The sequence below is a fragment of the Actinomycetospora sp. NBRC 106378 genome (assembly GCF_030269685.1).
Taxonomy (GTDB): domain Bacteria; phylum Actinomycetota; class Actinomycetes; order Mycobacteriales; family Pseudonocardiaceae; genus Actinomycetospora.
In genome coordinates this window covers 1-57101 of the sequence record NZ_BSTT01000004.1, presented here as the reverse complement: position 1 = coordinate 57101, position 57101 = coordinate 1, and the positions used below count along the sequence as shown (strand labels likewise).

The window sequence follows — 57101 nt, the reverse complement described above, 5'->3', positions numbered from 1 at the left end:
TCGACTGCTGGAATCCGTGGAACGGCTCGCTGACGAAGAACTGAGTCGGACCGCCCAGGACCACCAGTTCGTCCGAGGGCCGCGAGGTCAGATCGTGGACCGTCGCGACCAGCTGGGGGGTCCAGGAGTCGATGCGGCTGCGGTCAAGGCCGCCGAGAGCGGCCGGACCGGTCGGATACGGATCGCTGTAGGCCTCGGTGACGACGTCGGAGTCGGGTGAGATGGCCCCCTGAGCGCAGGCGGCGAGGACCACGACGGCGAGGATGCCCGCGAGTGCCTTCAGATTCGGGAGGCGTGATCGCAGGACACGGAGGACCTCGGTGGCGGTGAGCGCTCCGGCGCACGCGAGCACGAGTTCGGCCACCGGGGCGAGCCGGAAGGCGAGGCTGGTCTGACCGACGAGCAGGAGCGGGACGGTCAGGGCGTACCACGCGAGCACCAGCAGGCAGAGCGCTCCGAGCGGCCGGGCGAGACGCGCGTGGCTGGTCCAGCCGAGCACGATCCCGAGCAGCCCGACCAGGCAGAGCGCCCCGAGAGAAGACGGCTGCAGCATGGGCAGGGACCAGAACGCACCGTCGGAGGGGAGATAGCGCTGGGCGTAGTTACGGGTCGGCGCCCCGCTCAGGACGGCGAGCAGGTAGGGCGTCCAGACGACGAGGGCCAGAACGAGCCCGATGCCGATGACGACCGCTGCCCTCCCGAGGCGAGGCGGTAGGTGACCCAGAGCCCGACCCCGGGTGGGCACGCATGCCGCGAGCACGACGAAGACGCCGAAGAAACCCGCGTGCAGCGAATAGGTCATCGCGGCGACCCCGAGGAACACCCCGCTGCCGACCAACGCGACGACCCGCCGCTGGTGCTCCTCGGCGCGCACCGCGCGCCAGAGGATGACCGCCACCGCTGGCATGGGCGCGACGAGCAGCCACGCGTACGGCTCGGTCGAGGACACCCCGAGTCCGACCACGACGGTAACTGTCGCGACAAGGACCGCGCGGGCGGTTGACACCACCAGACGCCAGCTCGTGAGGGCCGCCCACCCGGCGACGGCGAGCGTCAGGATCGCCCAGGGCTTGTAGAACGCCCACGCCGGGATACCCGCGAGCTCCGCCAGCCGGCCCCCCACCCAGAACCAGGCGGCCGGGTAGAACGACGGCAGGTCGACGTAGTTCATGTCGCCCAGCCCCGGCGTGGCGGCGAAGCGGGCGAGGATCTGCGTGCGGAAGCTCTGGTCGATCGAGATGCCGCCCAGGTAGTACCTGCTGCCCTGCAGGATCAGACCGAGCCACAGCGTCGGGATCGCCGCGAGTAGGGCGGACGAGGTCAGCATCCCTGCGATGCTCTCGGCGTGTCGCTCGGAGGCTGCGATCAGCACGAGGGCCGCGACGACCGCTACGCCGAGGGTCGCGGCGACGGCCACCGCGGCATACGTGGGGAACGGAATTCGGAGACGACTGATCGCGGCGAGCAGGAGGACGCAGACGCCGGCCGATGCGACGAGACACGCCACCTGCAGTCCGAGTCGCAGCGGTCGGTCGCCTGCCACTCCGTCCACGGGCTCCGTGACCGACCGTCTTCCTGTAGCCGGTCCCTCCACAGCGTGTGACCCTACTCAGCCGTCCGGGGTCGGTTCGGGGTCATGCCATAACGACCTCCACCCCGCGGAGCCGGACGAGTGACCGATCACCGCGGCTCCCGGGCGGGCCGGCCATCCCCTGTTGACTCCCTGCTTCGGACGGGCACGTCCACTCACGCCGGCTCCAGGGAACAGCGAGCACGTGGCGCGGATCGGACCTGCGCCTCGAGCGCGGCCTGGTCACGACGCACGGTACGCATCGCCTCGAGGGTCCCGGAGGTCACGACGTCCCGACGCACCCACACCTGACCGTCCGGACGCTGCGCCACGAGCTCGTAATCCCGCCGCAACCGCGGATCGTTCGCGACACCGGTCTGTTGACCCCAGGCGCCGTGAACGGACACGAAGGTAGGCCGTACTCGTTCGAACACGAACGCCCGCAGCCCGGCCATGTTGCCCGAGGCCATGAAACGGGCGATGGTCGGCTCGGCCAGCCCAGCAAGGTCCACGACTCTCAATCGACCCACCAGTGCCGCTCCTCCTACATCGGGCACCAGCAACGTGCCTGATGTGGGAATTCCGCCTACTGCGGCGTAGGCATTCATCTCCGCGCCGTTGATCTGTGCGACCAGACATGCCGGCACGGTGGGCGAGTCACGGAAGGTCATAGCGGACGACACCCAGGATGGCACCCCGAGGACAGCCACCGCCACGATCAAGGCGATACAGACGGTGCGAGAGGTCGTGGCCGCCGCTACCGCACCGAGAAGCGCCGCTACCGGCCACAAAGGCGCTGCGAAGCGGAACTGCCCCATCCAGTCCGGCTCAAGTACGGCGTAGGCCGACAGGGCGAGCACCGCCACGACAGCGAGGGCCGCCAGTTCACTTCGATATCGAGGGCTCCGCACCCACGAGAAGATCGTGACGGCCGCGACCGGCACCAGGATCAGGCCGTACAGGCCGAACTCCGATAGCGGGCCCCACGTGGGCGCACCTTGAGCCTTGGCGATGGCAGTGTTCGGCAAGAGCGTCCCGAACCGAACCCATCGCCACGTGAGATAGGCGCCAACGGGGAGGGCCCACGCAACGAGTGAGACAGCGACCGAGCGGACGCTGTCTCGTCGGAGAGCAACGACGACCGCGAGAGGATACGCGGCTGCATAAACGATTCCGTCGGGGCGCGTGAGGCTGGCGATCGACGCAAGCACCCCGGCGGCGGTGGCAACCTGGAGTGAGCCAGTTCGTGCTCTGACACAGAGCGCGGCCAGAGAGGCAACGATCAGGGCATAGAGAGGCGCTTCGAGCCCGGACACCGACCACGCGACCCAGGACGGCACGAGAGCAGCCGTCACCCCTGCTACGCACGCGGCGACGGCCGCCCGACGTGCAGACAACACAAAGCGAGCGGCCGACCACAACGCTGCGAACGTGCCCGCCGCACACAGGAGTGCCAGCACCTTCGTGAGAACGACGAATGGCGCACCCACGCGTGCCGCCAAGATGAATATGAGCAGCCAGGAGGTATTTGACCAGCCCTCGGCTGCCGGCACCCCTGGCTGAAGAACGGGCCCTGCACCCTCCGCGATCGAGCGGGCATAGGCCCACGTGATCGCAGCATCATCGACAACCCACCAGCCGTACAACGACGCGTGTAGCGCGAAAATGACGAGGGGCCCGCCGACCGCGAGCGCCGCGGCCCACCTCGTGAAAGGCCGCCCGTTCGGCGAGGGGCTCAGATGCTCCCAGGACTCGGACTCGGACTCCGCCGACGTCAGTTCAGCAGCCACGGTACTCCACTGTCCTCGGATCGCGATCACGTCGGACACGACGCTGCACGCCGGTGATCGGTGACGTGAGCGGTTCGAGGTGCACGACCTAGGCTGGTGGATTCACGGCGTAGACACTCACCGAGCCACTTCGAAAGACTCTCGTCAGGCCGGGCGTCGTGTCCAGGTGGCGTAGACCTGGTGCGGTCGTGAAGCTCGACTCCTTTAGCCAGTTGCCCGGCGAGTAGCTGGACCCGATGGTGGGCGCGTTGTCATCGACGTAGACCCATTTGATGCCGAGTTGGCGCACCAACCGGCCGATGTCCGGTCTCTGATATAGCAGATCGAAGTCGGCGAGCAGCTCATAAGTATAGGGTTGGTTGTCGAGGCCCAGGGTGCCGATGTTGACGACCGGGATTCCGCGGTACACATAGAGATACGTGGATCCGTCGTTTGCCGAGTTCATGACCCGCTGGCCGGGCTGCACCACCGAGGCGAGGAAATCGATGGCGCGATCGTCGTCCGGTCCGACGCGATCGAAATCCGGCCGGGCGTACCTAGTCGAGACCGCTTCGGTACTGGTCGCCGCGTAATGACGAGCCGGGACGGCGATGTACACGATCGAGACCAGTATCACGATCGCGGTCGCGGCGGCGAGCGTCGGGACCGCCGTCCGACGACGGAGCCACGACGCCACGGAGTTGGCGATCACGACGACACCCAGAGCGATGATCACCGGAGCGAGGACCGAGAGGTGTGACGTCACGCGGTTCCAGGCGTTGTAGAAGAACCCTGCCACCACCCCCACGGCCGGCGAGGTCGGGTCGACCAGACGGCCGAAGGAGAACGCGCTCCAGATCAGGAACGCTCCGAGAGGTCCCCCGCCCCGTCGGGCGACGAGCAGGGTCGCCACTCCTACGGCGAGGAGGACCAGGGGACCCACCTGCCACATCGACTCGGTGGGGTCGATGAAGCCGCTGTAGGGGAAGCCGAACACCAGACCGAGGGCGCGCGGTCCGCCGATGTTCGGAGTGTCGACCGGGAAGCCCGCCGTCCGCGCGGACACCGCGAGCGCCCCGAGCAGTGTGGGGACACTCAGGACGACGGCCACCACCGCCGCGATCGCGACCGCGCTGACTCGCCGCAGGAACCCCGACCGCTCCCGAAGGACGAACGCCTCACCCAACCACCAGCCCAGGATCGTGACCCCGAGGGACGCGATCGCGCTGGGATGGACCGTCACCAGACCCGCGGCCGCGGCCCCGACGGCGAGCACCGCCGGCCAGTCCACCCGGCGGAGAGCGAGGAGCCCGGCGAGCACCCCGGGCAGGAGGCAGAAGGCGACGACGTTCGCGAGCACGCCACCGTCGTGCACCAGTTGGTAGACGGGTCGGTAGAGGCCTGCGGCGACCGTGATCGCGACGGCGGCAGCGAGGATCGCGCTCGACCGGCCCAGTCCGGCGCGGCGAGCCGCCGCCGCAGCGAGCGCAGCAATGCCAGCGGCACCAGCGAGAGCCACCATCACGACCGTCATGGCATTGACACCGGCCACGACGTCGCCGCCGAGGACCTGCGCGGTGACCGCGGCGAGCACGTGGAAGCCCGCCGGATAGAAACCCGAAGGCCCGCCGTTGAGCAGATCGACGGGCGCGAGTTCCCAGGTCGCTCCATGACCGCTGCGAGCGACGAAGGCGGTGATGAGGACGTGCATCACCATGTCGTGCTCCTGCGGCACGGTGTTCAGGCTGCCGCCGAGGCCGCTCCACCAGGTCCGGGTGGTGCGGAGCACGGTCGTCGCGGCGAGAAGTGCCGACACCGCGGCGACGAGCAGATGCCCGGACCGTCGGCGAACGGGGACGCGTAGACGCATCCCTCGCAGAGTCTGACGTCGTACCTCGAGGACGGCCGCGATCGCGAGCAGGCCGAGAGTGACGCCACCGAGCGAGACCCAGCCGAAGGGCAGCCCGACCAGAGACGCGATGTTCCCGGTCCACGAAGCGACCGCCACGCTGGCCGGCACGGCGAGCCCGAGGAAGAGCAGCGGGCGGCGCACGCCCAGTGCCAGCAGAAGGGCGCAGCCCGGCAGCGCGGCGACGAGAGCCGCTACCGCCAGCCCTCCGAGGAATCCCCCCACGCGACTCTCAGTTCTCGCCGATACGGCTGAGGCTCAGCGTGAAGCTGACGGAGATGAGCTGGAAGGCACTGATGATGAGGACGGTACCGAGGATCGGGACACGCATCGTCTGGACGACATCCAGAGCGCCGAACCCGTTGGCGCCCCAGTCGGTGAGGGCCACGACGAAGCACGCCACCCCGAGGAGCAGCATCAGCGCTCCGGCGACGAGGCCGCGCTCCAACGAGAACCGGGTCAGGAGGCGCTCCAACCGGTCCGAGTGCCGGAGCAGGCCGAGGTGTGCCGCGTAGGAGCGCGTCACGACCGCGATGCCCATGCCCTGCATCCCCGCGATGAACATGGTTGCGAAGGCCAGCATGCTGTGGAGGTCGAACCCGACTCCGCCCACGCGTTGCGGACCGAAGGCGAGCCAGACGAGGCCGACGAGCCCGACCACCTGGAGAACTAGAGCCGGGTAGAAGAACAGCCACCGCGGGCTGAGGGCCAGGAGGAACCGGAGATGCCGCCATCCGTCGCGCCAGGTGTTGAGGTGCGGCGCCCGACTGCGCCCGTCGGGACGGAGCGTCGTCGGGACCTCGGAGATTTTCAGGCGGCTCAGCGAGGCTCGCACGACCATCTCGCTCGCGAACTCCATGCCCGTGGTCCGGAGCTCGAGATCCATGATCGAGTCCCGTCGGAAGCCGCGCATGCCGCAGTGGAAATCCCCGACCGGGATGCGGAACATCGTTCTCCCGAGCCGCGAGAGCACGGGATTGCCGAGGTAACGGTGCAGGAACGGCATCGCTCCGGTGGCGATGCCGCCGCGGAAGCGGTTCCCCATCACCAGGTCGTCGCCGGCGCGGAGACGCTCCAGGAAACCACCGAGGTCGTCCAGTGCGTAGCTGTCGTCGGCGTCCGCCATGACCACGTACTCGCCGCGCGCCGCTTCGATGCCCGCCGCGAGAGCAGCGCCGTAGCCCCGCCGCGGGACGTCGACGACCCGGGCTCCCAGGTTCCGGGCGATCTCCTGCGAACCGTCGGAGGACCCGTTGTCGGCGACGACGACCTCGCCGCGGACGCCGAGTGCCGCCATCGACCTCTGGGCCTTCGTGACGCAGACGGCCAAGGTCTCGGCCTCGTTCAGACAGGGGAGGACGACCGTCAGTTCGGTGCCGCGATCGAGCGTCGGGTGCGTGCCGGTGCGCGGCTCTGCGCTAGCGGTCATGCCTGGACCTCCCTGGGCGTGTCGCGGCGCGACACGGCTGACGTGACCGCGTGTGCGGCGAACGAACGGGCCGCGCCCCATCGACGAGCGCGTGCGAGTGCAACCGCACGTACGATCGCGTGCAGCCGTGACGTGAGGTGGAGCCGAGCTGCGCGAGCCGCGCTCGGCCAACCGTGCGACCGCATCATCGACTCGGCCTCGGCGAAGTAGGCCACCTCCTCCGCGAAGCGCGAGCCGTCGCCGGCCCCTTCGGAGGACACGCTGGCCGCGTGTCGCCGGTACTCGAGCCCGGGAGAGGCGAACAGGAGGCACGAGCGGTCCTCGACCAGCAGACGGAGATAGAGATCGAGGTCGAGCACGATGTCGTAGCCCGGGCGGAACCCCAGCGGGACGACCGCGTCCCGGCGGAAGACGACGCTCGGGAAGTACATCCAGTTCCCTCGGAGGAGCGAGGCCGCCAACTCCTCGCCGCCGTGGACACTGTCCACCGCAGTCCGGATGGACACGGCACGCTTGATGCGGTCGACCAGGGGTTTCACGGCTCGACCGTCGGCGTCGATGATGCTGGCGCCGGTGTGGATGAAGGCCACGTCGGGATGACGCGTCGCGGCTCGCCGTACCCGCTCGACGGAGTCGGGGAGCAGCCGGTCGTCGGCGCCCAGGAGCTGGACGAACTCGGCCGAGGACTCGTCGAGGCAGCGCTGGAAGTTCCGGTTGATCCCCAGCCGCACCGGGTTGGTCAGGAGGCGCACCCGGTCGTCCTGCAACGAGGCCAACCAGTTCCCCAGCTCGGCGGTCCCGCAGGGGTCCGCACGATCGTCGATCACCGTCAGACGCCAATGACCGTCGCTCTGCGCGATCACGCTCCGCACGGTCTCTCGCAGGAGCGCCCCGTCCCCGTATGCGGGAACCATGACGTCCACCAGCATCGGGACAGGTTAGCCAGGCGCTCGGCCCGCATCGGGAGGGGGCACATCCCGACACGCGGTCACAATCGGTGGAACCGGCCGAAGGGTGTCGAGCGAGTCCCTGCTCGTACGCTTCGGGCCGTGTCCCGCCTCGCCGCGCTTCGTGCCCGGCTGCCGGACGTGCTCCCGGTCGGCGTCGGACTGGTCGCCGTCGGGCTCTCCTCCTACGCCTTGCTCGGCGTCGCGGCCCACCACCTCGACCCGGCTCAGTACGCCGGCGTGGGCTCCCTCTTCCTCCTGACGAACATCCTCGGCGTGGGCGTCTTCCATGCTGTGGAGCAGGAGGTGAACCGCGAGGTCAGTGCCCGCTCGGCGTCAGGTCTCGGATCTCGCCCGGTTCTCCGCGCCGCGGCAGGAGTGTGCGCCGCACTCGTCCTCGTCGTCCTCGTCGGTCTCGCAGCGGCGGGCCCGCGGCTGGTCACCGACGTGTTCGCAGGATCATCCGAGCTCCTCGTCGCGGCCATGGTGGGCGTCGTCGGCTCAGCGGTGCTGTACACGATCCGCGGCACGTTCGCGGGGCGACGGCGGTACGGCTGGTATGCGTCGACGATGCTCGTCGAAGGGGGCTCGCGGCTCCTCCTCGCGGGGATGCTCGTCCTCCTCGGCGCCGTGGGGACGGGCGTCTACGGATACGGGCTCGTGGCCGCGTTCGGAGTGGCGGCGTTGCTGACGTTGCCCGGCCTGCGCGGCAGCGCCGGCGGTCCACCCGCTCCGGTGTTGCCGATGGCGGGGAGAATCGTGTCGCTGGTTGGGACACTCGGCATGACCTACCTCGTGGCGAACCTGGCGCCCGTCGTCCTCACCGGCAGGCTGCCGGCGACCGCTGCCGACACCGCGGCCGCCTTCGTGTCGGCGTTCGTCCTCACCCGCGCCCCGATCTTCCTCTTCGCGCCGGTCCAGGCGTTCCTGCTGCCCGCGGTGACGGGCGCTCTGGAGCGGGGTGATGCGGACCGGGTCCGCTTCCAGGTCCGGCTCCTCGTCGCTGCGGTGCTCGCCGTCGGGATCACCGGAGGCCTCGTGCTAACGATCTTCGGCCCGTGGATCACCCGGACGTTCCTCAGCAGCCGCGTCGACCTCGATCACCGGACCTTCGGGCTGCTCGCGCTCAGCGTGCTCATGATGATGGTGGCGCAGGTGCTGCAGCCGGTTCTGCTGGGTCTCCGTCGTCACCGCTCTGCGGCGGCCGCGTGGGCGGTCGGCACCGTAGTGTTCCTCGCGCTGCTCCTGAGCCCGCTCCCTCCGCTCGTGGGGGCGCTGTCCGCACAGCTCGTCGGTCCGGTCTGTGTCCTCGTCCTCATGACGGCCAGCTTCCGGCGGGGCCTCCGGGACGTCCGGGCCCCCGTGCTCCCCGGACCGGTCGAGACCGTCAGGCCGTCGTCGTGACGTAGAGCCGAGACTCCCACCGGGGGCCGGCGCTGGTGTCCTCGTCGGCCGCTACGACCTTCGCGCCGAGCGACGAGACCAGCCGCTCAACCTCGGGCTCGGGCGTCCCGTGCATCTCCATCCCGCGCCGCAGCGCCCGGGCGACCGGGACGGGCAGGGCCGACAGCACCCGGCCGGCCAGGGAGGCCGAGGGCCGGGTCGGCATCTGGAACACCACGACCCCGCCCGGCTTCGCGACGCGCCAGAACTCGCGGACGTAGCCGTGCGCGAGTGCCGGCGGCATGTGCTGGAGCACGCGGCAGGAGTAGACGAGGTCGACGGAGTCCGTCTCGACCGCCGACAGGTCGGTGCCGGTCACCTGGACGAACTGGCACGCCTCGTCGGGGACGATCTCCTGGGCCTTCGCCAGCATCGTGGGCGAGATGTCGCAACCGAGGACCTGGTCGAAGCCGACCTGGGCGAGGCCGTGCGAGAGCCGCCCGGCTCCGCACCCGAAGTCGAGCGCACGTCCTCGTGCCGGTTGCAGACCCAACTCGTTCACGCGCTCGATCACGGTATCGATCTCGGCGACTCCGGTGGCGAGGAACTCCTCGGGGTTCCACCGGTTGCCCGACTTGCCCTTGTCGGTGAGCACCGCCCACATCGGGTCCTCGCCACCCAGCTTGGTCCAGGTGCGGGAGACGTCGTCGATGTCGCGGTCGGTGGTCACGCGGAGATTCTCCAGTGCTCGGGGGATCAGCCGGCGGCCTTGGTGAAGACCGCCTCGTAGGCGTCGAGCACGGACTCGACGCTGAAGGCCTCGCCGGCCGCGGCGCGGCCGAGATCGGGGTCCGGAGGGTCGTCGCGCAACCCGCTCAGAGCCGTCGTCAGGGCCGGGACGTCGCCCGGGGCGACGATCCGGCCGAACCCGGTGCGCTCGACCGGCAGCCGTACCCCGGGCAGGTCGCTGGCGACGGCAGGGACGCCGGCCAGCATGCCGACGACCTGCACGATGCCGAAGGCCTCGAAGGCGTTGACCGACGGCAGGGCGAAGACGTCGATCGACGAGTAGAACTCGCCCAGACGATCGTCGGGCACGAAGCCGAGGAGCTTGATCCGTGGATCGCCCCCGGCGTGGGCCCGGATCCTGTCGACGACGCTCCCACCGGCGACACGGCTGTGGTCCCCGCCGATGAGCAGCCGAGCATCGGGGTCGTCGAGCGCCAGGAAGGCGTCGACGAGGTGCTCGACACCCTTCTCCTCCACGAGACGGCCGAGGAAGCCCACGTGGAAGCCGTCACCCCACCGGAAGGTCGGCGCGGCGGGCCGTACCGGGATGCAGGGCGGGGGGATGGCCACCATGTGCGGGGCGATCTCCGGCCACAGACGGCTCTCCCGGGCGTAGTCCTCGCTCGTCACGACGGTGGCGACGGAGCGCCGCAGTCCGCCCCGGCTCGAACGGTCGACGGCTTCCCGCTGGGCAATGTTGACCATTCCGGGCGGCAGGCTGACGTCGCAGTGGTAGGTGGAGACGACGGGGATGGGCGCCAGCCGGGTCAGCAGGCTCGCCTCGATGAGCGGCAGGTGCAGGTTCGCCACCCGTGAGCGCCGCATCTCACGGAGCGCCAGGCGCGTGAGGTTGACGCCGATCGTGCCCTTGCCGACCTTCGCCAGGACCGGCGCCCGCACCACCCGGACGCCGTTGACGTACTCGTGGGTCGGGAGCGTGGGCTCGTGCTTGCTCGCGACCACACACACCCGCCAGCCGCGTGCAGCCAGCCCTTCGGCGACGTCCCTCGCCACGTTCGTCAGACCTGAGACGTAGGGCGAGTAGTACGTCAGCACGATCACGACGTCGTTCACGACGGGTGTACCGGTGCGGGCGATGACCGCGCCTCCCTGCATTGATGGGCGGACGACCACCGTGGTCGGCCGAAGTCGTCCGTGCCACGACCACGGTATCGGTCATGAGAGATCGTCAGTGTCACGCCCCGCAGCCATCCGCCGGACAGATGAACATGATCCGGACAACGGATCAGCGGGCGGAGGTGTCGCGCGCACCGGGCGCGATCCTGTCTCTCACCGCAGCGGCAGCACCCAGCTCCCGTCCACGAGCCGCCCCGGGTTCCCGGCGACGGCGCGCGCCCACGCCAGGGCGCGGTCGGGGTCGGGCACCTGGTCGAGCACGACGACGATCGCGCTCACCTGCTTCGCCGCGAGGTCGGCCCGGGCGGCCGCGACGTCGCCCCGGCCGCCGTCGAGGACGCCCTGCTGGAAGGCGCCGATCTCGCCGTCGTGCAGCACGGGGACGCGGTCGCTCCCTCCGATGAAGTAGCCGCCGGTCTGCCGGTAGGAGAAGCCCGCCACCGCCTGCCAGCGCACCGGGATCCCGCCGTCGCGCACCCAGTCCTGGGAGGGCCGCGGGACGAGCTCGACGATCGCGCCGGGCGCGATGCCGGGGGTGCCCGCGCGGAAGAAGGGCGGCACGGACGCGTCGGTCGTGCCCTGGTGGTCGCCGCCCGGCACCCAGGTGACGGCGGCGGCGAGCACCAGCCCGGCCGCGGCGAACCGCGCGAACCGGCGCCACCCGCCGTCGGGAAGGCGGCGCGTGAGGTGCTGCAGGGCCAGCGCCCAGATCGTGACGACGCCGAGCGCCACGAACGGCGCGAGCCGCCCCGCCTCGGCCTGCCCGACCAACGGCACGTCGACCAGCAGCTGCCACGGCAGCCACACGCCGGTGTCCCGGTCGAGGACCGCGAGCGTGGTCCCGAGCGACAGCACGGCGAGCACGACCGTCACGGCGAAGGTCACCAGCACCGCCCGCGACCGCACGAGCACGACCGCGGCGAGGACGACCAGCAGCACGGCCGCGCCCAGGTAGGAGCCCTGTTCGCCGGGATAGGAACGGAACTGCGCCGCGAGCGCGTCGGTGCCCGGGCGGATCGCGGTGAGCGGCGAGGGGATGAGGTAATTGGCGGCGTCCGCGCCCATCTCCGTCGATTCGCGGATCGAGGCGCGAGGGCGGGAGGGCCCGGTGAGGAGGACCCAGAGCGGATAGGCGCACAGCACGGCGACGACCCCGGCCATGGCGGTGAGCGCCCGGGCGACGGCCGGTACCCGGCGGAGCGCCGCGCGGGGCGCCGACAGCACGAGCACCACCGCGACCACGACCAGCGCGAGGGCACCCAGCGCCACCGTCTGCGTGTACAGCCCCATCTGCAGCGAGAACGCGAGACCGAGCAGCGCCCCGGCGAGCCACGGGCGGCGCGGCGTCGCCAGCACCCGCACCGACGCCCAGAGCACGACCGGCGGGAACACCGACCACACCAGGTTCACGTGGCCGACCCACGCGTGCGCGATCACGAACGGCGAGAACCCGTAGGCGAGTCCGGCGAGTGCGCGGATCCAGCGCGGCCCGACGACCACCGCCAGACACCGATGGGCGAGATAGGCGGACACCGCCGGCCCGAGGATCATCGCCACGTTGTCCGCGACCACCGGCCCGAAGGCCGCCGTGACCGGTCCGAGGAGCGCCCCGAGGACCGGGACGCCGGTGTTCCACATGCCGTTCACGCCGACCGGCGCGTTCTGCCAGGTCGAGGTCAGCGGGTCGAGTCCGTGCGTCAGGGCATGCCAGGTCCAGCCCAGCCACCACGTGAACAGCGACGAGTCGGACGAGACCCACCCGGTCGCGCGGCCTGCCATGTCGGCGAGGACACGGTGGTGGAGGAGCACGCTCGCCAGGAGATAGACCGCGACGACGGAGGACTCCGCGAGGATCGCCGTCCGGCGAGTGCGACCCGGGGCAGGCGTGTCGGCGTCGCGCGGCGGCGAGGGAACGGTCGTGGCGGTCAGACGGGCCTCCTGGCGGTGGGCGGCTCCCGGAACGGTATCGAGGGCGACACGGGTACGGCTTCACGGTGGGCGCGGCGTGCCGGTTGTTAGCGTTTCCGCGACCGGTCGGCGGCGGACGGAGCAGGTGCAGTGGGCGAGGACACCGATCGGGGTGTCGAGGAGCCGCGGTCGGGGAGCACGACCACCACCCCGCTGCGCCTGCTGCGACGCAGGCTCTCGACGGTGCGGCTCGTCCCCCGCGGCGACCGGACCGGGCACGACGGGCTCGACGCGCAGACCGAGCGCCTCCCGCCGGAGCCCGACGCCTTCACCCCCGACGACGAGCGTCCGGACCGCTGGGGGCCGGCGGAGTGGGGGCTCGACGGTCTCCTCGTCGCGCGCGTCGTGGCGGTGGCCTCGGCCGTGGTGGCAGTGGTGTGCGCGCTGCTGCTGCCGTTCGCGCCCGTCGTCCAGAACTCCCCGGAGATCCGGTGGCCCCTGGACGTGGACCGGCCCGAGTCGACGATGCTCATGCTGACCGCGTACCAGCCCGAGTCGTTCACGGTGCGCTTCAGCTGCCGGACGGCCCGCGAGGCCGGCGCCACGCCGGACGGCTACGTCCTGACGACCATGGCGCCGAACGCCGGCGGGTTCGACGACAAGGCCCTCGCGATCCGGGTCCGGGCGAACACGGTGACCGTGCGCAGCGGGGGCCAGGACATCGTGGCGGAGCCGTTGCCGCCGGGCGACTGCTCGTACCGGGTGCAGGGGGACGCCGCGGCGGTGCAGGTCGACCGCGACGGGCGCGACCTCGGCCGGCTCGTCCCCCGCTTCGGCGAGGCCGACCCCGACGAGGCCAAGAACATCCCGCCGAACTCCCTGCCCGACCCGAAGCCGATCAGCGCGCTGCCCGACGTGGACGTGCTGAGCACCTCGCTCACCGCGCTGCCCGGGGCCGCGCCGGCCGATCTGTCGGTCAGCATCACGGCCGACGACCGGTACGCGAGCACACCGACCCCCCTCAAGCACGGGCTGATCACCGCGGCCGTGCTCGCCGTCGTGCTCGGCGGCCTGGCCACGACCGCCTCGATCCTGCTCGCGCGCCGCAGGCGCCGGGAGCAGGTGCCGGCGGACCTCCGGCCCGCACCGTGGTGGGCGCGGATCGACCGGGTCCTGCTCGCCCGGCTCTCCACCTGGCGTCCGCGGCTGGTCGACGCGGTGGTGGTCGTCGCGCTCTGGTCGTGGCTCTACCTCGCGCCCCTGACCGACGACGACGGCTACTACTCGGCGATGGCGGCGAACGTGCCGCACAACGGGTACGTCGCGAACTACTACCAGCTCTACAACCAGGGCTTCACCCCCTTCTCCTGGCCGTACTACCTGCTCTCCTGGTGGCAGCAGCACGCCGGCTTCTCCCCGGTCGCCCTGCGCGTCCCGTCCGTGGTGCTGGGCCTGCTCACCTGGATCGCGATCCGGGTGTTCGTCGCCCGCTGCCGGGGACTGACCCACCCGTGGAAGGACCACCGCTGGCTCGCGACGGCCTCGCGGGTGGCGCTGTGCGTCGCCTTCCTGACCTGGTGGCTCGCCTACGACGTCGGCACGCGACCCGAGCCGTACACCGCGGTGTTCGCCGCCGGGGCCCTGGCCCTCGTCGCCGAGGGCGTCGAACGGCGGCGGCTCGACCTCCTGGCGGGCGCGGTGGGCCTGGGCTCGATCGGGCTCATGACCGCACCGACCGGCTTCATCTGCCTCGCCCCGCTGCTCGCCGCGACCCCCACGGTCTGGCGGCTGATCCGGGAGCGCTCGGCGCACTGGTGGGAGATCCCGCCGCGGTTCCTGGTGGTCATCGCCCCCGGCGCGCTCGGCGCGGTGTTCGGCTTCGCCGACGGCACCTTCGGCGACTTCGCGCGCTCCCAGGCGATCTTCGCGCCGATCCAGCGCGCGCAGACCTGGTACCTCGAGTTCCAGCGGTACGCCTCGCTGCTCGACGAGACCTCGCGCTTCGGCACCTACACCAAGCGCATCACGGTGCTGCTCTGCCTGCTCGCGCTCATCTGGTTCCTCATGACGGCGGTCGTGGCCCGGGTGCGGGAGCTCCCGGTACCCGGCCGGCTCATGCTCGCGGGCTGGTCGACCATCCTCGCGTTCGTCCTCCTGCTGCCCACCCCGTCGAAGCCCTCGCACCACTTCGGCGCGATCGTGGGCGTCGGCGCCCCCTTCCTCGCCCTGCTGCTCGTCGCCGCGCCCGGGCTGGTGCGCGACTCGGTACGCGCCGGGCGCGGACGCGTCCCGGTGCCCGCGATCCTCGCCGCCGCCGTCGCCGCCATCGCGGTCATCGCGCTCTCCGGGCACGGCCGCAACCGGTGGGGCTTCATGTGGGGGCTCGGCCAGCCCTCCTGGCTCGACTACCCCTCGGTGAAGGGCTTCTACTTCGACCAGCCGCAGTACTGGGCGGTGCTGCTGGTGGTCCTGACGCTGCTCGTCGCCCTCGTGACCTCGTTCCGCGGGAAGGGATGGCGGCCCTGGTCCCTGCTCGTCGCGATCCCGCTGCTCTGCGTGGTGGCCATGGCCGTGACCACCACGCGCACGATCGCCGACTTCGCGCTCGCGGCGGACCGGACGGCGACCACCTATTCCCCGGCCGGCGACTCCTGGCGGGACCCGTCGGCCACCCGGTGCGGGGCCGAGCAGGCCATCGACGTGCTCACCCCGCAGCGCTTCCCGCTCGCACCCCTCGTCCCCACCGGTCCGCCGCGCCCGGCCGACGAGGACGACACCTCCGCGTTCCCCCGCGACGCCTTCCTGCCGACCAGCCCGCCGCCCCGCGACCTCGCCCCCGGCCTGCCGGTCTGGGGGAGCTTCCGGGCGCCCTCCGAGGGCCGATCGCCGGACGCGCGGACGGGGACCTTCACCACCGGCTGGTACCGGCTGCCGCCCGGGCCCACCAGCGCCGTGGCCATCACCTCCGAGGTCTCGGGCCGCATCGGGCAGGGCAACACGCTCGCCGCCGAGTTCGGCCGCCCCGGGCCCGGCGGTGTGGAGTCGCTCGGCGTGCGGACCGTGCAGGAGACCAGCGACGACACCGCGTGGCGCGCGGTCGACGTCACCAAGTCGCAGACCCCGCCCGCGGACGCGACCCTCGTGCGGCTCACCGCGACCGACGGCGCCACCGACGTCGGCGGCTGGCTGGCGTTCTCGGCGCCGCTGTTCCAGCGCTGGGCCCCCATGACGACGGCCCTCCCGCGCGGCGGGGTCTACACCGTGGCCTGGGAGAACGCCTTCCTCTTCCCGTGCATCACCCAGCCGATCCAGCAGAACGGGATCACCGGGACGATGGACGGCTTCCTCGGCTACGGCGAGACGCGGGGCTCGGCGCTCGCCGACTTCGTCGCGAAGCCCGACAGCGGCGGCATCGTCGGCAACGCCTACCGCGAGGCCGGGATCACCGAGCTGCGCACCCGGTTCCGCGACTACCCCGACGTCGACGACGACGTGCTGCTCATGCTCTTCGAGCAGCCCTATCCGAGCGAGCGCTACACCGTGGAGCGCGGGTCCCGCGTCGTGTCGGGGCTGTCGCAGTAGGGGTCAGCGGGCGCGGAGCACGAACATCGACGACTCGCCCGCGCCCGGGCGCAGCACCATCCGGCCCGAGAGGAACTGGGCGAACGCCGGCACCGCGTAGCGCGCCGCGTCCAGGAGCTTCGGCAGCCGCGAGTACGGCACGTTCCACAGCCCGTCGGTGCCCTCGTGCTCCACGGCGAACCCGTGGTCGACCAGCACCGACCGCCACTCGGCGTGCGGCTTGAGGTTGATGTGCGTCGGGTCGGCGTAGCCCATCCAGTCGGGCCCGGCGAGGGCGCGGCCGCGGCCCGCGGGGTCCGGCATGACGACGAGCGCCTGGCCGCCCGGGTGCAGGATGCGTCGCCAGGTGGCGAGGACGTCGTCGACGACCTCGTCGGTGAGGTGCTCGAGGACGTGGATCGCGGTCAGGGCGCCGAAGCCGTCGTCGGGAAGGTCCTCGACCGCGGTGGTGATGGTGGCCCCGGGCGCGTTGCGCCGCGCCGCCGCGGCCGACCAGTCGGAGAGCTCGAAGCCGGCGGCGGGGCCGAGGGCGGACAGCCGACGCACCAGGTGCCCGGTGCCGCAGCCGAAGTCCAGGTAGGGCCCGTCGTCGCAGTAGCGGCTGACGAGCCGGGTGTAGTAGCCGAGCGCGGGCCGGTCGCCGGCCTGCCCGTTGGCGTCGTAGTAGGCCGCGTCGTAGTGCTCGGCCTCGCCCTGGTGGGGCTCGAAGGTCATCAACGTCTCCCGGTTCCGCGTGCGAGGAGGAGGGTGCTCACCAGGGCACCGACCAGGGACCCGACCCCGAACGCCACCTCACCGGCCACGACGACCCCCGGCACCAGCCAGAACGTCAGACCGGCCACGGCGAGCCCCGCGAGCCAGCTCAGCGCCACGTCCACGTGCCGGGCGCGGGCGACGTGCACCTGGGTGACCACGACGAGGCCCACGTGGGCGAGCACGCCCGCCACGATGATGGCGAGCTCGACGCCGTCGATCCGGTACGCGGCCCCGAAGATCAGGCGGACCAGGGGCGGCCCGATCCACCAGGCCAGCGGGACCCCGACGACGGCGAGCCCCACGAGGGCCGCCGCGCCCCGGCTCAGCAGCCGGACGACGTCCCGGCGGCGACCGGAGGCGAGCAGGCGGGTCAGGGTGGGGACGACGGCCGACTGCAGCGGCACCACCATCGACAGGGGGGCCTTCGCGATCGTGAACGCGGCGACGAACACGCCCGCCGCGGCCTGGGCCGGGCCCTCGGCGAGCGCGACGACCACGACCGGCAGGCCGTTCAGCAGGAGCTGCGCGCACACCGAGCCGACGAGCAGCGGCATCGCCGAGGTCGTGAGCGCGCGCGTGCCGTGGTCGGTGCGACCGGCGTCGGGGTACTCGCGCTCGGCGCGCCGCCAGACCGCGGGCACCAGCGGCAGGTGGGCCAGCGCGATGGCGACGACGAGGGCCCAGCAGTAGAGCGCGGCCCGGTCGGTGCCGAGCACCACGAGCACCACGGCGAACACCAGGCGCAGCAGCGCGTCGAGGACCATCACCGCGCCGTGGCGCACCAGCCGGTCGGTCCCGATGAGGATCCCGCGCAGCAGGAACTGGCCCGCCGAGACGACGCAGAGCGCCACCAGCGCCGCGAAGGCGTTGGCGTGCGCGTCCAGCGAGGTCCAGACCAGCGGGGATGCGGCCCCGAGCACGGCGAGCGCGAGCCCCCCGAGGATCGCGGCGGTGCCCGCCCCCGCGACGAGGACCTGCCGTCGGGACTCCCGCATGGCCAGGCGGCGTGCGAGCTCCTGCTCGAGCGGGAGGAACGGACCGAAGCCGAGGACGAGGGCCAGGGCCCAGAACGCGCCGAAGGTGGCGTACTCGGCGGGCGTCAGCCCGCGGGCGACGACCGCGAGGTAGACGTTGACGAGGAGCCCGGAGAGGACGACCCCCAGTCCCGCCGACCCGACGAGCCGCCGCGCACCGGGCCCCTCCCGGGGCTCGGCGCGAGGTGGATCGGTCGTGGTGCTGATGTGAGGACGATACTGGTGGTCCACCTGCCCCCCGGGCCTCGCCCGACCTTCGGCGCGTTCTCGACCATCCGCGTGACGGACGTGTCGGATCCCTGTGTCCCCAACCGTGTGTATGGGTACGGTGACGCTGTGAACGTGCAGAAGGTCGTCGGCATCCTCGTCGCGATCCTCGTCGTCTTCTGGATCATCAGCTCCCCGAGCACGGCCGCCGGGACCGTGAACGGGATCCTCGACAGCCTGGCCTCGGCCGGCTCGTCGCTGATCCAGTTCCTCCGCGGGATCGCGCCCGGCTGAGCCGTCAGATGGCCGCGGGCGGCGGCGCGGTCGGGTCCTCCTCGGCCCCCGGGAACACGACGTCGGTGACGACGATGTTGAGCTCGGTGACGCGCACCCCCGCGATCTGGTCGACCGCCTCGGGCACGTGACGGCGCAGTGCGCGCGTCAGCTCGCGCGCACCCGCGCCGTACTCGATGGCGACGTCGAGCCCGACGACGGCCGTGTCGCCCTCGAGCTCCACCCGCACGCCGGCCACGTTCTCGGTGGAGCCGGTGATCGTCTGGCGGACGGCCCCGACGGCGCGGGCGGTCGAGTTGCCCAGTCCGGCGACGCCCGGGATCTCGCGGGTCGCGAACGCGACGACCTTCTGGACGACGGCGGGGAGGACCTCGGTGGTCCCGGTGACGGCGATCGGGTCGGTGGGGGGCAGGGGCGGCGTCGCTGCGGTCATGCGCCGGGTGTACCCGCTCGCGCCCCCCGACGTGCGGAGCGACGCAGCACGATCGTGGCCGTGATCGGCCTCAGGACCGCCGACGGAGGACGGCGCGCGCCGCGAGCAGCGCGAGGACGACGTAGGTCGCGACGAGCAGGAGCCCGGGCAGATCGGTCACGCCCCGACCGTCCCGCGTCGACCACGCCCCGGCCGCTGCCGTTGACGGCTCCTTCACGCTCCGCGGGCGGACGTCGACGCCGTAGCCTCAGTCGTCCGCGACCCGCCGCCGCGCGCTCGCACGCAGCACCACCGTCGCCAGCAGCGCGGCGAGCAGCGAGGCGACCACGATGCCGACCTTGACGTGGTCGTCGGCCTCGGTCCCGCCCCCGAAGGCGAGCTCACCGATGAGCAGCGAGACGGTGAAGCCGATGCCCGCGAGCAGCGCCAGCCCGAACACGTCGACCCACCGCAGCGACTCGTCGAGCTGCGCCCGGGTGAACCGCTGCACGAGCCACGCCGCGCCGGTCACGCCGATCGCCTTCCCGGCGACGAGGCCCGCGACCACGCCGATCGTGATCGGGTTGACGAACGTCGCGGCCAGGTCGGACTGACCGACGACGGTGACGCCCGCGGCGAAGAAGGCGAACACCGGGACCGCGACCCCGGCCGAGATCGGGCGCCACCGGTGCTCGAAGTGCTCCGAGAGTCCGGGGCCCTCCCCCGGCGACTTCCGCATGACCGGGACGGCGAACCCGAGCAGCACCCCCGCGACGGTGGCGTGGACGCCCGACTCGTGGACCAGGACCCAGGTCACGGCCGCGAGGGGCAGCAGCAGCCACCACGAGCGCACCCGCCGTTGCACCAGCACGGTGAACAGGGCGAGCGGCACGAGCGCCAGCAGCAGGGGGCCGACCGCGAGGTCGGCGGTGTAGAAGATCGCGATGATCGTGATGGCCAGCAGGTCGTCGACGACGGCGAGCGTCAGCAGGAACGTCCGCAGGGCCGTCGGCAGCCCGCGGCCGATCACGGCGAGGATCGCGAGGGCGAAGGCGATGTCCGTGGCGGTCGGCACGGCCCACCCGCTCAGACCGGCCGGGTTCGAGAGGTTGACGGCCGTGAAGATCACGGCCGGGACCGCCATGCCGCCGACCGCCGCCGCCACGGGCAGCACGGCGCGCGCCGGCTCCCGGAGGTCTCCCGCGACGAACTCCCGCTTGAGCTCGAGCCCCGCGACGAAGAAGAAGATCGCGAGCAGCCCGTCCGCGGCCCACGTCGCGAGGGAGAGGTCCAGGTGCAGGGCCGCCGGTCCGACCGTCAGGTTCGCCAGCGCGGTGTAGGTCTCGCGCCACGGCGTGTTCGCCCAGACCAGCGCCAGCGCCGCGGCCCCGATCAGCAGGGCCCCGCCGACGGTCTCCTTGCGCAGGATCTCGCCGATCCGCGAGGACTCGCCGGGCGACGGCGGCACGAACAGCCGTCCGGTCCGGGTACGGCGGAGGCGTTCCCGACGACGGGTGGTGCTGGGGGCGGGCTCGGTCATGCGATTTCTCCCGGGCAGGCGGCGGCGACCGCCGACCAGACTTCCCGGCACACCACGGCCCAGCCTACCGGCGGGCGGGGCGCCGCTCCCGCCCGCGAGGTGCACGCCACGCAGGTTCCAGGACGTCGGGACCTGCCCCACGTGACCCTCGCGGGGGCCCGGCCCCGGCTCAGCAGACCGTGTTCGCCGCAGGCGGCGTGAGGGAGATCAGGTAGCGGTTCACCTGGTCGTCGACGCAGGAGACGCCCTGCCCGTACACCGTGTGCCCGTCCCCCCGGTAGGTCAGCAACGTGGAGCCGAGCAGGCGCCGGGCGAGGTTCTGGCTGTTGGCGTACGGGGTGGCCGGGTCGTTCGTGGTGCCGATGATGAGCAGCGGCGGCAGCCCGGCCCCGGACGGCGGGGTCAGGGGGTCCTGCGGCACCGGCCAGTCGGCGCAGGTCAGGCCGGACACGAGCACGTTCCCGCTGAAGTGCGGGGCCCGCAGCTCCGCGGCGCGGGCCTGGGCGAACACCTCGTCCTGGTTGCGGGGCCACGAGTTGTCCAGGCACGTCACGGCGTTGTAGGTGTCGGAGTTCGAGCCCTCGAAGTAGCGGGCCGCGAGCCGACGGAAGGGCCCGCCGTCGCCGGAGTCGGCGGCCTTCAGCGCCTTCGCGAGCGTCGGCCAGTTGCTCTTGGAGTACAGCGGCAGCACGACGCCGAGCTCGAGCAGCCCCGGGGAGAGCGGCGACATCCCCGCCACCGGGATCGGCGCGGCCTCGACGCGGGCGCGGACCCGGTCGAGCATGGCGATGGCGTCGGGCCCGGCCTCGCAGTCGGGCCGCGAGGCGCAGTCGGCGGCGAACTGGCGCAGCGAGTTCTCGAAGCTCTCCGCCTGGCTGGGGTCCAGCCCGGGCAGGGTCACGTCGACGACGCCGTCGAGCACCATCGCGCGGACCCGCTGTGGGAACTGCTCGCCGTACACCTGGCCGATCGAGGTGCCGTACGAGTAGCCCAGGTAGGAGATCTGCTGCTGCCCGAGGGCGTTGCGGATGGCGTCCATGTCGCGGGCCACGTCACGGGTGCCGAGGTGGGGCAACAGCTGGCGGTTCGCGTCGCCGCACGCCTGGTCGTAGCGCTCGACCGACTGGGCGGTGGACGCCTCCCCGGCGGGGTCGCCCGGGTCGGGGTCCCCGTAGTAGGGGGTGTCGGGCCCGATCGGGCAGACCAGGTTCGCGCTGCGCCCGACGCCGCGCGGGTCGAAGCCGATGACGTCGAACCGGGCCGCGACCGCCGCGGGGACCTGCCCGCTCTCCACCGTCTCGATGCCCGAGCCCCCGGGCCCGCCGGGGTTGACCAGCAGCACGCCGACCTTGTTCGCCTGGTCGGCCGCGGGCTGCCGGACGATCCCGACGGTGATCGTCGGGCCGGTCGGCGCCGCGTAGTCGACCGGGACGGTGATCTGGGCGCACTCGAAGGTGCCGTCGCACGGGACGAACTGCGCGGGCGCCCCGAGGGGGGTCGCCGGGGCGGCCGGGGCGCTCGAGGACGGCGCCGCGGCCGAGGGCGAGGAGGACTGCAGCGGCGGGGCGCCCGGGCTGCCGCCGGTACAGCCCGCGAGGGCGAGGCCCCCGGCGAGCAGCGCGGTGACCAGCTTCGCCCGTGTGGTCGTGCGTCGTGGGTCCATCGCGTCGCTCCCTGTGCGCCGACCGGCCGACCCCCGCCCGAGGCCGACCCGGGCATCCAACCGCACGCGGGGATCCCGGGCCGCGCGGCCCGTCGTCGGGAATCCGCCCCGGCCATGGCAGGAACGCGTCGTTGCCGTCACGGGACGACCGCAACGACGCTTCGCTGCCACCGGGGGAGGCGCTACGGTCGGCACATGGGTGAACCGGATCTGGTGCTGGTCCCGGCGCTGGTCGGGCTCCCCGCTGCCGACGCGCACGAGCTCGCCATCTCCTCGCGCGTCGTCGCGGTCGATCCGGACCCGGACACCCCGCCCACCGTGAGCGGCACCGTCACCGACCAGGAACCCAAGGCCGGCTTCCAGGTCCCCGCAGGCGCGCCCGTCACGATCTGGGTGGAGCCCGACGACGACGGCGGGGGCGGCAACATGCCGCGGATCGAGCCCGACAAGCCGCTCGACGGAGCCGGGGCGAACGCCTGAGAATCGGGCACCCCACCGGAGTGAAGATCGGATACAAGCTCATCGCCGAGGCCTACGGGCCCACCGAGATGGTCCGCCAGTGCGTGCTGGCCGAGCAGGCGGGCTTCGACTTCGTCGAGATCTCCGACCACTACCACCCCTGGGTGCCCGAGCAGCAGCACTCGGGGTTCGCGTGGTCGATGCTCGCCGCCATGGCCGCGAAGACCGAGCGCATCGAGCTCGCGACCGGGGTGACCTGCCCCTTCATCCGCTACCACCCGGCCGTGATCGCGCAGGCCGCCGCCACCACCCAGATCCTCGCCGAGGGGCGCTTCACCCTCGGCGTGGGCTCGGGCGAGCGGCTCAACGAGCACGTCGTCGGGCAGGGCTGGCCGCCGGTCCACGTGCGGCACCGGATGTTCCGGGAGTCGCTGGAGATCATCCGGCTGCTGTGGCAGGGCGGCTACCAGAGCTACGAGGGTCGGCACCTGACCCTCGAGGACGCCCGGGTGTTCGACCTGCCCGAGGAGCTGCCGAAGATCGTCGTGGCGGCCGGCGGCACGCGGGCCGCGACCCTCGCCGGGGAGCTCGGCGACGGCCTGTTCGCCACCGAGCCGCGCGCGGACCTCGTCTCGTCCTTCCGCGACGCGGGGGGCTCCGGACCGACGTACGCCGAGGTGCCGATGGCCTACGCGAGCACCGTGGAGGAGGCGGCCGAGTCGGCCCGCGCGCTCTTCCGCTTCGGCATCCCCGGCTGGAAGGTCCAGGCCGAGCTGCCGAACCCGGTGAACTTCGACGCCGCGACCGCGCTGGTCACCGCCGACGTCATGAAGGAGAACTTCGCCTGCGGGCCCGACCTGGAGAACCAGCTCGAGGTGACGAGGCCGTTCGTGGAGGCCGGGTACGACCACCTCGCGCTGATCAACGCGGGCCCGGACGTGGACGGCTTCTTCGAGCACGCGGCGAACGGGCTCATCGAGCAGGTCCGCAAGCTCGGGTGAGGGCGGCGGCCGGTCCTCTCCCCCCGGCAGGGCCGGCCGCCGGGACGACCCACCAAACCGGGCGGTCCGTCCGTCGAGCAGTGTGCCCAATGGACGGCCGCCGAGACAGTCGTCACCGGTGTGATCCGCTCGACGGTTCCCGGGCGTCGACGAGCGACCGTCCGGGACGGCCGTCCCCCGAACGTCGGCCACACGGCTCCTCCCCGTAATCTCGTCGGTGATGGGTACGGGCGTCGGGGGACGAGGACCAGGGGACGGACGATGACCGTGACGTCCCCGCACGCGGGGCCGGACGGCACGCCGGGAGCCGAGGCGCGCCGCCGCCGCACCTTCGCGGTGATCTCCCACCCCGACGCGGGCAAGTCGACGCTCACCGAGGCGCTCGCGCTGCACGCCGAGGTCATCTCGGCCGCCGGCGCCGTGCACGGCAAGGGCGGCCGCAAGGGCGTGACCTCCGACTGGATGGACATGGAGCGCGAGCGCGGCATCTCCGTGACCAGCGCCGTCCTCCAGTTCGCCTACCGCGACCACGTGATCAACCTGCTCGACACCCCGGGCCACGGCGACTTCTCCGAGGACACCTACCGGGTGCTCGCCGCCGTCGACGCCGCGGTGATGCTCCTCGACGCCGCGCGCGGTCTCGAGCCGCAGACCCTCAAGCTCTTCGACGTCTGCCGCGCCCGCGGGGTGCCGGTGCTGACGTTCGTCAACAAGTGGGACCGCCCCGGGCGCGAGCCGCTGGAGCTGGTCGACGAGGTCGAGCAGCGGATCGGGCTGCGGCCGATGCCGATCACCTGGCCGGTGGGGATCGCGGGCGACTTCCACGGCCTGGTCGAGCGCGCCGACGGGACGATGCGCCGCTTCACCCGCGCCGCCCACGGCGCCTCGAAGGCCGCCGAAGAGATCCTCGACGCCGACCGGGCCGCCGCCGAGGAGGGCGTCGACTGGGAGCGCGCCACCGAGGAGCTCGAGCTGCTCGGCGAGATCGGCGCGGACTTCGACCCGGTGGACTTCCACCGGGGCATCGCGACCCCGGTGATGTTCGGCGCCGCCCTCTCCAACATCGGCGTCGCCCGCCTGCTCGACGCGCTGGTCGAGCTGGCCCCGCCGCCCACCCCGCGGCCCTCCGCCGCCGGCGAGGAGCGCCCCATCGAGTCCCCGTTCTCCGGGCTGGTGTTCAAGGTCCAGGCCTCGATGGACAAGTCGCACCGGGACCGGGTCGCCTTCGTGCGCGTGTGCTCGGGCCGCTTCGAGCGCGGCATGGTGCTCACCCACGACGCCACCGGCCGCCCGTTCGCCACGAAGTACGCGCAGGCGATGTTCGGGCGCGACCGCTCCACGATCGACGAGGCCTTCCCCGGCGACATCGTCGGGCTGGTCAACGCCAACGCGCTGCGCCCCGGCGACACGCTCTGGGCCGAGAGGCCGGTCACGTTCCCGACCATCCCCAGCTTCGCCCCCGAACACTTCTCCGTGGCGAGAGTGGCAGACGCGTCGAAGACCAAGCAGTTCCGCAAGGGCATCGAGCAGCTCGACTCCGAGGGCGTCATCCAGGTGCTGTCCTCCGACCTGCGCGGTGACCAGGCGCCGGTGCTGGCCGCCGTCGGACCGCTGCAGTTCGAGGTGGTCGCGGCCCGGCTGGCCGACGAGTTCTCCGCGCCGATCAAGCTCGACCGTCTCGACTACACGATCGCCCGCCGCACCGACGCGGCCGGCGTCGAGGCCCTGAAGGGGGCGATCGGGATCGAGGTCCTCCGCCGACGGTCCGACGGCGAGCTGCTCGCCCTGTTCCCGCACAAGTGGCGGTTGCAGGCGGTCCTGCAGAACCAGCCGTCGCTGACGCTCGAGCCGCTGATCGCCGAGGGGTCGGGCCAGTGAGGACCCACGGCCTGCTCGGTGCCGCGGTCTCGCTGCTGCTCGTCGCGGGCGTGGTGGTCGGCTGCTCCACCGACGAGCCCGCCCGCTCCACGGGTGGCGGGTCGGGTGTGACCGCGACCGACACCCCGCCGCCGCTGACCGGCGCGCCGGACCCGGCGACCGTGCCGGCGCCGATCTGGCAGGCGTCGCTCTCGGGCCCGAACCCGCTCGCCAACTTCCGCGACACGCCCTACAACAACGACGGGGCCCCGCCGCCGAAGCTGGTCGACGCGCCCGGCATCACCGGGGCGAAGGCCCTCGAGTTCACCGTCCCCGGCGGCGGGCGGCGCAGCGAGCTCGAGCCCAACATCAAGTTCTACCGCGAGGGCGACGAGGCCTGGTTCGGTTTCGCGTGGAACCTCCCGGCCGACTTCCCCGTGAACGCCGACGGGTGGCAGGTCCTCGCCCAGTGGAAGAACTCCGGGGACGGCAGCCCGCCCATCGAGGTGAAGGTCGAGGGCGGCCAGTTCAAGCTCGACGGCGGGGCCGGCGGCGACGACCCGGGCGGCACCTACTTCTCGACGCCGATCGGACCGGCCCTCACCGGCCGCCAGACCGACATCGTGGTGCACATCGTCTTCTCCACCGACCCGTCGAAGGCCTCGGTGGACGTCTGGCAGAACGGCCAGCAACGGATCTCCGGCTACAAGCCGCCCGGCGGCACCCGGTACGAGGGGGACGACTCCTACCTCAAGACCGGCATCTACCGGGACTCCGCGATCTCCCAGACCGCGAACCTGTTCCTCGTGGACGCCCGCGTGGCCGACAGCTACGAGTCGGCGTCGGCGCTGGTAGGTCCGAAGGGCTGACCGGTCCGGTCCGCCCCGGGCTGCTCAGACGGTCGGACGCCGTCCCGACGGCAGGCCCCGCGGGGGGATCGCGTCGTTGATGATCCTCGACATCGTCTCCGGGTCCTCGACCTCCACCACCACCCGGTGGTACGGCTCGCCGCGCAGGTAGATCGCGAGCAGGGTGGTGGCCGCGTGCACCATCCACAGCTGGCGGCGCTCGCCGACGCCGTAGGTCCCGGCACGCAGCAGGCCCGGCACGCTGATGCCGGGCAGGTGCACCCGCGGGCTCGCGACGACGGCGTCCCGGCGGCCCAGGGTGCGCGCCCCGAGGACCCGGTCCATGGGCAGGAACAGCCCCGTGCGGAACGCGTAGACGCGGTCACGACCGGTGAAGCGGAGCAGGACCCCCTGCTCGGTCACCCTGGTGTGGACGCCCACCCCGCGGCCCCCTCCCGCGCGTCGCGCCGACCTACGGACGTCCCGCCCGGACCGACGACTGCTCGTACGCCTGCTCGGCGGCCCGCCGGGCCTCCTCGTACCCCCTGGTGACGGCGGAGTGCCCGTCGTCGTGCGCCTCGGCGACCGCCCGCTCCGCGGCCTTCGCCATCTCGGCGAGCGCCCGCTCGGCCTCCTCGGCCGCCTGCGTCAGGTCCGAGCTCGCCCCGCCCGAGGCCGCGTCGGAGACCGACCGGCCGCGGGCGTCGTCGTCGGTCCCGTGACGGCCGGACGAGGGCTGATCGGGGGCACCGGCGGCAGGGCTCGACGGGGTCCCCGGCGCTGGGGTCGATGAGGTCACTGCGTCTCCGTGGTGCCGACGTCGCGGGCGACCCGGCGCGCAACCGATTGCGGTGCGGCCGGACCGGTCGCGCCAGCATGGCAAACCGGGAGGCAGGGGACGACGCCACCCCCCGTTCAACGCGGGTATGCCGCCGCGTAGCTCGTCCCGATCCGCCAGTCGTCGAAGAACAGCGTCCCCGGTTGGCCGATGGCGGTGCTCCGGTAGATGCCGGTCTTGAGGTAACTGGTCGTGCCGGAGTAGAGCGTGCCGGCCGGCGGACGGAACCCGCGGATCGTCTGCTTCCCGTCGACCCAGGTGTCCACCGAGCCGCCGCCCTCGGCGAACCGCACGTGGACCACGACCGCCTGCGCCCGCCCCGGCGTCGCCGCGCCCATCGGGATCTCGAACGGGGCGCCGCGGTCGAACCCGCCGTCGAGCTGGAACTGGCCACCCCCGACCTTGACCGAGATCGGCGGCGACCCGGTGCCGTCGTTCTTCCACTGGGTGATCACCTGCCAGTCGTCGGTCCCCACCGGGAACCCGGGCGCGAGCGTCACCGAGAAGCCGAAGAACAGGTCGTCGCCGTTGCGCAGCGACCGGAAGTTCGGCTCGAGCTCGGCGCGCTGACCCCCGCCGGGCATCGACACCTGCAGCGCCGGGCCGAGGCCGGTCCCGACGACGGCGGGAGCCGCCGCGCCGACGTTGTTCCACGGGGTGGAGCGGTAGTTCGCGAGCCCGTCGGCGTAGTCGGCCTGCCAGAGCAGGCGGCCGCCGTCGGGGGCGGGCCCGCCGGGCACCGCGGCGGCTCCGGCCGATGCCGCCGACGCCGTCCCGGGCGTGCCCGCCAGGAAGCCGACGACGTCGAGCACGACGTGCATGGCCGACCCGGCGTCCGCGACCTGGACGGTGCCCTGCGGGCTGACCGGCACCACCGCGAAGCCGGGGCGCACGGCGCCCGCCGGGACGACGACGGCCGACGTGGTCGGGGGCGGGCCGGCGCCCCAGACGCCGATCGCGCCGTTGTTCGCGGGCCCCAGCCCGGTGACGTTGAGCAGGACCGAGGAGACGCCCGTCGTCGGGACCCCCGCGCGGCCGAGGACGGGGACCGTCCGGATCTGCCCCGGCGTCAGCGGCCCCGTCCCGACGGCGGCCGTCTCCGGGTCCGGGGTCCGGCTGTCGTAGAGCCGGGAGGGCGTGACGGCCCGCCCGACGGCGGTCGGGACCACCGCGACCAGATCCGCGAGCAGGTCGACGGTCCCGGCCTGGTTGGCCACCGTGATCGACCCGTCGTCACCGACCGGCACGATCGTCATGTTCGGCAGCGTGTCGCCCGGCACGAGCGTGAGCTGCGGGGCGAACGGCTTCGGGCCGCCGGTACCCCACGCGCTGAGCGTGGTCGGCTGCGAGGCGTCGGTGCCGGTCAGGGAGAGCAGCACCGACGAGCCGGGCGGCGCGGGCGCGAACCCGCGGCCGTCGATCTGCACCCGGCGCTGCTCCCCCGGCTGCAGCACACCCTCCGCGCGGGTGTCGAGGACCCGCTGCGGCACCCCGGAGGCGAGCGGGGAGTTCTCCGGGAACCAGCCGACGACGTCGACGGTCGCGTCGGAGAGCCCCGTGACGTTGAACAGGCTGACCGCGCCGCCCCCGCCGAGCTTCGTGACCACGGTCTTCGTCACCGGCGCCTCGGGGGCGAGCGACAGCGTCGAGGTGGGCGGGCGCGGCGCGTCCTGCGGCCACAGGGTCATGTAGGTCGAGCCGAACAGCGTGGTGCCGGTGACGTTGAGGACCACGGTGCCGGCGCCGGTGTCGGGCACCCCGCCCCGGCCCGCGACCGGGATCGAGACCGTCTGGCCCGGGCCGAGCGGACCGGCCGTCGTGAACCCGCGGTCGACGACCTTCGTCGGGACGCGCGAGTCGAACAGCCGCGCCGCCTGCAGCGGCACGAACGACCCGGCGGACGCCGGCGGGGCCTGTTGGGCGAGCGCGGGCGCGCCCCCGCCGAGGAGGGCGGCCACGAGCAGCAGTCCGAGCACCCAGCTCGTTCTCATGGGCTCCTCGGGTGACGTCCGGTCGCGGGACCGCCACGTCCCCCGATCGGGCGGTGCCGGACGAAGATGCCACACGCCCTGCGACGGCCGTCCGCCAGGTGGTCGCTGTCCGGGTCGGCCCCGGTCGGCCCCGGTGGGCCCCAGTGGCAGGAAAGCGTCGTTGCTGTCGCCCCGTGGCAGCAACGACGCTTTCCTGCCACGGGGAGGGGCGCCACGATGGCGCCATGAGCCTCGAGGTGCAGGTCACGGTGGACGCGCACGACCCCGGCGCGCTCGCGGAGTTCTGGGCGACGGCGCTCGGCTACCGGGTGCAGCCCCCGCCGCCCCCGTTCACGACGTGGGACGAGGCGCTCGAGGCGTGGGGCGTGCCGCCGGAGCAGCGCAACGACGCGTCCGCCGCCGTGGACCCGGACGGTCACGGTCCGCGCCTGTTCTTCCAGCGCGTGCCGGAGGACAAGACCGCGAAGAACCGGATGCACCTCGACCTGCGCGCCGCGGTCGGCCTCACCGGCGACGAGCGGATGACCGCGCTCGAGGCGGCGGCCGAGCGGCTCGTCGCCCACGGCGCGACCCGGCTCCTGCGCGTCGAGCCCGCCCCGCCCCTCGTCGGCGGCAACATCGTCATGGCCGACCCCGAGGGCAACGAGTTCTGCCTCGACTGACCCTGTCCGTGGCAGGAACGCGTCGTTGCCGTCGTCCGGTGGCAGCGACGACGCTTTCCTGCCACGGGGGGTGGGCCCCGGCGGAGGTATCGTGTCCGGACCGTCCGCGGACGGCGTCGGGTGAGCGAGGTACGTGGTGGACGGACGTGTGCGGTCGAGCCGTCTGCGGCCACCCCTTCCCGACGCCGGGTCGTTCCCCACCGACCCCGCGGGCCTCCTGCCCGAGCACCGGCGCACGTGCCCGCACTGCGACGCCCCGGTCGGGCGCGGGCGCGACGGGCGCCCGGGCCGCCTCACCGGGACGTGCCCCGCCTGCCGGCAGCGGGTGGACCTGCGCCCCGACCTCGCGCCCGGCACGGTCCTCGCCGGTCGGTACCGGGTCGTCGACGTCCTGGCCCGCGGTGGGGCGTGGCTCTACCTCGCGCACGACGTCGTGGGCGGGGACGAGGTGGTCGTCGCCCGGGTCCGCGACGACAGCACCACGGCGGAGGCCCTCCTGGGCCGCGGTCACCCGGCCCTGGTGGGGCTGCGCGACGTCGTCGACCACGCCGGCACCCGGCTCGTGCTGGACCGCCTCCACGGCTCGCCGGCGCGCGGCCCGCTGCCGCCCGAGGAGGCCGCGCGGGTCGTGGCGGCCGTCGCCCCCGCCATCACCCACCTGCACGCGCTCGGACTGCTGCACGCCGACCTCAAGCCCGCCAACGTGCTGCGCACCGCGACCGGTCCGGTGCTCGCCGACCTCGGGTCGCTGCGCCGCGCCGACGACCGCACCAGCCCGGTGTGGGGCACCGACGGCTTCCTCGCGCCGGAGATCACCCCGGGGGGCGCCGGGCCGTCCGTGGCCTCCGAGGTGTTCGCGCTCGGGCGGTGCCTGGACGTCCTGCTCGGCGCGCCCGTGCTGGGGCACCTGGGGCCGCCGCGGGCCCCGTCGGTGCTGGACGCGGTGGTGCGGCGGGCCACCGCGACCGACCCCGGGCTGCGCCATCCCGACGTCGCGGAACTGGTCGGCGACGTGTCCCTCGCGCTGCACCGGACGGGGAGGTGGACCACCCTCCCGGGGCAACCCGACGATCACGGCGTGGGTCTGCCGGACGGCCGGGACCTCGTGCACCAAGATGGCTCCCTGCCGCCCCGCACCCCGTCGTCCCCGCACGCCCAGACAGGAGCCTTCCCGCCGTGACCGAGTCCTCCGCGCCGCCGTCCCCGACGAACGGCCCCGGCGACCCGGATCGCTCCGCTCGCCCGGGTCCGGATCGGGGCGGACCGGATCGCGATCCGTCCGGCACCACCCTCGATCCCGCCACCGCGGATCCGGACGACCCGGATCCGACCGGGGGCGTCCCCGTGCAGTCCGTCGGGCCCGCGGGCAGCGCCGGGGAGCACACGGACCTGCGGGCCGTGCTGGAGGCGACGCGCACCCAGATCGAGACGGCGGACTGCCCCGAGTGCGGGGCGAGCGTCGACGAGGCGCAGGACGTGGTGTGCGGCCGCTGCGGGACGCGCCGCCCGGCGGTGCGCGACCACGTGGAGTTCCGCCTCGGCCCGGCCGCCGCGGTCACCGACCGGGGCCTGCGCCGGCGTCGCAACGAGGACGCCTGTGCGCTGGGCCGCATCGCGACGGCCGAGGGCGAGATCCTGGTGGCGTCGGTCTGCGACGGCGTCGCCTCGGCCCGGCGCGGCGACGAGGCGTCGCTCGCGGCGGCGGAGGCCTGCGTGGCGGCGGTGCTGACCCGGATCACCGCGCGCGGCGTGCAGAACCTCGACGACCTCGCGGCGACCGGGGCGGGCGCGGCGGCCGAGGCCGCGGCGGACCTCGTGCGCCACGGCGACCCGAACGACCCGCCGGCCACCACCTACACCGGCGCCGTGACCCGCGGCGGGTCGGCCGTCGTGTCCTGGGTGGGCGACAGCCGGATCTACTGGCTCGCCGGCGACGGCACCTCCCAGCTGCTCTCCACCGACGACTCGTGGGCCGAGGAGATCGCCGCCGCGGGAGTGATGAGCCGCGAGCAGGCCCACGCCGACCGGCGCGCCCACGTGCTGACCCGGTGGCTCGGCCACGACTCGCCCGAGGGTCCGGCCCGGGCCCGCCGCTTCCGGCCCGCGGGCCCCGGGGTGCTGCTGCTGTGCAGCGACGGGATCTGGAACCACATCCCGGAGGCCGACCGGCTCGCCGCCGTCCTCGCCTCGGGCCGCGGCGAGGCCGACGTGCTCGGCGACGCCCGCGCCCTCGTGGACGCCGCCCTCGCCGACGGCGGTTACGACAACGCCACCGTCGCCCTGGTCCCGCTCGACCCCGCCGACGGGGACGGCGGCGAGTGGGACCCGCGGCCCGACGGCAGCGAGGACACCGGCCCGATCCTCATCCCGCTCGACGTCGACGACCAGCCCCGCCGCGACACCCGCGCCGAGTCGACGGTCGACCCGCCCGACCACGGACCCTCGTGATGGGCTGGACGGCGCGCGTCTGGGCCGACCGCGACCACTACGAGCTGGTGTGCGCGCGGGACGACCGGTCGGCGCCGGTCCCGGACTTCCCGCGCGAGCCCCGGGAGTTCACCGTGGAGCTCACCGGGGAGCAGGTCGCGATCGGGCGCCGTCCCGTGGCCGACGAGCCGGTGCCGGCCCGGACCGGCACCGACCCGGCGTCGGGAACGGGGGATCCCGGCATCGACCTGACCGGGCCGCCGCGCGACCCGGGCGTCTCACACCTGCACGCGATGCTGCTGGCCGTCGGGGACGACCGCTGGGTGCTGCTCGACGCCGGGTCCACCAATGGGACCACGCTCAACTACGGCAACGAGCCGCTGACGCCCGGCTCGCCGGTGCCGCTGGGGTCCGGCGACACGATCCACGTCGGAGCGTGGACCACGATCACCGTCCGGCGACCGGACGACGGGGCGGGTCCGTCCTGAGGCGCAGGGTCGCCGGGTCGGGGTCGACGACGACCGCGGGGCGCCGCTGCCCGCGCGCGAGGACGAACCGCGCCGCGAGGAAGCTGGCCGGGACCGCGAGCACCGCGGCGACGAGGGGCGCGATCCGCTCGTCCAGGCCGAGGGTCACCAGCGCGACCACGCCGACCGTGGTGGCCGCGATGTTCACCGCCTGCGAGGCCGGGTAGAGCAGGAACCGCTGCCAGGTGGGGCGCAGGCGGAACGTGAACCGGCAGTTGAGGAAGAACGACACGACCATCGCGACGCCGAGGCCGATGACGTGCGCCGTCAGGTACCCGACCCGGTCGAGGACGAGCAGGTAGACCGCGTAGTACGTCGCCGCGTTCACCACGCCGACGAGGGCGTAGCGCACGAGCGCGACGAGGGTGCTGGTCATGACGCGGTGTCCGTGCCCGCCGCCGCCGCGGTTCAGTGCACGGCCGAGGTGGACACCGCGAGGAACAGCAGGACCGCCCAGGCGAGGCCCAGCACCTGGAGCACCCGGTCGTTGATGACGATCTCCTCGGGCTCGCCGCCGTTGCCGCCGTCGACGTCGACGGCGTAGCGCAGGATCGCCACCACGAAGGGCACCACGGAGATGATCGCCCACATGCTCGGCGGCGTCGGGAGCGCGTTGCGGACCGGCTGCACACCGATCTGGAAGGCCCACAGCGAGTACGCCAGGATCACGATCGTGGCCGAGAGCGACCACACGAACCGCAGGTAGGACGCCGAGTAGCGCTCCAGCGACTTGCGGATCTTCGCGCCGGTCCGCTCGGCGAGGCGCATCTCGGCGTAGCGCTTGCCGGAGGCCATGAACAGCGAGCCGAAGGCCATCGTCAGCAGGAACCACGGCGAGAGGTAGAGCGAGGCCGCGGCACCACCGGCGATGGCGCGCATCAGGAAGCCGGAACTGACGATGCACACGTCGATGACGGGCTCGTGCTTGAGCCACAGGCAGTACGCGAGCTGGACCACCACGTAGACGATCACGACGATCGCCAGGTTGAGCGTGGCGACGAAGCTCAGCGCGATCGCGCCGGCGAAGAGCACCACCGCGGTGCCGTAGGCGACCGCGGGCGGGACGATCCCCGCCGCGATCGGCCGGAAGCGCTTCTTCGGGTGCGCCCGGTCGGCCTCGACGTCCCGGGCGTCGTTGACGAGGTAGACCCCGGAGGCCGCCAGCGAGAAGGCCGCGAAGGCGACCAGCACCTGGATCCAGACCGAGCCCTCGCCGAGCCGGCCCGCCGCGAACGGCGCCGCGAAGACGAGGACGTTCTTGACCCACTGCTTGGGCCGCATCGTCTTGAGCAGGCCCAGCGGCATCGCGAGCGGGCCGGTCCGCCGCACGGGGACAGCGGTGTCCTCCGGGGCGTCCTCGGCCTCGCGGTTCTCGTCGAGCACGACCTCGGCGGCGGCCTCCGCCCCCGCGTCGGGCTCCTCGGGCCCCGTGCCGTTGCGCTGCGTGTCCTGGGACGTGGTCATCGGGTCCTCCAGCGGCCCAGCCGGCCCCGCTCGATCACGCGGCGCGTCGCGAGGGCGCACGCGGCTCCGAGAGCGGTTCCGGCCAGCACGTCGGTCGGGTAGTGGACGCCCAGCACGAGCCGGGACAGCGCCATCGCCGGGACCACGGAGGTGAGTCCCACGGCCGCGTCGGACCGGTGCAGCAGGCCCGCGTAGAGCACGGCCGCCGCGGCGGTGGACGTGGCGTGCGAGGAGGGGAAGGACAGCCGGCTCGGGGTGCCGACGTGGACCGCGATGCGCGGGTCGTGCGGTCGCCGCCGCCGCACCACGCGCTTGACCGCGATGGAGGCGCCGTGCGCGCCCGCCACGCCGACGGCGGCGGTGGCCCAGGCCCGACGACGGGTCGGGTCGAGCGCCGCGCCCGCCGCGCCGAGGGCGAGCCACCCGGCGGCGTGCTCGCCGAAGTGCGACATCGCGCGCGCCGCGCGCACCACGGTGGGATGGTCGATGCGGCGCTGGACGGCGACCAGCAGGCCCACCTCGTCGACTCCTCCGGGTGCCCGGTCGAGCACACGTCCTCCTCGGCGCAGCGTCTCGATTGCGGTCCGATGCTACGCGGGCCTTGACACACGTCCCGCACCGAGGCAAGGCGCGGCGCGCCGACGGCTCAGAACCAGCGCTCCAGGACCATCGCGACGCCGTCGTCGTCGTGATGGCCGGTGACCTCGTCCGCGACCTCGCGCAGCTCCGGGTGCGCGTTGCCCATGGCGACGCCGTGGCCGGCCCAGCGGAGCATCGCGAGGTCGTTCGGCATGTCCCCGAACGCCACCACCTCCTCGGCCTCCACCCCGTGGTGGGCGGCCGCGAGCGCCAGTCCGTGGGCCTTCGTCACGCCCGGCACCGAGCACTCGACGAGGCCGTGGGAGGCGGAGAAGGTGACGTCGACCAGGTCGCCGAGCCCGTCGCGCACCGCGGCCGCCATCGTGTCGCTGGTCAGGCCCTTGCGCCGGGCGAGCACCTTGACCGCCGGGCGGGCGGCGAGGTCGCCGGTGGCGATCTCGACGTGGTCGGAGTTCGGCCAGGCGGGCTCGTAGGCGGGCTCGCAGCAGAACTCCGGGGCGTCCACCCGCTCGACGGCGAGCCCGGCGCCGGGCAGGGCGGTGCGGAGACGGTCGATCACCTCGGCGAGCGCGTCGACGTCCAGCTCCGCGGCCTCGACGACGCGGCGGCTCCCCGCGTCCCAGAGCACCGCCCCGTTCGCCGCCACGCAGAGCCCGCGCAGGCCGATGGCGTCGCACACCGGGTCGATCCACCGGGGCGGGCGGCCGGTGGCGATCACGAGCGGCACCCCGGCCTCCGTCATGCGCTCCAGCACGCGCACCAGCCGCGGCCCCGGGCGGTCGTCGGCGCCGAGCAGCGTGCCGTCGACGTCGCTGGCGACCAGGCGGGGAGCTCTCATGGGGTCGATTCTCCGTCAGCCGGGGAGTCGCCCGCCGGAGCCCGGGTATGCGCTGCGCATGAGTCAGAAGGAGACGGCCGCCCGACTGCTGGACGACGCGGGCGAGACCTTCGCCGCCGAGGCCGGCATCACCCTGGACGACAAGCCCGCGCCGCTCTACCGGCTGCTCGTGCTCACCGTGCTGCTCTCCAGCCGCGTGCAGGCCAAGCTCGGGACCCGGGCGTGCCGGGAGCTGGTCGACAGTGACCTCGGCACGCCGGACAAGATGGCGGCGGCCACCCACGAGCAGGTCCACGACGCGCTCGACCGCGCGAAGTTCCTCTCCAAGGACCAGACCGCGGACGCGCTGGTCGAGGGCGCGCAGCTGGTCGCCGACCGGTGGTCCGGCGACCTGCGCGGCATGCGCTCCGAGGCCGACGGCGACGCGGACCGCCTCGCGGAGCTGCTCACCGAGGTCCCGCGCCTCGGTCCGGTCGGCGCGGACATCTTCCTGCGCGAGGTCCAGGCGGTCTGGCCCGAGTTCCGTCCGCACCTCGACGGCAAGGCGACCGACGGCGCGAAGGCGGTCGGCCTGCCGCAGGACGCCGCGGCGCTCGCGGATCTCGTCGACGACGGCGACCTCGCCCGCTTCGCCGCGGCGCTGGTCCGGGCCGGTCTCGACGACGAGGTGGCCGCCCGCGTGTCAAGATGATCACGGGCTAGTCTCGGCGCCATCACACGTCGGTTCGCGCGCGAGCAGACGGACGGAGCGACCTCCCCGGCCGCCCCGGAGCGCTCGAGATAGTGAGGCGCCGTGCTGCTCGACGATGCCCGCACGAGGTCCGGCCCGCCCCGGCGTCCCGACGAGGTGGAGCTGGACCGCTCGGTCCCGGCGCTGCTGCTCAAGCTCGGGTCCTACCCGCTCCACCACGGCGGCCTCGGGGTGGTGCGCAGCCTCGGGCGGGCCGGGGTGGACGTCTACGCCGTCACCGAGGGCCCCGTCACGCCGGTCGCCCTCTCCCGGCACCTGCGCGGCCGGTTCTCCTGGCCGACCACGGGCGGGGAGGACCCGGCCGAGCTCGCCGAGGGCCTGCACGGGATCGCCCGGGCGCTCGGGCGCCGCGCGGTGCTGGTGCCGACCGACGACGAGAGCGCCGTCGCGGTCGCGGAGCTCGGCGACGTGCTCGCGGACGACTTCCTCTTCCCCCGCTGCGCCGACCCCACCCTCCCCCGCCGGGCCGCGAGCAAGGAGGGGCTGGCCGCGCTCTGCGCGGAGCACGGCGTGCCGACGCCGCACACCCTCGTGCCCGGCTCGCTCGACGAGGTGGAGGACTACGCGGCACACGGCGCGTTCCCGGTGGTGGTGAAGAGCCGCGCGCCCTTCGAGCGGCACCTCCACCCGTCGGTGCGGTCGTCGACGGTCGTCGACACCCCCGACGAGCTGCGCGCGATGGCCCTCGACTGGGACGAGCAGCCGTGGGTGATCCTGCAGGAGTACCTGCCGCCCGAGGTCTCCGAGGACTGGGTGGTGCACGCGTGGTCGGCGCCGGGGGACTCCGCGGTGTTCACCGGGGTCAAGCTGCGCTCCTGGCCGCCGCGCGCCGGCATCACGACGGCGGGCCGGGCGCGGTGGAACCCCGAGCTCGCCGACCTCGCGACGCGCCTGTTCGACGCCGTCGGGTTCTCCGGGATCGCCGACCTCGACGTGCGGCGCGACCTGCGCGACGGCCGCTACAAGCTCGTCGACTTCAACCCGCGGGTCGGGGCGCAGTTCCGGCTCTTCGAGGACGGGGCCGGGCTGGACGTGGTGCGGGCCCAGCACCTCGGGCTCACCGGGCGGCCGCTGCCGCACGGCGAGTTCCCCGAGGGCCGGGCGTTCGTGGTCGAGGACTTCGACTACGTGGCCCGCGTGGCCTACCGCGGCGGGCACACCGACGGACCGGCCCCGGCCGGGCGCGCCCCGACCACCGAGCACGGCTGGTTCGCGGTGGACGACCCGCTGCCCGTGCTCCCGATGGTCGTGGGACGTGCCCGCCCGGTGCTGTCCCGGGCGGCGCGGTATGTGCGGCTGCGCCGCAGGTGAGCATTAATCCGTGCCCGGACACGGATGAATGCTCACCTGGCGAAGCCACCCACGGGGTAGGCCACCCGCAGCGTCGGACCCCGCCGGCCCGCCACGCGGCGCGCGAGCTCCGGGGCGGCGTACCAGGTCCCGGTGACGAAGCGGTTGACCGGCCCGAACGACCGGACCGCGGGCGCACCGAGGAAGTGCAGGCCGGGGACCGACGACTCGAAGCCCGCGCCCAGCACCGGTGAACCGTCGGCGAGGTCGAGCTCGGAGAGCAGTTCCTTGTCCAGCAGGTCGTAGCGCGTGACGTCGATGTCGTAGCCGCTGCCGACCATCACGTGGTCGGCGGTGAGCACGGTGCCGTCGGCGAGGGTCACCGTGACGACGCCGTCCGCGGCGGTGGCGGCGGTGATCCGCCGGCCCAGCTCGAACGGCACGTGCTCGAGGCGCGCCCGCAGGTTGTGCGAGCCCGCCGGGAACAGGCACCGCCGGCGCACCTCGAGCTGCAGGCGCTCGGGAAGCCGACGGTAGGCCTCGGGGGCGGCGGCCAGCCAGCCGGTGGCGCGACCGCCGACGTCGGTCGGCGGGACCCGCCAGCGCTGCCGGAAGGTGGGCGGCGGGGCGTCCGCGGGCCGGTGCGGCCCGAGCCAGTGCACGGCCGACGCCCGGGCGGTGACGGTGACGTCGACGCCGAGGTCGGCGAGGATCGCCGCGTTCTCCAGGGCGCTCTGCCCCAGCCCCACGACCAGCACCCGCCGGTTCGCGAAGGTCGACAGGTCCTCGTGCTCCGCGACGTGGGAGACCGCGCCCTCGGGCAGGTCGGCGAGCTCGGGCACGCCGCGCTCCATGTTGTGCAGGCCGACGGCCACGACGACGCGCTCGGCGTGCACCCGGTCGCCGTCGTCGAGACCCACCGAGAAGCCGGATCCCTCGCGCACCACCTGCGCCACCCGACGGGTGTCGAGGTCGGGCACCACGCGCGCGGCGAGCCAGTCGCCGTAGGCCAGGAAGTGCTCGAGCGACGCCGGGTTGTCCAGCGCGACGTCGTGGGCCCGCGCCCAGGCGGTGATGGTGTGGCCGGGGACGGGGTGCGCGATCGAGGAGGCGCGCTCCTTCGAGCGCAGGATCATCCCCCGCGGCATCTGGTGGCGCCACGAACCCATCACCTCACCGAAGGTGTGGGTGTCGGTGCCCTGGTGGCGCAGGAAGGCGGTGGCGGCGAGCCCGTACGGCCCCGCCCCGACCACTGCGACCTCGGTGGTGTCGGTCATGGTCCCCCTCGTCCGTCGCGCGTCCGGTGACAGCGCGTGAGACGCATCGCACCAGACGGGGAAGCCGATCTACGTCCGGGGTGGCCCTGCGTAGAGCCGTGACCAGCACTTTCGGACATACCGGGCGCAATACCACCCCTCCCGTCGCGTGTGGTCCCCGTGACGTCCGGTGATCAACTCACCCACCGACCAGGCGACGCGAGGCGACCTCGTCCCGGGACGCGCCGTCAGATGATGGCGACGGCGACGACCAGGCCGAGCGCGACGTGCATCCCCGCGATCATCGCCGAGACCGGCGTGTAGCCCTCGTCGTGCAGGCAGGTCCCGACGTCGAGCCGCGAGACGTACTCGAGGCCGCGGACCGCGATCACCTGGGCGACGATCCCGACGAGGCCGAACACCAGGGTGTTGACGATGCCGGTGAGGAAGCCGCCGCCGGAGACGTAGATGGCGGTGACGACGATGAGCGCCATCGACACCAGGCCGGAGGCGGCGACGACGACGGCGTTGGGCCGCCCCTCCCGCACCAGCGCGCGCAGGTCGCCCGGCGTGGTCAGGTCGATCGCGAAGTAGCCGACGTACATCAGCACCGCGCCGATGATCGCGTAGATCGCGATCAGGCCGATGCCGGAGAGCAGGGTCGGGAAGAAGTCGGGCGTGAACACGCGTGCCCCCAGCGGGTGGTCCAACCGGACGAAAGGGGCGCCAGACTAGCGGGTCAGGCCCACGGGGTTGGGCGACGGGACGACGGTCCAGCAGATCGCGGTCAGCGGCTCGAGCAGCTCCGCCAGCCGAGCGGTCCGTTCCGGGCCCAGCGCCGTCCACGGTCCCGCGGCCGCCCGGTCGGTCGCGTCCTCGACGGCGGCGTGCAGGGCGGCCGCCTCGTCGGGCGACCAGCGCGCGACCGCCGCCGCCCAGGCGTCGTCGGGAAGGCGCCGCCCGAGCCGCAGGTCCCGCTCCGGGGACTCGCCGGCGAGCACCTTGAGCACGTGCGACCCCACCGGCGACACGCCGTGCACCGCCAGGGCGGCGAGGTGGCCGTCGCCCCGGTGCTCGCGCAACGTCGTCGTCGCCTGCCACAACGCGAGGTGCGGCTCGCCCGGCCGCGGCAGCGCGCGGTTCGCGGCCCCGAGGACGCGGCCGGCGTCCTCACCGGCCTGCGCCGCCTCCCACGCGAGGTCGGCGGCCTCCTGCAGCGACCCGTCGTCGGGAAGCCCCCCGAGCTCCCGGAACGCCATGTCGATGCCGCGGAGCCGCCGCTCGAGCGCGACCTCCGGCGGCACCGCGACGCCGGCCAGGGCGTCGGTGATCCGGTCCGGGGCGAAGCCGCCGAACGCCGCCGTGACCACCGCGGCGGGCACCGGGCCGAGCGGCGCCGCCCGCTGCGCGACGTAGCGCGACCAGAACGACGGGCCGAGGTCCCCCGTGTCCCGCAGCGACCCCGGCGCGAAGTAGATCAGCGCGTGGACCGGCTCGAACAACCGCCACATGCGCCGGGCGACGTGCTCCACGGGGACCTCCGTCATGTCAGCGGTGCGCCACACCTGACACCGGACGTCAGCGGTGGGCCACCGCTGACCCCCGGCAGCGCCTCAGTCCGGGATCCGGTGCGGCACGAACGCCGCGCCGTTGTCGGTGACCAGCCCTGCGGACTCGCGGATCCCCATCCCGGCCGCCTCGTCCCCGACGATCCAGGCGCCGAGCACCGGGCGGTAGCCGTCGAACTCGGGCAGCGGGTCGAAGAGCTGGTAGACGTAGCCCTCCTCGCCGTAGACCCCGCCGGTCTCGACGACGGGCTCTCCGGCCCCGGACACGATCTGCACGTTCGCGCCCTCGCGGCCGAGCAGCGGCTTGCGGACGTACTCGGTGAGGAACCCAGGGTCGCCCAGGGAGGCGGGCAGCAGGTTCGGATGCCCCGGGTACATCTCCCAGAGCACCGCGAGCAGCGCCTTGTTCGACAGCAGCGTCTTCCACAGCGGCTCGACCCACTGGGTCTCCGGGAGGCTCCGGGTGACGTGCTTGCCGAAGTCGTCGCCGAGGATCCACTCCCAGGGGTAGAGCTTGCAGACGCAGCTCATCGGGGCCTCCTCGAGGTCGACGAACCGGTCGAGCGCGGAGTCCCAGCCGATCTGCTCGATCGCGAGCCCCACGGTGTCCAGCCCGGCCTCGGCGGCGGTCTCCTGCAGGTACGCGGTGGTGACGTGGTCCTCGCCCGTCGCGTCGGCCTGCGACCAGCAGAAGTGCACCTCGCCGCGCGGCAGGTTCGCGCCGATCGCCCCCCACTGCGCCACGAGCTTCTCGTGCAGCGAGTTCCACTGGTCCTGGTCGCCGAACACGTCCTTGAGCCAGTACCACTGGCAGATCGACGCCTCGAGCAGCGACGTCGGGGTGTCGGCGTTGTACTCGAGCAGCTTCGCGGGCCCGGACCCGTCGTAGCGCAGGTCGAAGCGGCCGTAGAGGTGCGGGTCGTGGCGCTTCCAGGAGTCGGCCACCTGGTCCCAGCACCACTCCGGGAGCGCGAAGTCGCGGAACCGCCCGGCGGTCACGACGTGGTCGACGGCCTCGAGACACATCGAGTGCAGCAGCTCGACGTCGGCCTCCAGCGAGAGGATCTCGGCCATGTCGAACACGTAGTGCACGGACTCGTCCCAGTACGGGCGCGTGCCGTTGCCGGCGCTCGTGGCCGGGGTGCCGAAGACGAGCCCCTGCTCCTCGATCTTCCGGCGCCAGTCGGGACGGGGGGTCGAGCGTTCACGTCGCACGACGGTGAGCCTGTCAGCTGCCCGAGCTGGAGCCGGAGCCGGAGGAGCTGCCCGATGATCCCCGGCTGCCCGAGCCGCTGGTTCCCGACGACGAGCTCCCGACGCCGAGGCCGCCCCGGCTCACCGTGCCGCTGCTGCCGTTCGAGGTGCCGACGCTGGAGCCGGACGTCCCGCGCAGCGAGGTCCCGCTGGCGGGCGGGTTGGTGCTGCCGCCGCGCGCGACCGTCCCGACGGGCGCGTTCGACCCGTAGTTGTAGTGGTACTGGTTGCCGAACCCGCCGAGGAAGATCGGGACGAAGGCGCCGCTGGAGTTGTAGTAGCCGCCCTGCTGGACGCCGCTGGCGCACTGGTTGTCGTCGACCACCACGCCGTTCTGGTCGACGCACTGCGCGGTGGTCTCGTCGTCGCTGCCCGAGGCCGCGTAGGCGATGGCCACGATCGCGACGATGCCCACCGCGACGCCCCCGCCGATGAGGACCCGCTTGCGGATCTTCGACTTCCGCTGCTCGGCGGCCGCCGCGGCCTCCTCCTGGGCCCGGCGGCGGCGCTCGGCCTCCCGGCGGGCGCGCTGCTCGGCGACCGTGGGCTCGCGCGGCGTGGTGGTCTCCGGGTCCTGGTAGCGGATCCCGCCCTTGCGCTTCTCCGGGTCGGGCGTCGGCGCCACGAGAGTGCCGTCGGGGCCGGTGCCGGAGCCGCTGTCCGGCTCCGCGGCCTCACCGCGCTGCACGGCCTTCCACTCGTCGGCGGTCCGCTGCTCGGTGTCGGGCGCCGAGGGCGCGCCGGTGGGCGTGCCCTCCGGCGGCGTCGGGGCGTCGTCCGCCCGGTGCGCGCCGCTCGGCTGGTCGCTCATGACCCGTCGCCCCCGCTCATCGCTCCACTCCATCACATCACCGGGCCCGTCGTCCCCCCGTCAAGGCGACGAACCGGGCACGCGGCATGATGGCAGGACCATGCTCGTACGGGAACGCCCGTCCTCCGGCGGAGGGGACGAACCAGACACCGACCGGGACGACCACGCCGGCCGGCGGCTCATCGCGCGCCGTGGTGTCGTGGGCATCCTGGTCGGCGCCCTCGTCATGCTCCTCGCGGCCTCCGCGCTCGCGGCCACCGGCTCCAGCCTCGGCTTCCTCGGCCTGGCCTCGAACGAGGGCGGCTCGCCCGGCATCCTCGGCGGCTCCAGCACCGGCCCCTCGACCGACCGGACGGAGCTCCCCTCCACCCCGGGCACGTGCCTGACCTGGACGACGGCCGACGGCTCGGACGTCTCCCAGGTGCCCTGCGCGCAGTCGCACCTGTTCGAGACGGCGGGCCCGGTGCAGGCGGCGTTGCCCGACGGCGCCCCGTTCCCCGGCGACGCGGCCTGGCAGCAGCTCGTGTCCGCGCAGTGCGGCCGGTTGGTCCAGAGCTACCTCGGCAAGGCCCTCGACCCCACGGGCCGCTACAAGGTCGGCGCGCTCAAGCCCACCCAGTCGGCGTGGGAGGACGGCGACCGCACCGTGCGCTGCGGCCTGCAGGCCCCCGGCCGCTCGGGCGCGCTGTTCTCCTCGACCGGCAAGGTCGCCGACGCCGACCAGGCCGTCGTCTTCGCGCCCGGCACCTGCCTGGGCCTCGCGGGCAAGGAGGTGTCCGACCCCGTGTCCTCGTGCGCGAAGACGCACGCCGCCGAGGTCGCCGGCACCGTGGACCTGGGCCAGAAGTTCCCGGGCGGCCTGCCCTCGGTCGACGACCAGGACAACTTCCTGCAGCCGGAGTGCACGAAGGTCGCCCAGGACGCGGTCGGCGCGCAGAAGCTGACCGACTCCAAGCTCACCGTGTACTGGACGAACATCAACCAGGCGTCCTGGGACGCGGGCACGCGGCGGGTCAGCTGCAACATGGGTGCGCTGCTCGGCGACAACTCGGGGTTCGCCCCGCTCACCGGCGCGGTGAAGGACGGCGTGACGATCGGCGGCGAGGCCCCCGCCTCGGCCGACCCGCTCCCGCCCGCCGGGGCACCCGCCGAGGCGCCGGCCACCACCACGTCGACCGCCCCCGACGCCGTCGACCCGGCCCAGCCCACGCAGCCCACCCAGCCGGGTCTGCAGCTTCCGGTGCCCCTGCCCGGGATCGGCCAGCAGCAGACGCCGGCGCCGGCCAACTGAGTCCGGCCGTGGACGGGGTCACCCCGGACCGGTTCGAGGAGCTCGTCGGGGAGGCCCTCGACGAGCTCCCGCCCGAGCTGCTGCGGGCGATGGACAACGTCGTCGTCCTCGTCGAGGAGCGCCACCCCGACGAGCCGGAGCTCCTCGGGCTGTACGAGGGCGTCGCCCTGACCGAGCGCACGAGCGACTACGGCGGCGTCCTGCCCGACCGGATCACGCTCTACCGCGACGCGCTCGTGGACCTGTGCGCCGACGAGGACGAGCTGCGCGACGAGGTCGCGATCACCGTGGTGCACGAGATCGCCCACCACTTCGGGATCGACGAGGAGACCCTGCACCGGCACGGCTGGGGCTGAGCCGCGTCGCCCGGTCGCCGCGAGGGTCACAGGGAGCAGGTTCCGGCGCCCGCCGGTCTGCCTGAGGTGTACCTCGCGGCGGGCCGGGCCCCTTCCCGACGACGGGTCGGGTCGCGCCCGGCGGGACCGGGGTGGACGGACCGCTGCCGGGCGGGCAGCCTGGCCGCCCATGGCGGACCTGATCGCGGAGTTCCTGCACGCCGTGGACGGCGCCGGGGAGCGGGTGATCCCCGAGTCGGCGTTGGCGGGGGGCGTCGCCGAGGAGCAGCAGGCCCAGTTCGACGCGTTCCTCGCCCAGCTCGAGGCGGCCGGCCTGATCGTGGACGTGAGCCCGGCCGAGGTCGGCCGGCGGTTCGTCCACGTCGCGGTCACCGACGCCGGGCGGAAGTACGTCGCCGACCAGGGGGCCTGAGCACCCTCCGACCACCCGACGATGGAGGGCTGCTCCCACTGGGTGCGTCCGACGCGCCATCGTCGGCCGGCTCCGGACCCGCAGGCCCAGCCGAGATGCACACCAGGCAGGCCATACCGCCCGGGAAGCTGCCTCACGTCACCCTCGCGGACCGGGAGCGGCCGGCTCCGGACCCGTGGCCCCACCGAGGTACACACCACGCAGGTCCAAGGCCCCAGGAACCTGCCCCACGTCACCCTCGCGTCGGGCGGCAGGGCAAGGGCGGCGCGGGAGCCCCTCAGCCGCCGGTCGCGTCGCGGCTGGAGGCCAGGCCCCCCGGGGCCTCGCGGCGCCACGCGACGAGGCGCCACCCGCCGTCGGGAAGGCCCTCGAACTCGAGGCGGCCGCAGTTGTCGAGGTGGTCGTCGCCGTCCGGACGCAGGTCGCTCCCACCCGCGAGGGCGTGCCCGACGAGGCGGAGCACGGCGCCGTGGCTGACGAGCACCGTCGTGCCGTCGGGGTGACGGTCGCGGAGTTCCTCCACCGCGGGGAGGTAGCGGTCGAGCACGTCCTGGCCCGACTCACCGCCGGGCATGCGCGCGGTGAGGTCCCCGGCGCGCCAGGCGTCGTAGATCGAGCGGAACACGCCGACCGACTCGTCGTCGGACCGGCCCTCCAGGTCGCCGACCTGCACCTCGTGGACGCCGTCGACCGTGCCGGGCGTGAGACCGAGCACCGTGCCGACCACTCCGGCGGTCTCCTGCGCGCGCCGCGCCGCCGACCCGTACAGGTCGGTCACGCCGATCTCCGACAGCTCCTTGCCGAGCGCCTCGGCCTGCAGCCGGCCGAGGTCGGTGAGCCCGGGACCGGGCAGGACGGTGTCGAGGATCTTGCTGACGTTGGCAGGGGTCTGTCCGTGACGGGCGAGCACCAGGGTCGGCACGGTCTCCACGTCTACCCGACGTCGGGCCCGGTGGCCGGGCGGGATGGCAGGGATCGCACCGCGCGCAGGGCGCGCAACCAGTCCTCGGCGGCCGCGTAGTCCTCCGGCCCCTGCCCCGCCACCGTCGCGGCGACCGGCGGCGACGGGGCCGTCGAGCCGGACGGGACGGTGGCGCGCGGGTACGAGCCGAGGAAGCGCAGGTCGGTGCAGCGCCGGTGCAGGGCCGTCAGGGCCTCGCCCATCGCGGCCTCGGCGACGTGGCCGGCACCGTCGAGGAAGAACCAGTAGGTGCCGAGTCGCGCCTTGGACGGCCGCGACTCGATGCGGGTGAGGTCGACGCCGCGGATCGCGAACTCGGTGAGGATCGCGAGCAGCGCGCCGGGCTCGTTGACCGTGGTGGCGGCGATCGAGGTGCGGTCGGCACCGGTCGGGGCGGGCAGCGCGGCCCCGGCGGGCGCGACGACCACGAAGCGGGTCACGGCGTCGCCGGTGTCGTGCACGCCGTCGGCCAGCACCTCCAGCCCGTAGTGGCGGGCGGCGACGGGGGCGCACACGGCGGCGTCGACCTGGCCGTCGGCCACGGCCGCCGCGGCGGCGGCCGTCGACGGCGTCATCCGCACCTCGGCGTGCGGCAGGTGCGTGGCCAGCCACCGGCGGGTCTGCGCCTCGCCGTGCGGGTGGGAGGCGACGGTGGCGACGTCGGCGGCGGTCGTCCCCCGCCGCACGAGCACCCCGAAGCGCACCGGCAGCAGGATCTCCCGGATCACGACGACGGGTGGCGACTCCACCAGCCCGTCCATCGTCGCCGGCACCGCGCCCTCCACCGAGCTCTCGATGGGCACACAGGCGAGGTCGGCGGCACCGGAGCGCAGGGCGTCCAGCGCCGCGGTGGTGCTGGCGGCAGGCTCGGTCGACGCGCCCGGGAAGTCGCCGAGCACCGAACCCAGCGCCTGCTCGCAGAACGTCCCGTGCGGGCCGAGGAACGCGATGCGCACTAGACCAGCCCCAGGCGCGCCATCTCGGCGCCCTGGTCCGCCGGCGCGGTCGACCCGAACGACGACAGCAGCCCGCGCACGCGGCCGGCCGTGCCCTCGTCGAACGTCGCCGCCTCCCGGGCCAGGGCGTCCGCGTCGGTGGCCTCGAGGGCGCTGCGGACCTCCTCGACCAGCTCGTCGGACACGGCCCCGTCCGCGGGCGCCGCCTCCAGGGCCCGCGCCACCGCCACCAGGAGGTTCAGCCAGCCGTGGTGGTCGAAGCCGGTCTCCGGGTCGACGTGACGCGCCGCGGACTGCAGCCCGATGCTGGCCGTGAACGACCGCCCGGAGGCGGCCACGACGGCGAGGAAGCGCGACACGTCGGTGACGCCGGGGAACACCCCGGCGCGGTCGCCGCCGCAGCGCAGCTTCGGCCGGCAGCCATGGCCGACCACCCGCCGGACCCCGTCGATCCAGTCGTCGGAGCCGTCGACGTCGGGGCGGCGCGGTTCGACCACCGCGACGACCTCGTCGGGCACGAACTCGGTGACCCGCTCCAGCCAGATCGAGTCGACGTCGTGCGGCGCGGGCATCTCGACGGTGCCCGTGGTCAGCAGGGCGGCGCGCGAGGACGTCAGCGACAGCGCCTTCGGCACCCCGCCGAGACCGGTGTCCACCGACAGCGCGACCGGGAGCGGGGCGGACGGGCGGCGCTTGACCAGCTCGGCGACGAACTCCTGCAGCCGCGAGACCGGGACGACCAGGGCCCCAAGCAGGCCACCGTGCTCACCGAGGCGGGCGTCGAGGTGGGCGGCGACGACGTCGCCCATCTCGCGGCGCGGACCGGGCGACACGAGCGCCGCGTCGTCGAGGATGCGCGCGAGGAGCGTGGGCACACCGTCGACCGGTGCCCCACCGGCCTGGGGGACGGTGGACACGAGGGCACGGTAGCGGGCGGGTGACGCGGTCCCGTCCACCGGGCGCCGACGCTTGCCCTGACACCCCTCGCTTCGGTTAGGCTCACCTAAGTTCTCCGCCGAGGAGTCGACCGTGAGGAGCCCGCCGTGGCCAGGAGCTGCCCGCCCCAGCCCGCCGTCCCCAGTCCGGCCGAACGCGCCCGGGCCACGGCCACGCGGGCGTCGGCCGCGGCGCTGATCACCGGGTCGCCCGGAGTGGAGGAGATCGAGCGGGTCGTCCCGACGCTCCACCACGTCCCGGCCTCCGGGGCGGCGACCCTGCAGGTCCCGGCCGACCACCCACTCGTCGCGGCCACCCGCGCCGCCGAGCACCTGCCCGTGATGATGGAGCTCTCCGACACCGCCCCGATCGCGGTGCGCCAGCCGGTCCGGGGCCTGGTCTGGGTGTGCGGGCGGGTCCGGGTGCTCCCGGCCCGGGTCGCCCGCCGCGCCGCGCTGCGGATCGCCGCCGACCGGCCCGACGAACGCCTGCTCGACGTCGGGCACGCCGACGTCCTGCTGCGCCTGGACCCGGCGTCGGTGGTGCTGAGCGACGCCGAGGGGACCGGCACGTTCACCCCCGCCGAGGTCGCCGCCGCCCCGGCCGACCCGTTCACCGAGTGCGGCGACGCGTGGCTCGCGCACCTCGCGGGCGCGCACGGCTCGCTGGTGGCGGGCCTCGCCCATCACCTGCCGGTCGCGCTGCGCCGCCCGGAGCACACCGTGGTGCCGCTCGGCGTGGACCGGCTCGGCCTGCGACTGCGGGTCGAGACCGCCCACGGCGACCACGACGTCCGCCTCGGCTTCTCGGGCCCCGTCGCGTGCCCGCGGATGCTCGGTGCGGAGGTACGCCGGCTCGCGGGCCTGGCCGACCCGTCCGACGTCAGCCCGCCGCGGCGCGCAGCGGAGCGGTGACCTTCCGCTCGGCGATGAACGACACGAACGGGATCGTCCCGGCCAGGGCCACGAGCAGCAGCTTCCCCACCGGCCACCGCGCCTTCACCCCGAGGTCGGCGGTGAGGGCCAGGTAGCCCATGTAGAGGAAGCCGTGGATCGGACCGACGATCGCGACGAGCAGCGGCTGGTCGGCGAAGTACTTCAGCGGCATCGCGACCAGCACGAGCACCAGCAGGCCGACACCGACCACGTAGGCGCCGACCCGGTAGCGCCGCATGGCCGCGACGACCTTCTCGGTGAGGACATCGGTGGATGCGGTCACGGGGTCGACTCCCTGTCCTGACGGTCGCGACGGTTCAGGTCCGCGAGCATCGCGTTGTACTCCTCGGTGGCCCGGACGCGGGCGGGCCGGCCCGCGCCCGCCCCGGGCTCGACGCCGCGGGGACGCGGGGTGAACGGGCTGTCGGCCTCGGGGATCGCCCCGGCTGCGGGAGCCGGGGGAGCTGGGGACGACCCGGCGTCGGGACCCTCCTGGATCTCGGCGAGGATGCGCGCCTCGGAGCGCAGCATCCGCCACCACAGCGCGGCGAAGAACACGCCGAACAGCGGCCACTGCAGCGCGTACCCGGCGTTGAGCAGCGTGCCCGAGTCCGACTCGGCGCGGATGAGCTGCCAGTAGGCCATGCCCCCGCAGACCACGACGGCGCAGATCGCGAGCAGCGTCCAGCCCACCCATCGCGGGGTGGCGAGCACGCGCAGGACCGGCACGCCACCGAGGTTACCGACGCAGGCCGTGTGGGCCCCGTGGCGTGCGCCCTAGGGTGATCGTCGATGAACAGCTGGCTCTCCCCGGCCCGGCCCGACGTCGAGGTCGTGACCGGGCGCGAGCGCCGGCTCCTCGTCACCGAGATCCTCGTCGTGGCCACTGTGACGCTCGGGCTGTCGGGGCTGCGGTCGCTCGTCTCGCTCCTGGACTCGCTGGCCGCCCCGGCCCCGCTGGCGCAGCGGCAGGTGACGATCGACCGGCCGCTGGCCACCGACGCGTGGGTGGACCTCGCGGCGCAGCTCACGTCGTCGTTGCAGCTGATCGCCTGGGGCGGGCTCGGCCTCTACCTGCTGCTCCGCGCCGGCTCCGGGCCGCGCGGGGTGGGCCTCGACGGGCGCCGACCGTGGCGTGACCTGCGCGCCGCCTGCGGGCTGGCCGCCCTCATCGGCATCCCCGGGCTCGGCTTCTACCTCGTCACCCGCGCCATCGGGATCAACCTCACGGTGGTCCCGTCGGTGCTCGACGACCACTGGTGGCGGGTGCCGGTGCTGCTGATCTCGGCCTTCGCCAACTCGTGGGCCGAGGAGGTGCTCGTGGTCGGCTGGCTGCTCTCGGCGCTGCGCCGCCTCGGGCTCACCGAGAACCGGTCGCTGCTGGTCGCGGCCGCGCTCCGCGGGAGCTACCACCTCTACCAGGGTTTCGGTGGCGGCCTCGGCAACCTCGTCATGGGTCTGGTGTTCGGCCGGTACTGGCAGCGCACCGGGCGGCTCTGGCCGCTGGTGTGGGCGCACACGCTGATCGACGTCGTCGCCTTCGTCGGCTCCGCGCTGCTCGCCGGGAAGGTGTCCTTCCTGCCCGGCAACTAACCTCGGCGCGGTGACCCCGCGCGTGGACTCCGAGGTCGGCCCGCTGCGGACGGTGGTGCTGCACCGTCCCGGCCCGGAGCTCCGGCGCCTGACCCCGCGCAACGCCGACCGGCTGCTCTTCGACGGCATCCCCTGGGTCGAGCGCGCCCAGCTCGAGCACGACCGCTTCGCCGACACGCTGCGTCGGCACGGCGTCGAGGTGCTCCTGCTCGCGGACCTCCTCACCGACGCTCTTCATGACGACGGCCCGCGCGACTCCGGGATCGCCGCGGCGGTCGACGAGCGGACGCTCGGCCGGGAGCTCGGCGCGGCCGTCCGGGAGCAGATGGCGGCGATGACCGCCCCCGAACTCACGACGGCACTGATCGGCGGGCTGACCTTCCGCGAGCTCGGCGACGGCGAGAACTCGCTGGTGCGCCGCATGCACGGCCCGGACGAGTTCGCCGTCGACCCGCTGCCGAACCTCATGTTCACCCGCGACTCCTCGATCCGGGTCGGGGACCGGGTGGTGGCCGCCGCGATGGGCATGCCCGCCCGGCGCCGGGAGGCCTCCCTCGTGGCGCTGGCGCACGCCGGCCGCCCGGCACTCGGCGGCGTCACCCACACCGAGTCCCGCGACACCTCGGCCGCGGAGGGCGGTGACGTCCTGCTGCTCGCGCCCGGGGTGCTCGCGATCGGCGTCGGGGAGCGCACCAGCCCGGCCGGCGCCGAGTCCTTCGCACGCGCCATGTTCGCCGACGGCCTCGCCCACACCGTGCTCGCGGTCCCGATCACGCAGCGGCGGGCGACCATGCACCTGGACACGGTCGCGACGATGGTCGACGTCGACGCGATGGTGGTGTTCCCCGAGGTCCTCGACGCGCTGGAGGCGTGGACCATCACGCCCGGCCTCCATATCGAGGGTCCCGAACCGTTCCGGCCCGCCGCCGCGCGCGCCATGGGGATCGACGAGCTCCGCGCGGTCGACACCGGCCCGGCCGGGGTCGCCGCCGAGCGCGAGCAGTGGGACGACGGCAACAACACCCTCGCCCTGGCGCCCGGCCTCGTCGTCGCCTACGAGCGCAACACCACGACGAACGGTCGGCTGCGCGACGCCGGGATCGAGGTGGTGACGATCGAGGGGTTCGAACTGGGCTCCGGGCGGGGCGGGCCGCGCTGCCTGTCGTGCCCCTGGGAGCGCGACGTCACCTGATCGGGTCGGCGCGCCCTCGTTCGGCGCAGCCAGACGTGCGTCCGGCCACAGACGACCGTGCCCCACTGCACCGGTACGGGCACCGTCCTAGCGTCCGTTCCGTGCTGAGGAAGCGCCCAGTCGGTCGTACGCCGGTGAACCCGCTACGACGTCTGTCCGGCGAACGCTGGGAGGCGATGGAGCCGACCTGGCGGGACGCGAAGCCGGGCATCATCCACGCCGCCCTGGAGCGGGCCCAGGCCCGCCCGTCGGGCAACTGGTACGTCGTCGGCGCGTCGCGGGACGTCCGCGTCGGCTCCCCGACGGGCGTGACGGTGGCGGGGGTCGAGCTGGTCGTCTGGCGGGCTCCCGACGGCGGGGTGCACGCCGGCCCGGGTGCCTGCCCGCACCTCGGCGCGGACATGTCGACCGCGCAGCAGTCGGGCTGCGAGCTCATCTGTCGCTGGCACGGCCTCGCCCTCGGCCCGTCCGGGCGCGCCGGCTGGCGCACGGTGCCCGCGCACGACGACGGGGTGCTGACCTGGGTCCGGCTCGACGCCGTCGGCGGCGAGGAGCCCACCGACGCCCCGGTGCTGCCGGTCCGCCCGCCGCACGCCACGAGCCTGGTCGCCGTGGCGTCGATGACCGGCACCTGCGAGCCCGACGACGTCCTCGCCAACCGCCTCGACCCGTGGCACGGCGCGTGGTTCCACCCGCACTCGTTCGCCGACCTGCGCGTGGACTCCGCCCCCGGGCGCACCGCCACCGAGGACGAGGACCACTTCGACCTGCACGTGGCCTTCCGGCTGACCCGGAACTACGGCGTGCCGGTCGAGGCCCGGTTCACCTGCCCCGACCCGCGGACCATCGTCATGCACATCACGCGCGGGGAGGGCGCGGGCAGCGTCGTCGAGACCCACGCGACCCCGATCGCCCCGCACCCCGACGGGCGGGCCCGCACGCTCGTGACGGAGGCGGTGCTCGCCTGGTCGGGCCGCGAGGGCTTCGTGCACGCGACGAAGGCCCAGCGGCTCGTCCGCCCGCTCATGGAGTTCGCGGCCAAGCGCCTCTGGGTCGACGACATCGAGTACGCCGAGCGCACCTACGAGGTCCGCCGGCGTCGGCGCGCGGGTTCCTGACCGTCAGCGGTGGCACACGGCGGACGTCCGACGTCAGCGGTGGGCCACCGCTGACGTGAGGCGACTCAGACCGGCCGACGGCCCAGGATCGTGTGCACGATCCCCTTCTGCCAGCCGTCGACCGGCTCGACCCGGACGTCGTCGAGGCCCGCGTCGCGCAGGCGCCCCGTGAGCCTGCCGATCCCGTCGAAGTGCAGCACCGACTTCCACAGGTACCGGTAGAGCGACGCGTCCCCGGTCACCCGCCACCCGAGCGGGATGATGATCGCCCAGCACACCGCGGTCCAGGTCGCGCGCGCACGCGCCGAGTCGGCCACCGAGTACTCGTGCACCGCCAGCGGCGCCCCCGGCGCGAGCAGCGCGTGGAGGTCCTTCACGCCGGCGGTGACGTCGGGCAGGTTGCGCAGCAGGTACGCGGCGAGGATGCCGTCGAACGGCCCCTCGACGCCGTGCGCGGCGAGCTCCTCGGCGCGGGCGTGCACGAACCGCACGGTGCTCGGCCACGACTTGGCCCGGGCCTGCGCGAGCATCTCCGCCGACGCGTCGGCGGCGACGATCTCGGCCTTCGGGTAGGTCTCCACGAGCGCCTGCGTCGACAGCCCGGTCCCGCAGCCGACGTCGAGGAGCCGCAGCCCGGCCCCGTCGTCGGGAAGGGCCAGCCGCCGCGCGGAGAGCCGCAGGTGGTCGAGGTAGCCGGGGTTGGCGCCGACCAGACGGTCGTAGGAGGTGGCGTCCTGGTCGAACGCCGCCGGCACCACGGCGGCCTCGCGGGCACGGTCGAAGGTCACGAGCGGCCATCCTGCCGTGCCGTCGGCGTCGGGGCACTTCCGGCACCGGTGACGAAGCGCCCCGGAGCCCCTCGCGGACGAAGCTGAGAGGGGTACCGACGAACGGCGCAGCGATCCCGCCCGTCGTCGCCGGATCCCGGTCGATCACCGCGGCCGAGGGCCCTCCGCTCTCAGAATCGCGGGTCACGCTCAGGTCACGGACCTAGCTTCTGCGGCCGTGCGCAGACGGATGACGACGATCGCCTGGACCGGGGCGCTCGCGACGATGACCGTGGTGCCGTTCGTGCTCTCGGCCTGGCGTGGGCACTCGACGGCGCCCGCGACGATGCTCTCGGTCGGGCTCGGGGTGCTCGGGCTCGGCGCCCTCGTGGTGGTCGTCCTCGTGCCCAGCCGGATCCGCACGCTGACCCGGGCCTTCGGGGTCGACCGCATCATGGGGCTGCACCGCTGGCTCGGGATGCTGGCGCTCGCCGCGGTGGTCGCGCACGCCGCCGTCGCGCTGTGGAACCACCCGGCACTGATCAACCCGGTCACCGCCCGGGCCACGGCGAAGGTCGGCTGGGGCTCGCTCGTGGCGCTGCTCGCCGTCGGCGGCGTCGCCGCGGGTGGCCGACGTCCGGGCGCCCGGTACGAGGTGTGGGCCCGCCTGCACGTGGCGCTGGCCGCCGCCGGGCTCGTGCTGGCCGGGCTGCACGTCGTGTGGCTGAACCACCTCGTCGCCGACCCCGTGATGCGCGTCTGCCTCGTGGTCCTCGCCGCGGCGCTGCTGCTCGTGCTCTCCCACCGCTGGGTCTGGCGTCCGCTGTTCTCCCGCCAGGGCGCCTACGTGGTCTACGGCGTCCGGCGGGAGGGCCCGAGCGTCGTCACCCTCGTGCTCGCCCCCGTGCACCTGCGCCGCGGCGGGCTGCACTTCGAGCCCGGCCAGTTCGTGTGGCTGCGTCTGCGCCGCGCGGTCGTGGGTACCGAGGAGCACCCGTTCACGATCGCGTCGAGCGCCAACGTCACCGGACGGCTCGAGCTGACCGTCCGCGACCAGGGGGACTTCTCGCACCGCGTCGCCGCGCTGACGCAGGGGCAGCAGGTGTGGCTGGACGGCCCGCACGGCTCGTTCACCGCGGAGGACCACGGCGGGCGGGCCGGGCTCGTGCTCGTGGCCGGCGGGGTCGGGATCACCCCGATGATGAGCATGCTGCGGACCCTCGCCGAGCGCGGCGACGCCCGACGGCACCGCCTCGTGCTCGCCGAGCGGGGCTCCGAGCCGCTGTTCGCGCCCGAGCTGGAGGTGCTGCGGCGCCGCCTCGACCTCGAGGTGACCCGGCTCGCGGGCCGCCGCATCGACGTCGCGCTGCTCACCGAGGTCCTGCCCCCGTCCCCGGAACGGGAGCACCTCGACTACTTCGTCTGCGGCCCGGCCTCGCTCGCCACCGGCACCCTCGCCGCGCTCGAGCAGCTCGACGTGCCGCCCGCCCGGGTGCACTGCGAGCAGTTCGGGTGGTCCGGGCCGCTGCCCACCACGACCTCCGGGGCGTCCGCCCCGGTCGATCCCGCTCCCCCGAAGGATCTCCATGTCCCGTCACACGGCCCGGCCGCGCATCCCGCGGTGGGCGGTCGCCGTCCCGCTCTCGATCCTGCTCGTCCTCGGGGCGGCACAGGCGTGGGCGTCCTCGCGGACGAACGACACTCCGACGTCGGGTTCGACGAGCTCGCAGCACGGACGGGCCCCCTCCCTGCTCTCGCGCCTGACCTCGGCGATCACCGGCCGGTCGCGTCGGGAGGAGTCGGGGACGACCGACGGCGGCGGGTCGGACACCACGACCACCGCGTCCGCGACGACGAGCGCGTCGCCCGCACCCGACGCCGCCGCGGCGGCCGACACGCATCGGTCTGACGCCCAGCAGCACCGGCAGCAGCACCAGCAACGACAGCAGCAGACGCAGCAGCAGCCGAACCCGAACTGCACGCTGGTCGTGCCGTCCGCGCCCCTGACCGCCGCCGGGCTCGCCACCCCCTACCGGCTGAAGGGCTCCGGCGGGCAGGGCGCCTGCCACGAGGCGGACCAGGCGCAGGCCGCGTTCGTCGAGGCCACGGTGCTCGACCCCTCGACCGGCGCGCTGTCGGTCTACCACCCGCTGGTGGTCGACGACGGCGCCCGGCCCGCGGCCGTCCCGGTCACCCCGCAGCTGCCCGCGGGCGCCGTCGTCGGCGTCTGGTTCGGCTTCAACGGCACCACCCTGACCCTGGGCGGCGACGACGCCGGGTGCGTCAACGGCACCCCCGACTCGCCGTTCGGGCAGTTCGCCGACTGCGGCGCGGCGCGGTTCTTCGCCGCGGCGAACGCGTCCGTCGCCGCCGGCCGGACCACCGTGCCCGCGCTCGGCACCGCCGCCGACGGCCGGCCGTGCCCCACCACCCGCGACTTCGCGGTGGTCGACCAGGACCAGAGCGACAACCTCGCCACCTCCTATCGGGTGCTCGACGACGGCCGGACCGCCCAGGACGCCGTCGCGAACCGCGGTCTCGGCGGCACGGTGCTGACCAACGCCAGTGACAACGGGCTGCTCGACGCGTTCGTCGACCCCGCCCTGGGCTGCCGGCCGATGACCGCCCCCGACCTCGGTGACGGGGGACGGCCGGTGCCGTCCCTCGCGCTGAACGAGCTGCAGGCGGCCGCGCACCAGGGCGACCCGGTCGCGCTCGTGCCGGCGAACGACCCGATGGTGCTGGCCGGGGACACCCCGTCGCGGGCGAAGCTGACCCTCTACCGGCTCGGGGTGGACCAGTCGCCCGCCGCGTCGTCCGACGGCGCCGCCTACTGCCGCTCCCTGGTCGCCGTCGCGCCCGGGCGTCTGAAGGCCGACCAGGCCCGGTTCTCCGCGGCCCCGTCGCCCGACCCGGCGGCGGCGAACTCGCTGTTCACGTTCCTGGCCCAGCGACTGCAGGCCTCCTACCAGAACCTGAAGTGCGCCGACCTCGGCGTCGGGAAGCCCGCGGTGACGGTGCGCCAGGACGGTGACCGGGCCGTCGCCGCGACGGTGGGCTGAGCGCGGGACCCTCGGCGAGGCGGAGGCCATACCTCGAACAGGTAAGGTCGCCCTACACTCACCGGATGGAAGAGCCGTCCTCGTCGAGGTTCCATGACCTCCTGCGCGACCAGATCCGCCACGAGTTCACCGCGTCGCAGCAGTACACCGCGGTCGCGGTCTACTGCGACGACGAGGACCTCCCGCAGCTGGCGGCGCACTTCTACGCGCAGGCGCTCGAGGAGCGCAACCACGCCATGGGGATGGTGCAGTACCTGCTCGACAACGACGTCCACGTCCGCATCCCCGGCATCGACGAGGTCCGCAACGACTTCAAGTCCGTCGAGGACGTCGTGGAGCTGGTGCTCGAGCAGGAGCGCCGGGTGACCGACCAGATCACCCTGCTCGCCCGCGCCGCCCGCGACCAGGGCGACTACCTCGGCGAGCAGTTCATGCAGTGGTACCTCAAGGAGCAGGTCGAGGAGGTCGCCTCGATGACCACGCTCCTGCGCATCGTGCGCCGCGCGGGCGACAACCTCTTCCACGTGGAGGACTTCGTCGCCCGCGAGATGCCGGCCGACGCGGGCACCGACCCGACCGCGCCGCCCTCGGCCGGCGGGATCGCCACGCTCGGCGGGGCCTAGCTGTCGTGACCCGTCACGTTGTTAGCAGGCGAGGCGGGTGTTTGGTGGCTGGCCGCCGAGGGCGGAGTGGGCGCGGCGAGTGTTGTAGTCGTGGACCCAGGTGTCCAGGGCGGCCAGCCGCTGATGGT

The 57101-nt window shown here is 73.8% G+C and carries 55 protein-coding genes (1 of these 55 running past the window's edge); 23 read left to right on the top strand and 32 right to left on the bottom strand.

Annotation, left to right across the window (positions count from 1 at the left end):
• The 5 genes from QSK00_RS11730 to QSK00_RS11710 all read right to left on the bottom strand — a co-directional run.
• Window positions 1-1507, bottom strand: the 5' portion of a protein-coding gene (locus QSK00_RS11730) for an arabinofuranosyltransferase (protein WP_285591429.1). Its footprint begins 305 nt before the window's first position; the window shows 1507 of its 1812 coding nt (coding positions 1-1507); the start codon lies at window positions 1505-1507; the stop codon falls past the left edge of the window.
• Between the two features lie 239 nt (window positions 1508-1746).
• A complete protein-coding gene (locus QSK00_RS11725) occupies window positions 1747-3360 on the bottom strand; it encodes a hypothetical protein (RefSeq protein WP_285590772.1) in 1614 nt (537 codons plus the stop codon).
• A gap of 88 nt (window positions 3361-3448) precedes the next feature.
• Window positions 3449-5473, bottom strand: coding sequence for a DUF6541 family protein (locus tag QSK00_RS11720; protein WP_285590770.1), 2025 nt, complete (start codon window positions 5471-5473; stop codon window positions 3449-3451).
• A gap of 7 nt (window positions 5474-5480) precedes the next feature.
• A complete protein-coding gene (locus QSK00_RS11715) occupies window positions 5481-6677 on the bottom strand; it encodes a glycosyltransferase family 2 protein (protein ID WP_285590768.1) in 1197 nt (398 codons plus the stop codon).
• Window positions 6674-7606, bottom strand: a complete 933-nt coding sequence (locus QSK00_RS11710; protein WP_285590766.1) for a glycosyltransferase family 2 protein — start codon at window positions 7604-7606, stop codon at window positions 6674-6676. Before QSK00_RS11710 ends, QSK00_RS11715 begins: the two co-directional genes overlap by 4 nt.
• Before the next feature lie 120 nt (window positions 7607-7726).
• On the opposite strand from QSK00_RS11710, the gene QSK00_RS11705 reads away from it, so the two are divergent.
• The gene (locus tag QSK00_RS11705) at window positions 7727-9028 is read left to right on the top strand and encodes a lipopolysaccharide biosynthesis protein (RefSeq protein WP_285590763.1); all 1302 of its coding nucleotides are present in this window, start codon (window positions 7727-7729) and stop codon (window positions 9026-9028) included.
• Here the strand turns inward: QSK00_RS11705 and QSK00_RS11700 are convergent.
• The 3 genes from QSK00_RS11700 to QSK00_RS11690 form a co-directional block, all read right to left on the bottom strand.
• The gene (locus QSK00_RS11700) at window positions 9012-9737 is read right to left on the bottom strand and encodes a class I SAM-dependent methyltransferase (RefSeq protein ID WP_285590761.1); all 726 of its coding nucleotides are present in this window, start codon (window positions 9735-9737) and stop codon (window positions 9012-9014) included. The two genes, QSK00_RS11705 and QSK00_RS11700, sit on opposite strands and share 17 nt — an antisense overlap.
• A 26-nt stretch (window positions 9738-9763) precedes the next feature.
• Window positions 9764-10858: a glycosyltransferase family 4 protein gene (locus tag QSK00_RS11695; RefSeq protein WP_285590759.1), complete on the bottom strand. Its 1095-nt coding sequence runs from the start codon at window positions 10856-10858 to the stop codon at window positions 9764-9766.
• A gap of 228 nt (window positions 10859-11086) precedes the next feature.
• Window positions 11087-12712 carry a hypothetical protein gene (locus QSK00_RS11690; RefSeq protein WP_285590757.1) on the bottom strand — a complete coding sequence of 542 codons (1626 nt, stop codon included), beginning with the start codon at window positions 12710-12712 and terminating at the stop codon, window positions 11087-11089.
• Between the two features lie 279 nt (window positions 12713-12991).
• On the opposite strand from QSK00_RS11690, the gene QSK00_RS11685 reads away from it, so the two are divergent.
• Window positions 12992-16423, top strand: a complete 3432-nt coding sequence (locus QSK00_RS11685; protein ID WP_285590755.1) for an arabinosyltransferase domain-containing protein — start codon at window positions 12992-12994, stop codon at window positions 16421-16423.
• 3 nt (window positions 16424-16426) lie between these two features.
• Here QSK00_RS11685 and QSK00_RS11680 read toward each other — a convergent pair whose 3' ends face one another.
• Window positions 16427-17137: a class I SAM-dependent methyltransferase gene (locus QSK00_RS11680; protein ID WP_285590753.1), complete on the bottom strand. Its 711-nt coding sequence runs from the start codon at window positions 17135-17137 to the stop codon at window positions 16427-16429.
• Window positions 17137-18444 carry a lipopolysaccharide biosynthesis protein gene (locus tag QSK00_RS11675; RefSeq protein ID WP_285590751.1) on the bottom strand — a complete coding sequence of 436 codons (1308 nt, stop codon included), beginning with the start codon at window positions 18442-18444 and terminating at the stop codon, window positions 17137-17139. Before QSK00_RS11675 ends, QSK00_RS11680 begins: the two co-directional genes overlap by 1 nt.
• A gap of 105 nt (window positions 18445-18549) precedes the next feature.
• On the opposite strand from QSK00_RS11675, the gene QSK00_RS11670 reads away from it, so the two are divergent.
• Entirely contained in the window at window positions 18550-18714 is a 165-nt protein-coding gene (locus QSK00_RS11670) for a hypothetical protein (RefSeq protein ID WP_285590749.1), read from the top strand.
• A gap of 4 nt (window positions 18715-18718) precedes the next feature.
• On the opposite strand, the gene QSK00_RS11665 is transcribed toward QSK00_RS11670, so the two are convergent.
• The 3 genes from QSK00_RS11665 to QSK00_RS11655 all read right to left on the bottom strand — a co-directional run bounded on the left by QSK00_RS11665 (window position 18719) and on the right by QSK00_RS11655 (window position 22329).
• The gene (locus QSK00_RS11665) at window positions 18719-19147 is read right to left on the bottom strand and encodes an Asp23/Gls24 family envelope stress response protein (protein ID WP_285590747.1); all 429 of its coding nucleotides are present in this window, start codon (window positions 19145-19147) and stop codon (window positions 18719-18721) included.
• Between the two features lie 247 nt (window positions 19148-19394).
• On the bottom strand, window positions 19395-20666 hold the full coding sequence (gene nhaA, locus QSK00_RS11660; protein WP_285590744.1) for a Na+/H+ antiporter NhaA: 1272 nt from the start codon (window positions 20664-20666) through the stop codon (window positions 19395-19397).
• A 169-nt stretch (window positions 20667-20835) separates the two neighbouring features.
• Window positions 20836-22329 carry an alpha/beta hydrolase gene (locus QSK00_RS11655; protein WP_285590742.1) on the bottom strand — a complete coding sequence of 498 codons (1494 nt, stop codon included), beginning with the start codon at window positions 22327-22329 and terminating at the stop codon, window positions 20836-20838.
• A gap of 195 nt (window positions 22330-22524) precedes the next feature.
• Here QSK00_RS11655 and QSK00_RS11650 point away from each other — a divergent pair, with 195 nt between their 5' ends.
• The 4 genes from QSK00_RS11650 to QSK00_RS11635 all read left to right on the top strand — a co-directional run bounded on the left by QSK00_RS11650 (window position 22525) and on the right by QSK00_RS11635 (window position 26515).
• Window positions 22525-22809, top strand: coding sequence for a PASTA domain-containing protein (locus tag QSK00_RS11650; protein ID WP_285590741.1), 285 nt, complete (start codon window positions 22525-22527; stop codon window positions 22807-22809).
• 20 nt (window positions 22810-22829) lie between these two features.
• The gene (locus QSK00_RS11645; protein ID WP_285590738.1) at window positions 22830-23789 is read left to right on the top strand and encodes a TIGR03557 family F420-dependent LLM class oxidoreductase; all 960 of its coding nucleotides are present in this window, start codon (window positions 22830-22832) and stop codon (window positions 23787-23789) included.
• 261 nt (window positions 23790-24050) lie between these two features.
• Window positions 24051-25667, top strand: a complete 1617-nt coding sequence (locus tag QSK00_RS11640; protein WP_285590736.1) for a peptide chain release factor 3 — start codon at window positions 24051-24053, stop codon at window positions 25665-25667.
• Window positions 25664-26515 (top strand): heparin lyase I family protein, encoded by an 852-nt coding sequence (locus tag QSK00_RS11635; protein WP_285590734.1) that lies wholly within the window; start codon window positions 25664-25666, stop codon window positions 26513-26515. Before QSK00_RS11640 ends, QSK00_RS11635 begins: the two co-directional genes overlap by 4 nt.
• Before the next feature lie 24 nt (window positions 26516-26539).
• Here QSK00_RS11635 and QSK00_RS11630 read toward each other — a convergent pair whose 3' ends face one another.
• From QSK00_RS11630 to QSK00_RS11620, 3 genes are all read right to left on the bottom strand, one after another.
• The gene (locus tag QSK00_RS11630) at window positions 26540-26917 is read right to left on the bottom strand and encodes a hypothetical protein (RefSeq protein ID WP_285590732.1); all 378 of its coding nucleotides are present in this window, start codon (window positions 26915-26917) and stop codon (window positions 26540-26542) included.
• A gap of 49 nt (window positions 26918-26966) precedes the next feature.
• Complete coding sequence (locus QSK00_RS11625; protein ID WP_285590730.1) at window positions 26967-27293, bottom strand: hypothetical protein; 327 nt, start codon at window positions 27291-27293, stop codon at window positions 26967-26969.
• A 116-nt stretch (window positions 27294-27409) separates the two neighbouring features.
• Window positions 27410-29323 carry a heparin lyase I family protein gene (locus QSK00_RS11620; RefSeq protein ID WP_285590728.1) on the bottom strand — a complete coding sequence of 638 codons (1914 nt, stop codon included), beginning with the start codon at window positions 29321-29323 and terminating at the stop codon, window positions 27410-27412.
• A gap of 224 nt (window positions 29324-29547) precedes the next feature.
• On the opposite strand from QSK00_RS11620, the gene QSK00_RS11615 reads away from it, so the two are divergent.
• The 4 genes from QSK00_RS11615 (at window position 29548) to QSK00_RS11600 (ending at window position 32900) form a co-directional block, all read left to right on the top strand.
• Window positions 29548-29985, top strand: a complete 438-nt coding sequence (locus QSK00_RS11615; protein ID WP_285590726.1) for a VOC family protein — start codon at window positions 29548-29550, stop codon at window positions 29983-29985.
• A 148-nt stretch (window positions 29986-30133) separates the two neighbouring features.
• Window positions 30134-31165 (top strand): protein kinase domain-containing protein, encoded by a 1032-nt coding sequence (locus tag QSK00_RS11610; RefSeq protein ID WP_285590724.1) that lies wholly within the window; start codon window positions 30134-30136, stop codon window positions 31163-31165.
• Between the two features lie 164 nt (window positions 31166-31329).
• Complete coding sequence (locus QSK00_RS11605; protein WP_285590722.1) at window positions 31330-32433, top strand: PP2C family protein-serine/threonine phosphatase; 1104 nt, start codon at window positions 31330-31332, stop codon at window positions 32431-32433.
• A complete protein-coding gene (locus QSK00_RS11600) occupies window positions 32433-32900 on the top strand; it encodes an FHA domain-containing protein (protein WP_285590720.1) in 468 nt (155 codons plus the stop codon). Before QSK00_RS11605 ends, QSK00_RS11600 begins: the two co-directional genes overlap by 1 nt.
• On the opposite strand, the gene QSK00_RS11595 is transcribed toward QSK00_RS11600, so the two are convergent.
• From QSK00_RS11595 to QSK00_RS11580, 4 genes are all read right to left on the bottom strand, one after another.
• The gene (locus QSK00_RS11595; protein ID WP_285590718.1) at window positions 32860-33315 is read right to left on the bottom strand and encodes a GtrA family protein; all 456 of its coding nucleotides are present in this window, start codon (window positions 33313-33315) and stop codon (window positions 32860-32862) included. The two genes, QSK00_RS11600 and QSK00_RS11595, sit on opposite strands and share 41 nt — an antisense overlap.
• 32 nt (window positions 33316-33347) lie before the next feature.
• Window positions 33348-34403, bottom strand: a complete 1056-nt coding sequence (locus QSK00_RS11590) for a decaprenyl-phosphate phosphoribosyltransferase (RefSeq protein WP_285590716.1) — start codon at window positions 34401-34403, stop codon at window positions 33348-33350.
• Complete coding sequence (locus QSK00_RS11585) at window positions 34400-34954, bottom strand: phosphatase PAP2 family protein (RefSeq protein WP_285590714.1); 555 nt, start codon at window positions 34952-34954, stop codon at window positions 34400-34402. Before QSK00_RS11585 ends, QSK00_RS11590 begins: the two co-directional genes overlap by 4 nt.
• A gap of 95 nt (window positions 34955-35049) precedes the next feature.
• A complete protein-coding gene (locus tag QSK00_RS11580; RefSeq protein ID WP_285590712.1) occupies window positions 35050-35841 on the bottom strand; it encodes an HAD family hydrolase in 792 nt (263 codons plus the stop codon).
• Between the two features lie 58 nt (window positions 35842-35899).
• Here QSK00_RS11580 and QSK00_RS11575 point away from each other — a divergent pair, with 58 nt between their 5' ends.
• Both QSK00_RS11575 and QSK00_RS11570 read left to right on the top strand, forming a co-directional pair.
• Complete coding sequence (locus QSK00_RS11575; RefSeq protein WP_285590710.1) at window positions 35900-36532, top strand: endonuclease; 633 nt, start codon at window positions 35900-35902, stop codon at window positions 36530-36532.
• A gap of 102 nt (window positions 36533-36634) precedes the next feature.
• Window positions 36635-37903 (top strand): carboxylate--amine ligase, encoded by a 1269-nt coding sequence (locus tag QSK00_RS11570; RefSeq protein ID WP_285590708.1) that lies wholly within the window; start codon window positions 36635-36637, stop codon window positions 37901-37903.
• A gap of 32 nt (window positions 37904-37935) precedes the next feature.
• On the opposite strand, the gene QSK00_RS11565 is transcribed toward QSK00_RS11570, so the two are convergent.
• The 5 genes from QSK00_RS11565 to QSK00_RS11545 form a co-directional block, all read right to left on the bottom strand.
• Window positions 37936-39159, bottom strand: a complete 1224-nt coding sequence (locus QSK00_RS11565) for an FAD-dependent oxidoreductase (protein WP_285590703.1) — start codon at window positions 39157-39159, stop codon at window positions 37936-37938.
• A 227-nt stretch (window positions 39160-39386) separates the two neighbouring features.
• The gene (locus QSK00_RS11560) at window positions 39387-39824 is read right to left on the bottom strand and encodes a DUF350 domain-containing protein (RefSeq protein ID WP_285590701.1); all 438 of its coding nucleotides are present in this window, start codon (window positions 39822-39824) and stop codon (window positions 39387-39389) included.
• Window positions 39825-39869: 45 nt separating this feature from the next.
• Window positions 39870-40685: an SCO6745 family protein gene (locus QSK00_RS11555; protein ID WP_285590699.1), complete on the bottom strand. Its 816-nt coding sequence runs from the start codon at window positions 40683-40685 to the stop codon at window positions 39870-39872.
• A gap of 66 nt (window positions 40686-40751) precedes the next feature.
• Window positions 40752-41921 (bottom strand): glutathionylspermidine synthase family protein, encoded by a 1170-nt coding sequence (locus QSK00_RS11550; RefSeq protein WP_285590697.1) that lies wholly within the window; start codon window positions 41919-41921, stop codon window positions 40752-40754.
• Between the two features lie 13 nt (window positions 41922-41934).
• The gene (locus QSK00_RS11545; protein ID WP_285590695.1) at window positions 41935-42771 is read right to left on the bottom strand and encodes a hypothetical protein; all 837 of its coding nucleotides are present in this window, start codon (window positions 42769-42771) and stop codon (window positions 41935-41937) included.
• A 199-nt stretch (window positions 42772-42970) separates the two neighbouring features.
• Here QSK00_RS11545 and QSK00_RS11540 point away from each other — a divergent pair, with 199 nt between their 5' ends.
• The 3 genes from QSK00_RS11540 (at window position 42971) to QSK00_RS11530 (ending at window position 44830) form a co-directional block, all read left to right on the top strand.
• Window positions 42971-44062, top strand: coding sequence for a septum formation family protein (locus QSK00_RS11540; RefSeq protein WP_285590692.1), 1092 nt, complete (start codon window positions 42971-42973; stop codon window positions 44060-44062).
• 8 nt (window positions 44063-44070) lie between these two features.
• Entirely contained in the window at window positions 44071-44418 is a 348-nt protein-coding gene (locus QSK00_RS11535; RefSeq protein ID WP_285590691.1) for a metallopeptidase family protein, read from the top strand.
• Between the two features lie 169 nt (window positions 44419-44587).
• Window positions 44588-44830 carry a helix-turn-helix domain-containing protein gene (locus QSK00_RS11530; RefSeq protein ID WP_285590689.1) on the top strand — a complete coding sequence of 81 codons (243 nt, stop codon included), beginning with the start codon at window positions 44588-44590 and terminating at the stop codon, window positions 44828-44830.
• Between the two features lie 277 nt (window positions 44831-45107).
• Here the strand turns inward: QSK00_RS11530 and QSK00_RS11525 are convergent, their stop codons facing one another.
• The 3 genes from QSK00_RS11525 to QSK00_RS11515 are packed head-to-tail and all read right to left on the bottom strand — an operon-like array spanning window position 45108 to window position 47664.
• A complete protein-coding gene (locus tag QSK00_RS11525; protein ID WP_285590687.1) occupies window positions 45108-45761 on the bottom strand; it encodes a histidine phosphatase family protein in 654 nt (217 codons plus the stop codon).
• A gap of 2 nt (window positions 45762-45763) precedes the next feature.
• Entirely contained in the window at window positions 45764-46747 is a 984-nt protein-coding gene (gene pheA, locus QSK00_RS11520) for a prephenate dehydratase (RefSeq protein WP_285590685.1), read from the bottom strand.
• Window positions 46747-47664 carry a hypothetical protein gene (locus tag QSK00_RS11515; RefSeq protein WP_285590683.1) on the bottom strand — a complete coding sequence of 306 codons (918 nt, stop codon included), beginning with the start codon at window positions 47662-47664 and terminating at the stop codon, window positions 46747-46749. Before QSK00_RS11515 ends, pheA begins: the two co-directional genes overlap by 1 nt.
• 126 nt (window positions 47665-47790) lie before the next feature.
• On the opposite strand from QSK00_RS11515, the gene QSK00_RS11510 reads away from it, so the two are divergent.
• A complete protein-coding gene (locus tag QSK00_RS11510; protein ID WP_285590681.1) occupies window positions 47791-48597 on the top strand; it encodes a DUF2470 domain-containing protein in 807 nt (268 codons plus the stop codon).
• Here QSK00_RS11510 and QSK00_RS11505 read toward each other — a convergent pair.
• Window positions 48566-48901, bottom strand: coding sequence for a DUF3817 domain-containing protein (locus QSK00_RS11505; RefSeq protein WP_285590679.1), 336 nt, complete (start codon window positions 48899-48901; stop codon window positions 48566-48568). The two genes, QSK00_RS11510 and QSK00_RS11505, sit on opposite strands and share 32 nt — an antisense overlap.
• Window positions 48898-49347 (bottom strand): hypothetical protein, encoded by a 450-nt coding sequence (locus QSK00_RS11500; protein ID WP_285590677.1) that lies wholly within the window; start codon window positions 49345-49347, stop codon window positions 48898-48900. The genes QSK00_RS11505 and QSK00_RS11500 overlap by 4 nt, the downstream gene beginning before the upstream one ends.
• Window positions 49348-49410: 63 nt before the next feature.
• Here QSK00_RS11500 and QSK00_RS11495 point away from each other — a divergent pair, with 63 nt between their 5' ends.
• From QSK00_RS11495 to QSK00_RS11485, 3 genes are all read left to right on the top strand, one after another.
• Complete coding sequence (locus QSK00_RS11495) at window positions 49411-50211, top strand: CPBP family intramembrane glutamic endopeptidase (RefSeq protein WP_285590675.1); 801 nt, start codon at window positions 49411-49413, stop codon at window positions 50209-50211.
• Window positions 50212-50221: 10 nt separating this feature from the next.
• Window positions 50222-51403: an arginine deiminase gene (locus tag QSK00_RS11490; protein WP_285590673.1), complete on the top strand. Its 1182-nt coding sequence runs from the start codon at window positions 50222-50224 to the stop codon at window positions 51401-51403.
• A gap of 176 nt (window positions 51404-51579) precedes the next feature.
• A complete protein-coding gene (locus QSK00_RS11485) occupies window positions 51580-52521 on the top strand; it encodes a Rieske (2Fe-2S) protein (protein WP_285590671.1) in 942 nt (313 codons plus the stop codon).
• 65 nt (window positions 52522-52586) lie between these two features.
• Here the strand turns inward: QSK00_RS11485 and QSK00_RS11480 are convergent, their stop codons facing one another.
• Window positions 52587-53309: a class I SAM-dependent methyltransferase gene (locus QSK00_RS11480; RefSeq protein ID WP_285590669.1), complete on the bottom strand. Its 723-nt coding sequence runs from the start codon at window positions 53307-53309 to the stop codon at window positions 52587-52589.
• 217 nt (window positions 53310-53526) lie between these two features.
• Here QSK00_RS11480 and QSK00_RS11475 point away from each other — a divergent pair, with 217 nt between their 5' ends.
• From QSK00_RS11475 to QSK00_RS11465, 3 genes are all read left to right on the top strand, one after another.
• The gene (locus tag QSK00_RS11475; protein WP_285590668.1) at window positions 53527-55197 is read left to right on the top strand and encodes a ferric reductase-like transmembrane domain-containing protein; all 1671 of its coding nucleotides are present in this window, start codon (window positions 53527-53529) and stop codon (window positions 55195-55197) included.
• A 79-nt stretch (window positions 55198-55276) separates the two neighbouring features.
• Window positions 55277-56350, top strand: coding sequence for a hypothetical protein (locus QSK00_RS11470; protein ID WP_285590666.1), 1074 nt, complete (start codon window positions 55277-55279; stop codon window positions 56348-56350).
• Between the two features lie 65 nt (window positions 56351-56415).
• On the top strand, window positions 56416-56973 hold the full coding sequence (locus QSK00_RS11465; RefSeq protein ID WP_285590664.1) for a ferritin: 558 nt from the start codon (window positions 56416-56418) through the stop codon (window positions 56971-56973).
• A 21-nt stretch (window positions 56974-56994) separates the two neighbouring features.
• On the opposite strand, the gene QSK00_RS11460 is transcribed toward QSK00_RS11465, so the two are convergent.
• Window positions 56995-57101, bottom strand: a 107-nt coding sequence (locus tag QSK00_RS11460) for an integrase core domain-containing protein (RefSeq protein WP_285591427.1), incomplete at its 5' end; no start/stop codon positions are given.

Bases quoted from the DNA above. Each gene is read 5' to 3' on its own strand.
- QSK00_RS11715 (WP_285590768.1), bottom strand. From the start codon at position 6,677: ATGACCGCTAGCGCAGAGCCGCGCACCGGCACGCACCCGACGCTCGAT.
- QSK00_RS11710 (WP_285590766.1), bottom strand. From the start codon at position 7,606: ATGCTGGTGGACGTCATGGTTCCCGCATACGGGGACGGGGCGCTCCTG.
- QSK00_RS11690 (WP_285590757.1), bottom strand. From the start codon at position 12,712: ATGGCAGGCCGCGCGACCGGGTGGGTCTCGTCCGACTCGTCGCTGTTC.
- QSK00_RS11680 (WP_285590753.1), bottom strand. From the start codon at position 17,137: ATGACCTTCGAGCCCCACCAGGGCGAGGCCGAGCACTACGACGCGGCC.
- QSK00_RS11665 (WP_285590747.1), bottom strand. From the start codon at position 19,147: ATGACCGCAGCGACGCCGCCCCTGCCCCCCACCGACCCGATCGCCGTC.
- nhaA (WP_285590744.1), bottom strand. From the start codon at position 20,666: ATGACCGAGCCCGCCCCCAGCACCACCCGTCGTCGGGAACGCCTCCGC.
- QSK00_RS11655 (WP_285590742.1), bottom strand. From the start codon at position 22,329: ATGGACCCACGACGCACGACCACACGGGCGAAGCTGGTCACCGCGCTG.
- QSK00_RS11650 (WP_285590741.1), top strand. From the start codon at position 22,525: ATGGGTGAACCGGATCTGGTGCTGGTCCCGGCGCTGGTCGGGCTCCCC.
- QSK00_RS11640 (WP_285590736.1), top strand. From the start codon at position 24,051: ATGACCGTGACGTCCCCGCACGCGGGGCCGGACGGCACGCCGGGAGCC.
- QSK00_RS11620 (WP_285590728.1), bottom strand. From the start codon at position 29,323: ATGAGAACGAGCTGGGTGCTCGGACTGCTGCTCGTGGCCGCCCTCCTC.
- QSK00_RS11615 (WP_285590726.1), top strand. From the start codon at position 29,548: ATGAGCCTCGAGGTGCAGGTCACGGTGGACGCGCACGACCCCGGCGCG.
- QSK00_RS11600 (WP_285590720.1), top strand. From the start codon at position 32,433: ATGGGCTGGACGGCGCGCGTCTGGGCCGACCGCGACCACTACGAGCTG.
- QSK00_RS11595 (WP_285590718.1), bottom strand. From the start codon at position 33,315: ATGACCAGCACCCTCGTCGCGCTCGTGCGCTACGCCCTCGTCGGCGTG.
- QSK00_RS11590 (WP_285590716.1), bottom strand. From the start codon at position 34,403: ATGACCACGTCCCAGGACACGCAGCGCAACGGCACGGGGCCCGAGGAG.
- QSK00_RS11580 (WP_285590712.1), bottom strand. From the start codon at position 35,841: ATGAGAGCTCCCCGCCTGGTCGCCAGCGACGTCGACGGCACGCTGCTC.
- QSK00_RS11575 (WP_285590710.1), top strand. From the start codon at position 35,900: ATGAGTCAGAAGGAGACGGCCGCCCGACTGCTGGACGACGCGGGCGAG.
- QSK00_RS11565 (WP_285590703.1), bottom strand. From the start codon at position 39,159: ATGACCGACACCACCGAGGTCGCAGTGGTCGGGGCGGGGCCGTACGGG.
- QSK00_RS11555 (WP_285590699.1), bottom strand. From the start codon at position 40,685: ATGACGGAGGTCCCCGTGGAGCACGTCGCCCGGCGCATGTGGCGGTTG.
- QSK00_RS11545 (WP_285590695.1), bottom strand. From the start codon at position 42,771: ATGAGCGACCAGCCGAGCGGCGCGCACCGGGCGGACGACGCCCCGACG.
- QSK00_RS11530 (WP_285590689.1), top strand. From the start codon at position 44,588: ATGGCGGACCTGATCGCGGAGTTCCTGCACGCCGTGGACGGCGCCGGG.
- QSK00_RS11495 (WP_285590675.1), top strand. From the start codon at position 49,411: ATGAACAGCTGGCTCTCCCCGGCCCGGCCCGACGTCGAGGTCGTGACC.
- QSK00_RS11485 (WP_285590671.1), top strand. From the start codon at position 51,580: ATGGAGCCGACCTGGCGGGACGCGAAGCCGGGCATCATCCACGCCGCC.
- QSK00_RS11465 (WP_285590664.1), top strand. From the start codon at position 56,416: ATGGAAGAGCCGTCCTCGTCGAGGTTCCATGACCTCCTGCGCGACCAG.